The 51,022-nt window shown below is 70.5% G+C and carries 80 protein-coding genes, 1 pseudogene and 1 riboswitch; of the genes and pseudogenes, 31 read left to right on the forward strand and 50 right to left on the reverse strand.

Going from position 1 to position 51,022, the window contains the following annotated elements:
- Positions 1-105 precede the first annotated feature (105 nt).
- Both ACPC54_RS23655 and ACPC54_RS23660 read right to left on the reverse strand, forming a co-directional pair.
- Positions 106-393 carry a hypothetical protein gene (locus ACPC54_RS23655; protein WP_498967427.1) on the reverse strand — a complete coding sequence of 96 codons (288 nt, stop codon included), beginning with the start codon at positions 391-393 and terminating at the stop codon, positions 106-108.
- Positions 394-575: 182 nt separating this feature from the next.
- On the reverse strand, positions 576-1,001 hold the full coding sequence (locus ACPC54_RS23660) for a helix-turn-helix domain-containing protein (RefSeq protein WP_498967429.1): 426 nt from the start codon (positions 999-1,001) through the stop codon (positions 576-578).
- A gap of 166 nt (positions 1,002-1,167) precedes the next feature.
- On the opposite strand from ACPC54_RS23660, the gene ACPC54_RS23665 reads away from it, so the two are divergent.
- The 14 genes from ACPC54_RS23665 (at position 1,168) to ACPC54_RS23730 (ending at position 7,787) form a co-directional block, all read left to right on the forward strand.
- Positions 1,168-1,401, forward strand: coding sequence for a helix-turn-helix domain-containing protein (locus ACPC54_RS23665; protein WP_498967430.1), 234 nt, complete (start codon positions 1,168-1,170; stop codon positions 1,399-1,401).
- Positions 1,402-1,516: 115 nt separating this feature from the next.
- Positions 1,517-1,720: a hypothetical protein gene (locus tag ACPC54_RS23670; RefSeq protein ID WP_498967431.1), complete on the forward strand. Its 204-nt coding sequence runs from the start codon at positions 1,517-1,519 to the stop codon at positions 1,718-1,720.
- Positions 1,717-1,914 (forward strand): hypothetical protein, encoded by a 198-nt coding sequence (locus ACPC54_RS23675; protein WP_498967433.1) that lies wholly within the window; start codon positions 1,717-1,719, stop codon positions 1,912-1,914. Before ACPC54_RS23670 ends, ACPC54_RS23675 begins: the two co-directional genes overlap by 4 nt.
- A 92-nt stretch (positions 1,915-2,006) precedes the next feature.
- The gene (locus tag ACPC54_RS23680) at positions 2,007-2,945 is read left to right on the forward strand and encodes a hypothetical protein (protein WP_498967434.1); all 939 of its coding nucleotides are present in this window, start codon (positions 2,007-2,009) and stop codon (positions 2,943-2,945) included.
- 21 nt (positions 2,946-2,966) lie between these two features.
- Positions 2,967-4,343, forward strand: a complete 1,377-nt coding sequence (gene dnaB / locus ACPC54_RS23685; RefSeq protein WP_498967579.1) for a replicative DNA helicase — start codon at positions 2,967-2,969, stop codon at positions 4,341-4,343.
- 94 nt (positions 4,344-4,437) lie between these two features.
- Positions 4,438-4,836, forward strand: coding sequence for a DUF4326 domain-containing protein (locus ACPC54_RS23690; RefSeq protein WP_498967435.1), 399 nt, complete (start codon positions 4,438-4,440; stop codon positions 4,834-4,836).
- Positions 4,836-5,117: a hypothetical protein gene (locus tag ACPC54_RS23695; RefSeq protein WP_498967436.1), complete on the forward strand. Its 282-nt coding sequence runs from the start codon at positions 4,836-4,838 to the stop codon at positions 5,115-5,117. Before ACPC54_RS23690 ends, ACPC54_RS23695 begins: the two co-directional genes overlap by 1 nt.
- A 3-nt stretch (positions 5,118-5,120) precedes the next feature.
- Complete coding sequence (locus ACPC54_RS23700; RefSeq protein WP_498967437.1) at positions 5,121-5,288, forward strand: hypothetical protein; 168 nt, start codon at positions 5,121-5,123, stop codon at positions 5,286-5,288.
- Positions 5,285-5,491, forward strand: coding sequence for a hypothetical protein (locus ACPC54_RS23705; protein ID WP_498967438.1), 207 nt, complete (start codon positions 5,285-5,287; stop codon positions 5,489-5,491). The genes ACPC54_RS23700 and ACPC54_RS23705 overlap by 4 nt, the downstream gene beginning before the upstream one ends.
- Complete coding sequence (locus tag ACPC54_RS23710) at positions 5,488-6,051, forward strand: hypothetical protein (protein ID WP_498967439.1); 564 nt, start codon at positions 5,488-5,490, stop codon at positions 6,049-6,051. The genes ACPC54_RS23705 and ACPC54_RS23710 overlap by 4 nt, the downstream gene beginning before the upstream one ends.
- Before the next feature lie 3 nt (positions 6,052-6,054).
- Positions 6,055-6,312 carry a hypothetical protein gene (locus tag ACPC54_RS23715; protein WP_498967441.1) on the forward strand — a complete coding sequence of 86 codons (258 nt, stop codon included), beginning with the start codon at positions 6,055-6,057 and terminating at the stop codon, positions 6,310-6,312.
- 19 nt (positions 6,313-6,331) lie between these two features.
- Positions 6,332-6,619, forward strand: a complete 288-nt coding sequence (locus ACPC54_RS23720) for a hypothetical protein (RefSeq protein WP_498967443.1) — start codon at positions 6,332-6,334, stop codon at positions 6,617-6,619.
- Positions 6,616-6,900 carry a hypothetical protein gene (locus ACPC54_RS23725; protein ID WP_498967445.1) on the forward strand — a complete coding sequence of 95 codons (285 nt, stop codon included), beginning with the start codon at positions 6,616-6,618 and terminating at the stop codon, positions 6,898-6,900. The genes ACPC54_RS23720 and ACPC54_RS23725 overlap by 4 nt, the downstream gene beginning before the upstream one ends.
- Entirely contained in the window at positions 6,897-7,787 is an 891-nt protein-coding gene (locus tag ACPC54_RS23730) for a hypothetical protein (protein WP_498967447.1), read from the forward strand. Before ACPC54_RS23725 ends, ACPC54_RS23730 begins: the two co-directional genes overlap by 4 nt.
- Positions 7,788-7,869: 82 nt before the next feature.
- Here the strand turns inward: ACPC54_RS23730 and rfbD are convergent, their stop codons facing one another.
- Positions 7,870-8,754, reverse strand: coding sequence for a dTDP-4-dehydrorhamnose reductase (gene rfbD / locus ACPC54_RS23735; protein ID WP_498967448.1), 885 nt, complete (start codon positions 8,752-8,754; stop codon positions 7,870-7,872).
- Between the two features lie 42 nt (positions 8,755-8,796).
- Here rfbD and ACPC54_RS23740 point away from each other — a divergent pair, with 42 nt between their 5' ends.
- Positions 8,797-9,648, forward strand: a complete 852-nt coding sequence (locus ACPC54_RS23740; RefSeq protein WP_498967450.1) for a sugar phosphate nucleotidyltransferase — start codon at positions 8,797-8,799, stop codon at positions 9,646-9,648.
- Between the two features lie 118 nt (positions 9,649-9,766).
- Here the strand turns inward: ACPC54_RS23740 and ACPC54_RS23745 are convergent, their stop codons facing one another.
- A complete protein-coding gene (locus ACPC54_RS23745) occupies positions 9,767-9,946 on the reverse strand; it encodes a hypothetical protein (RefSeq protein ID WP_498967451.1) in 180 nt (59 codons plus the stop codon).
- Between the two features lie 525 nt (positions 9,947-10,471).
- Here ACPC54_RS23745 and ACPC54_RS23750 point away from each other — a divergent pair.
- From ACPC54_RS23750 to ACPC54_RS23760, 3 genes are all read left to right on the forward strand, one after another.
- Positions 10,472-11,698 (forward strand): helix-turn-helix transcriptional regulator, encoded by a 1,227-nt coding sequence (locus tag ACPC54_RS23750; protein ID WP_498967452.1) that lies wholly within the window; start codon positions 10,472-10,474, stop codon positions 11,696-11,698.
- Between the two features lie 184 nt (positions 11,699-11,882).
- Positions 11,883-12,191, forward strand: coding sequence for a DUF6087 family protein (locus ACPC54_RS23755; RefSeq protein WP_498967453.1), 309 nt, complete (start codon positions 11,883-11,885; stop codon positions 12,189-12,191).
- 113 nt (positions 12,192-12,304) lie between these two features.
- Entirely contained in the window at positions 12,305-12,469 is a 165-nt protein-coding gene (locus ACPC54_RS23760) for a hypothetical protein (protein ID WP_498967455.1), read from the forward strand.
- A 276-nt stretch (positions 12,470-12,745) separates the two neighbouring features.
- On the opposite strand, the gene ACPC54_RS23765 is transcribed toward ACPC54_RS23760, so the two are convergent.
- The gene (locus ACPC54_RS23765; protein ID WP_498967456.1) at positions 12,746-13,294 is read right to left on the reverse strand and encodes a GIY-YIG nuclease family protein; all 549 of its coding nucleotides are present in this window, start codon (positions 13,292-13,294) and stop codon (positions 12,746-12,748) included.
- 145 nt (positions 13,295-13,439) lie between these two features.
- Here ACPC54_RS23765 and ACPC54_RS23770 point away from each other — a divergent pair, with 145 nt between their 5' ends.
- The 3 genes from ACPC54_RS23770 to ACPC54_RS23780 are packed head-to-tail and all read left to right on the forward strand — an operon-like array spanning position 13,440 to position 14,569.
- Complete coding sequence (locus ACPC54_RS23770; protein WP_498967458.1) at positions 13,440-13,913, forward strand: hypothetical protein; 474 nt, start codon at positions 13,440-13,442, stop codon at positions 13,911-13,913.
- Between the two features lie 42 nt (positions 13,914-13,955).
- Complete coding sequence (locus ACPC54_RS23775) at positions 13,956-14,204, forward strand: hypothetical protein (RefSeq protein ID WP_498967460.1); 249 nt, start codon at positions 13,956-13,958, stop codon at positions 14,202-14,204.
- Positions 14,205-14,230: 26 nt separating this feature from the next.
- Positions 14,231-14,569 carry a hypothetical protein gene (locus tag ACPC54_RS23780; protein ID WP_498967462.1) on the forward strand — a complete coding sequence of 113 codons (339 nt, stop codon included), beginning with the start codon at positions 14,231-14,233 and terminating at the stop codon, positions 14,567-14,569.
- Positions 14,570-14,594: 25 nt separating this feature from the next.
- Here the strand turns inward: ACPC54_RS23780 and ACPC54_RS23785 are convergent, their stop codons facing one another.
- The 16 genes from ACPC54_RS23785 to ACPC54_RS23860 form a co-directional block, all read right to left on the reverse strand.
- Positions 14,595-14,792, reverse strand: a complete 198-nt coding sequence (locus tag ACPC54_RS23785) for a hypothetical protein (protein ID WP_498967464.1) — start codon at positions 14,790-14,792, stop codon at positions 14,595-14,597.
- Between the two features lie 89 nt (positions 14,793-14,881).
- Positions 14,882-15,121, reverse strand: a complete 240-nt coding sequence (locus ACPC54_RS23790; protein WP_498967465.1) for a hypothetical protein — start codon at positions 15,119-15,121, stop codon at positions 14,882-14,884.
- Complete coding sequence (locus ACPC54_RS23795) at positions 15,118-15,837, reverse strand: WDGH domain-containing protein (protein WP_498967467.1); 720 nt, start codon at positions 15,835-15,837, stop codon at positions 15,118-15,120. The genes ACPC54_RS23790 and ACPC54_RS23795 overlap by 4 nt, the downstream gene beginning before the upstream one ends.
- Positions 15,834-16,139: a response regulator transcription factor gene (locus ACPC54_RS23800; protein WP_498967469.1), complete on the reverse strand. Its 306-nt coding sequence runs from the start codon at positions 16,137-16,139 to the stop codon at positions 15,834-15,836. Before ACPC54_RS23800 ends, ACPC54_RS23795 begins: the two co-directional genes overlap by 4 nt.
- Positions 16,136-16,315 carry a hypothetical protein gene (locus ACPC54_RS23805; protein WP_498967470.1) on the reverse strand — a complete coding sequence of 60 codons (180 nt, stop codon included), beginning with the start codon at positions 16,313-16,315 and terminating at the stop codon, positions 16,136-16,138. The genes ACPC54_RS23800 and ACPC54_RS23805 overlap by 4 nt, the downstream gene beginning before the upstream one ends.
- Before the next feature lie 88 nt (positions 16,316-16,403).
- Positions 16,404-16,817, reverse strand: coding sequence for a helix-turn-helix domain-containing protein (locus ACPC54_RS23810; protein WP_498967471.1), 414 nt, complete (start codon positions 16,815-16,817; stop codon positions 16,404-16,406).
- Positions 16,818-16,881: 64 nt separating this feature from the next.
- The gene (locus tag ACPC54_RS23815) at positions 16,882-17,481 is read right to left on the reverse strand and encodes a hypothetical protein (RefSeq protein WP_498967473.1); all 600 of its coding nucleotides are present in this window, start codon (positions 17,479-17,481) and stop codon (positions 16,882-16,884) included.
- Positions 17,478-17,657 carry a hypothetical protein gene (locus ACPC54_RS23820; protein WP_498967474.1) on the reverse strand — a complete coding sequence of 60 codons (180 nt, stop codon included), beginning with the start codon at positions 17,655-17,657 and terminating at the stop codon, positions 17,478-17,480. The genes ACPC54_RS23815 and ACPC54_RS23820 overlap by 4 nt, the downstream gene beginning before the upstream one ends.
- Before the next feature lie 120 nt (positions 17,658-17,777).
- Positions 17,778-18,050 (reverse strand): hypothetical protein, encoded by a 273-nt coding sequence (locus ACPC54_RS23825; protein ID WP_498967475.1) that lies wholly within the window; start codon positions 18,048-18,050, stop codon positions 17,778-17,780.
- Positions 18,047-18,334 carry a hypothetical protein gene (locus ACPC54_RS23830; protein WP_498967476.1) on the reverse strand — a complete coding sequence of 96 codons (288 nt, stop codon included), beginning with the start codon at positions 18,332-18,334 and terminating at the stop codon, positions 18,047-18,049. Before ACPC54_RS23830 ends, ACPC54_RS23825 begins: the two co-directional genes overlap by 4 nt.
- Complete coding sequence (locus ACPC54_RS23835; protein WP_498967478.1) at positions 18,331-18,552, reverse strand: hypothetical protein; 222 nt, start codon at positions 18,550-18,552, stop codon at positions 18,331-18,333. The genes ACPC54_RS23830 and ACPC54_RS23835 overlap by 4 nt, the downstream gene beginning before the upstream one ends.
- Complete coding sequence (locus ACPC54_RS23840) at positions 18,549-18,761, reverse strand: hypothetical protein (protein WP_498967480.1); 213 nt, start codon at positions 18,759-18,761, stop codon at positions 18,549-18,551. The genes ACPC54_RS23835 and ACPC54_RS23840 overlap by 4 nt, the downstream gene beginning before the upstream one ends.
- Positions 18,762-18,809: 48 nt before the next feature.
- On the reverse strand, positions 18,810-18,995 hold the full coding sequence (locus ACPC54_RS23845; protein ID WP_498967481.1) for a hypothetical protein: 186 nt from the start codon (positions 18,993-18,995) through the stop codon (positions 18,810-18,812).
- A 73-nt stretch (positions 18,996-19,068) separates the two neighbouring features.
- The gene (locus ACPC54_RS23850) at positions 19,069-19,407 is read right to left on the reverse strand and encodes a hypothetical protein (protein WP_498967483.1); all 339 of its coding nucleotides are present in this window, start codon (positions 19,405-19,407) and stop codon (positions 19,069-19,071) included.
- A 50-nt stretch (positions 19,408-19,457) separates the two neighbouring features.
- Positions 19,458-19,697: a hypothetical protein gene (locus ACPC54_RS23855; protein ID WP_498967484.1), complete on the reverse strand. Its 240-nt coding sequence runs from the start codon at positions 19,695-19,697 to the stop codon at positions 19,458-19,460.
- Between the two features lie 60 nt (positions 19,698-19,757).
- Positions 19,758-20,126: a hypothetical protein gene (locus tag ACPC54_RS23860; protein ID WP_498967485.1), complete on the reverse strand. Its 369-nt coding sequence runs from the start codon at positions 20,124-20,126 to the stop codon at positions 19,758-19,760.
- A gap of 165 nt (positions 20,127-20,291) precedes the next feature.
- Between ACPC54_RS23860 and ACPC54_RS23865 the strand changes: the two genes are divergently transcribed.
- The gene (locus tag ACPC54_RS23865; RefSeq protein WP_498967486.1) at positions 20,292-20,534 is read left to right on the forward strand and encodes a hypothetical protein; all 243 of its coding nucleotides are present in this window, start codon (positions 20,292-20,294) and stop codon (positions 20,532-20,534) included.
- Positions 20,535-20,599: 65 nt separating this feature from the next.
- Here ACPC54_RS23865 and ACPC54_RS23870 read toward each other — a convergent pair whose 3' ends face one another.
- The 23 genes from ACPC54_RS23870 to ACPC54_RS23980 all read right to left on the reverse strand — a co-directional run bounded on the left by ACPC54_RS23870 (position 20,600) and on the right by ACPC54_RS23980 (position 32,043).
- Complete coding sequence (locus ACPC54_RS23870; protein WP_498967487.1) at positions 20,600-21,037, reverse strand: SLOG family protein; 438 nt, start codon at positions 21,035-21,037, stop codon at positions 20,600-20,602.
- Positions 21,038-21,272: 235 nt separating this feature from the next.
- A complete protein-coding gene (locus tag ACPC54_RS23875) occupies positions 21,273-21,659 on the reverse strand; it encodes a hypothetical protein (RefSeq protein ID WP_498967489.1) in 387 nt (128 codons plus the stop codon).
- Positions 21,660-21,834: 175 nt separating this feature from the next.
- Positions 21,835-22,023, reverse strand: coding sequence for a zinc finger domain-containing protein (locus ACPC54_RS23880; protein ID WP_498967491.1), 189 nt, complete (start codon positions 22,021-22,023; stop codon positions 21,835-21,837).
- Positions 22,023-22,574 (reverse strand): zinc finger domain-containing protein, encoded by a 552-nt coding sequence (locus ACPC54_RS23885; RefSeq protein WP_498967492.1) that lies wholly within the window; start codon positions 22,572-22,574, stop codon positions 22,023-22,025. Before ACPC54_RS23885 ends, ACPC54_RS23880 begins: the two co-directional genes overlap by 1 nt.
- Positions 22,571-23,632 (reverse strand): hypothetical protein, encoded by a 1,062-nt coding sequence (locus ACPC54_RS23890; protein WP_498967494.1) that lies wholly within the window; start codon positions 23,630-23,632, stop codon positions 22,571-22,573. The genes ACPC54_RS23885 and ACPC54_RS23890 overlap by 4 nt, the downstream gene beginning before the upstream one ends.
- Positions 23,632-24,270 (reverse strand): HNH endonuclease, encoded by a 639-nt coding sequence (locus tag ACPC54_RS23895; RefSeq protein WP_498967495.1) that lies wholly within the window; start codon positions 24,268-24,270, stop codon positions 23,632-23,634. The genes ACPC54_RS23890 and ACPC54_RS23895 overlap by 1 nt, the downstream gene beginning before the upstream one ends.
- Before the next feature lie 66 nt (positions 24,271-24,336).
- Positions 24,337-24,825 carry a single-stranded DNA-binding protein gene (locus ACPC54_RS23900; protein WP_498967496.1) on the reverse strand — a complete coding sequence of 163 codons (489 nt, stop codon included), beginning with the start codon at positions 24,823-24,825 and terminating at the stop codon, positions 24,337-24,339.
- A complete protein-coding gene (locus ACPC54_RS23905; protein ID WP_498967498.1) occupies positions 24,807-24,986 on the reverse strand; it encodes a hypothetical protein in 180 nt (59 codons plus the stop codon). The genes ACPC54_RS23900 and ACPC54_RS23905 overlap by 19 nt, the downstream gene beginning before the upstream one ends.
- Complete coding sequence (locus tag ACPC54_RS23910; protein WP_498967500.1) at positions 24,983-25,255, reverse strand: WhiB family transcriptional regulator; 273 nt, start codon at positions 25,253-25,255, stop codon at positions 24,983-24,985. The genes ACPC54_RS23905 and ACPC54_RS23910 overlap by 4 nt, the downstream gene beginning before the upstream one ends.
- Entirely contained in the window at positions 25,252-25,890 is a 639-nt protein-coding gene (locus tag ACPC54_RS23915) for a hypothetical protein (protein ID WP_498967501.1), read from the reverse strand. Before ACPC54_RS23915 ends, ACPC54_RS23910 begins: the two co-directional genes overlap by 4 nt.
- Positions 25,883-26,014 carry a hypothetical protein gene (locus ACPC54_RS23920; protein ID WP_498967503.1) on the reverse strand — a complete coding sequence of 44 codons (132 nt, stop codon included), beginning with the start codon at positions 26,012-26,014 and terminating at the stop codon, positions 25,883-25,885. Before ACPC54_RS23920 ends, ACPC54_RS23915 begins: the two co-directional genes overlap by 8 nt.
- A gap of 103 nt (positions 26,015-26,117) precedes the next feature.
- Entirely contained in the window at positions 26,118-26,423 is a 306-nt protein-coding gene (locus tag ACPC54_RS23925) for a hypothetical protein (RefSeq protein WP_498967505.1), read from the reverse strand.
- Positions 26,424-26,446: 23 nt separating this feature from the next.
- A complete protein-coding gene (locus tag ACPC54_RS23930) occupies positions 26,447-26,701 on the reverse strand; it encodes a LuxR C-terminal-related transcriptional regulator (protein ID WP_498967506.1) in 255 nt (84 codons plus the stop codon).
- Complete coding sequence (locus ACPC54_RS23935; RefSeq protein ID WP_498967508.1) at positions 26,698-27,540, reverse strand: exonuclease domain-containing protein; 843 nt, start codon at positions 27,538-27,540, stop codon at positions 26,698-26,700. The genes ACPC54_RS23930 and ACPC54_RS23935 overlap by 4 nt, the downstream gene beginning before the upstream one ends.
- Positions 27,537-27,851: a hypothetical protein gene (locus ACPC54_RS23940; protein WP_498967509.1), complete on the reverse strand. Its 315-nt coding sequence runs from the start codon at positions 27,849-27,851 to the stop codon at positions 27,537-27,539. Before ACPC54_RS23940 ends, ACPC54_RS23935 begins: the two co-directional genes overlap by 4 nt.
- Complete coding sequence (locus ACPC54_RS23945; protein WP_498967511.1) at positions 27,848-28,945, reverse strand: recombination directionality factor; 1,098 nt, start codon at positions 28,943-28,945, stop codon at positions 27,848-27,850. Before ACPC54_RS23945 ends, ACPC54_RS23940 begins: the two co-directional genes overlap by 4 nt.
- Positions 28,945-29,862: a hypothetical protein gene (locus tag ACPC54_RS23950; RefSeq protein WP_498967513.1), complete on the reverse strand. Its 918-nt coding sequence runs from the start codon at positions 29,860-29,862 to the stop codon at positions 28,945-28,947. Before ACPC54_RS23950 ends, ACPC54_RS23945 begins: the two co-directional genes overlap by 1 nt.
- Positions 29,859-30,194: a hypothetical protein gene (locus ACPC54_RS23955; protein WP_498967515.1), complete on the reverse strand. Its 336-nt coding sequence runs from the start codon at positions 30,192-30,194 to the stop codon at positions 29,859-29,861. Before ACPC54_RS23955 ends, ACPC54_RS23950 begins: the two co-directional genes overlap by 4 nt.
- Positions 30,194-30,634, reverse strand: a complete 441-nt coding sequence (locus ACPC54_RS23960; RefSeq protein WP_498967517.1) for a hypothetical protein — start codon at positions 30,632-30,634, stop codon at positions 30,194-30,196. The genes ACPC54_RS23955 and ACPC54_RS23960 overlap by 1 nt, the downstream gene beginning before the upstream one ends.
- Positions 30,634-30,813: a hypothetical protein gene (locus tag ACPC54_RS23965; protein WP_498967518.1), complete on the reverse strand. Its 180-nt coding sequence runs from the start codon at positions 30,811-30,813 to the stop codon at positions 30,634-30,636. Before ACPC54_RS23965 ends, ACPC54_RS23960 begins: the two co-directional genes overlap by 1 nt.
- Positions 30,810-31,286, reverse strand: a complete 477-nt coding sequence (locus tag ACPC54_RS23970; protein ID WP_498967520.1) for a hypothetical protein — start codon at positions 31,284-31,286, stop codon at positions 30,810-30,812. The genes ACPC54_RS23965 and ACPC54_RS23970 overlap by 4 nt, the downstream gene beginning before the upstream one ends.
- A complete protein-coding gene (locus ACPC54_RS23975) occupies positions 31,283-31,561 on the reverse strand; it encodes a hypothetical protein (RefSeq protein ID WP_498967522.1) in 279 nt (92 codons plus the stop codon). Before ACPC54_RS23975 ends, ACPC54_RS23970 begins: the two co-directional genes overlap by 4 nt.
- Before the next feature lie 269 nt (positions 31,562-31,830).
- Positions 31,831-32,043, reverse strand: coding sequence for a helix-turn-helix domain-containing protein (locus tag ACPC54_RS23980; protein WP_498967524.1), 213 nt, complete (start codon positions 32,041-32,043; stop codon positions 31,831-31,833).
- 253 nt (positions 32,044-32,296) lie between these two features.
- Here ACPC54_RS23980 and ACPC54_RS23985 point away from each other — a divergent pair, with 253 nt between their 5' ends.
- Positions 32,297-32,752, forward strand: coding sequence for a helix-turn-helix domain-containing protein (locus ACPC54_RS23985; RefSeq protein WP_498967525.1), 456 nt, complete (start codon positions 32,297-32,299; stop codon positions 32,750-32,752).
- Positions 32,753-32,767: 15 nt separating this feature from the next.
- Entirely contained in the window at positions 32,768-33,235 is a 468-nt protein-coding gene (locus ACPC54_RS23990) for a hypothetical protein (RefSeq protein WP_498967527.1), read from the forward strand.
- On the opposite strand, the gene ACPC54_RS23995 is transcribed toward ACPC54_RS23990, so the two are convergent.
- The 3 genes and pseudogenes from ACPC54_RS23995 to ACPC54_RS24005 form a co-directional block, all read right to left on the reverse strand.
- Entirely contained in the window at positions 33,216-34,766 is a 1,551-nt protein-coding gene (locus ACPC54_RS23995) for a recombinase family protein (RefSeq protein ID WP_498967528.1), read from the reverse strand. The two genes, ACPC54_RS23990 and ACPC54_RS23995, sit on opposite strands and share 20 nt — an antisense overlap.
- A 47-nt stretch (positions 34,767-34,813) precedes the next feature.
- Positions 34,814-36,220 (reverse strand): annotated as a pseudogene (locus ACPC54_RS24000) (aldehyde dehydrogenase family protein); the annotation flags it as partial.
- A gap of 256 nt (positions 36,221-36,476) precedes the next feature.
- A complete protein-coding gene (locus tag ACPC54_RS24005) occupies positions 36,477-37,424 on the reverse strand; it encodes a terpene synthase family protein (RefSeq protein ID WP_498967530.1) in 948 nt (315 codons plus the stop codon).
- Between the two features lie 321 nt (positions 37,425-37,745).
- Here ACPC54_RS24005 and ACPC54_RS24010 point away from each other — a divergent pair, with 321 nt between their 5' ends.
- Together ACPC54_RS24010 and ACPC54_RS24015 are read left to right on the forward strand one after the other, a co-directional pair.
- Positions 37,746-40,754 (forward strand): ATP-binding protein, encoded by a 3,009-nt coding sequence (locus ACPC54_RS24010; RefSeq protein ID WP_498967531.1) that lies wholly within the window; start codon positions 37,746-37,748, stop codon positions 40,752-40,754.
- A 192-nt stretch (positions 40,755-40,946) separates the two neighbouring features.
- A complete protein-coding gene (locus tag ACPC54_RS24015) occupies positions 40,947-42,002 on the forward strand; it encodes an aldose epimerase family protein (RefSeq protein ID WP_498967533.1) in 1,056 nt (351 codons plus the stop codon).
- Here the strand turns inward: ACPC54_RS24015 and ACPC54_RS24020 are convergent.
- Positions 41,999-42,517 carry a GNAT family N-acetyltransferase gene (locus tag ACPC54_RS24020; protein ID WP_498967534.1) on the reverse strand — a complete coding sequence of 173 codons (519 nt, stop codon included), beginning with the start codon at positions 42,515-42,517 and terminating at the stop codon, positions 41,999-42,001. The two genes, ACPC54_RS24015 and ACPC54_RS24020, sit on opposite strands and share 4 nt — an antisense overlap.
- Before the next feature lie 308 nt (positions 42,518-42,825).
- Between ACPC54_RS24020 and ACPC54_RS24025 the strand changes: the two genes are divergently transcribed.
- The 5 genes from ACPC54_RS24025 (at position 42,826) to ACPC54_RS24045 (ending at position 48,975) form a co-directional block, all read left to right on the forward strand.
- A complete protein-coding gene (locus ACPC54_RS24025) occupies positions 42,826-44,103 on the forward strand; it encodes an extracellular solute-binding protein (protein ID WP_498967536.1) in 1,278 nt (425 codons plus the stop codon).
- Between the two features lie 97 nt (positions 44,104-44,200).
- Entirely contained in the window at positions 44,201-45,202 is a 1,002-nt protein-coding gene (locus tag ACPC54_RS24030) for a carbohydrate ABC transporter permease (protein ID WP_498967538.1), read from the forward strand.
- 69 nt (positions 45,203-45,271) lie between these two features.
- A complete protein-coding gene (locus ACPC54_RS24035) occupies positions 45,272-46,177 on the forward strand; it encodes a sugar ABC transporter permease (protein ID WP_498967540.1) in 906 nt (301 codons plus the stop codon).
- 52 nt (positions 46,178-46,229) lie between these two features.
- A complete protein-coding gene (locus ACPC54_RS24040; protein ID WP_498967542.1) occupies positions 46,230-47,930 on the forward strand; it encodes a glycoside hydrolase family 13 protein in 1,701 nt (566 codons plus the stop codon).
- A 25-nt stretch (positions 47,931-47,955) separates the two neighbouring features.
- Positions 47,956-48,975 (forward strand): LacI family DNA-binding transcriptional regulator, encoded by a 1,020-nt coding sequence (locus ACPC54_RS24045; RefSeq protein WP_498967543.1) that lies wholly within the window; start codon positions 47,956-47,958, stop codon positions 48,973-48,975.
- Between the two features lie 88 nt (positions 48,976-49,063).
- On the opposite strand, the gene ACPC54_RS24050 is transcribed toward ACPC54_RS24045, so the two are convergent.
- Both ACPC54_RS24050 and ACPC54_RS24055 read right to left on the reverse strand, forming a co-directional pair.
- Positions 49,064-49,264 (reverse strand): hypothetical protein, encoded by a 201-nt coding sequence (locus ACPC54_RS24050; RefSeq protein WP_498967545.1) that lies wholly within the window; start codon positions 49,262-49,264, stop codon positions 49,064-49,066.
- 180 nt (positions 49,265-49,444) lie between these two features.
- Positions 49,445-50,776 carry a transglycosylase family protein gene (locus tag ACPC54_RS24055; protein ID WP_498967547.1) on the reverse strand — a complete coding sequence of 444 codons (1,332 nt, stop codon included), beginning with the start codon at positions 50,774-50,776 and terminating at the stop codon, positions 49,445-49,447.
- Positions 50,763-50,925: riboswitch (cyclic di-AMP (ydaO/yuaA leader) on the reverse strand. (Overlaps the previous gene by 14 nt.)
- Positions 50,926-51,022 lie beyond the last annotated feature (97 nt).

The following is a 51,022-nucleotide window of genomic DNA, read 5'->3' on the forward strand; positions in this document are numbered from 1 at the left end:
GATCAGCGGCGCCCTGAGGGTCGCGCGGGTGGCATCTTGTGGCAGATGGGCTACCGAGCGTGAGCGTAGCGCGCGTCGTTGACAACCGTCACCCGAACAGCAGGATCACGCCGCGCCGCGCGCCCGGTACCGATCCGCCGCGGCCTGGACCTTCTCGGTGATGTCGACTCGCTCCCCGGGGATCGCCTCGCCGGCCACCTCCGCCGCCCGCGCCTCCTCCATCGTGGCCTTGGTCTCGCCGAGGCGTTCGGCGCGGCCCTGCCACTTGGCGAAGACGTGCATCACATCGTGGGCGGGGGCCTTGTTGATCTCGCCGATGAAGCGCTGGGCAAGGGTGGGGTTGCCGAGTGCGTCAGCGATCCGCTGGATGCTCCACGGCTCAGGGGCGGTCATTGATCTCTCCCGGTGGCGACGGGTTCGTGGCTGTGCTGGCGCGGCCAGCAGGCGCCGTTGTGGCAGAACGGCGCTCAGCCACCGTAGCGCCTGATCGTGCTACCGCGTGGCACGGAGACCGAATCCATTCGGAAGGTTGATGTAGGGGTTCGGGCGTTCGTTAGCCGGTCTGGTGGGCGTACCTAGTCGCTGTCGGCGGTCCCGGCCGGGCCCGGATGGTCATGGGTGGCTGCAAGTCCCACTGCAAGGGCCTCGATGGAAGCGCGCAGCAGTGGAAGCCGATCGTGGGGCACTCCCCATCGTCGGCCGAGCTCAGCTGCGAGGTCGGCTTCTGGCGACCTGGTCGGCGTTCCGACGTCCGCTTGATCCATGATCCCCGTTCCGACCAGCAGGTCGATCACCGAGACACCAACGGTGTGCGCGATCGACTTGAAGTGCTCTGGGCTTGGGATGCTGGATCCGTCGAGCCACCTGCCGGCTGTGCTTCGCGACACGTCGCATGCATCGGCGAGCGTCGCCCTGCCTCCTCCTCGCTGGCTGTCGATGTCGAGGCCGGCGGCGCGCATCGCCTGGGTGAGCCAGGCGGAGAAGTCCTGGGCTGCGGTCATGGCTGGTCTCCCATGGCTGGTTGTTCCGATTGGGCAAATGTTCGCACGGATGCAATCTCGGCGGGGAGCGGCCAGCGCGAGTTTCATCTATGGCATTAGTTGCGCAAGTGGTACCTGTGGGCTAGGCTGCGAGCATCAGGGAAAACGCCCCCTCTGGAAGGCACCTATGGCTCACCGACTGGACGCCGACAGCCTCCGCAAGGCCGCCGCCCGCGCGGGCGACACCACCGACTACCGCATCGCGAAGCGTTCTGGGCTGGCCCGCGCCACCCTCTCGCGCCTCGTCAACGGCCGCGTCGAGCCCTCGGTCACGAACATCATGCGACTCGCGAACTGCTACGGCGTCACCGTCGAGTCGCTGCTTCGCCCGATCGATGCCGAGGCCGTTCTCGTCGCGTGAAACAGGAAGGGCCCGGTGCGTCAACACCGGGCCCTCAACACCAATGCGCCTGCTCAGGTCTGGACAACCGAAGGCGCAGATTTGGAGCACATACATAATGGCACTTTCCCTTGCCATGCCCAAGCCCACCCCCGCCGCGCTCGCCCCGGCCCTGCCCGACGACGCCGCGTGCCCGCTGCGCATCCACCGCACCCCCGAGGGCATCGTCGCGGCGTACTCCCCGGCCCAGCTCGACCGGCCCACCGCCTGGCAGCTCCTCGTCGACGTGTTCGGCGACCTCTTCGACGTCACCCCCGACTTCGCGGCGGTGACCCGGTGACCGAACTCGCCGCCCTCCCCGACAGCACGTACGGCGCCGCGGCCCGGATCGCTGCGACCGCCGACGACGCCCGCCAGCTCGGATTCACCAACGTCGAGACCCGCTACGAGCCGCAGACCGGCTACCACGTGGTGACCGGCGACCTGCCGGCTGCGATGGCGCAGCAGACAATCGACCGGATTCTCGGCCGCTGAGCCGCCAGTGGGCCGCGCCGTGTCGGCGCGGCCCCTCCTCCACCTTTCACTCGCCGCCCCACTTCCGTGGCATCTCCATCCCGGAGCGCACCGTGAACTATGGACGCATCCGCCGCGGCCCCATGGCCGCCGACGCGTTCACCCAGATCCGCAACGCCCTCTTCCGCGACAACCGCCTGTCCTTCCGCGACAAGGGCGTCTTCGGGCTCATTTCTACCCACCGAGACGGCTTCGGCGTCAGCGCGGAGTCGATCGCCGCCTGCTCCCCGACCGATGGCCTCACCGCAGTGAAGACGTCCCTGCGGAACCTGGAGAAGTGCGGGTACCTGCAGCGAACTCGCGAACGCCGCGGGAACGGCACGCTCGGCAGTGCGGTGTACTTCATCACCGACCAGCCGGAGGCGTTCAAGGCCGACCAGGAGCTGGAAAGCCGCAGGTCGGAACCTGCGGTGGCTCAGCCACCGGTGGCTGAGCCTACGTTGGCTGAACCAGCGGTGGTTTCGCCTACGTTGGCTGAACTGCCGCATAAGAAGACCAATTCAAAGAAGACCAGCCGGAAGAACACCACCTCCCCCTCCCACCCCCCGGCGCAGCGACACGACTCGCATCGGCCGGTTGCGCCGAACGGCACGGAGGAGGAGGCGGGCAGCAGCCCGGAACTGAACCGCGCCCTGCTGTTTCTTCAGCGGCTGCCGGCTCCGTGGATGCTCGGGCCAAAGGATGCCGAGCAGCTTGCCCCGCAGCTCCTGGAGGCTGCCACCCGGTTGGGCTGGTCGCTCGACGATGCGCTCGCGGCCCGGCTGTGTGCCAACCCGGAGGGGATCAAGAGCTACGCCGCGGTCCTGGAAAAGGACCGGATCCCGAACCTGATCCCGCACCAGGTTGTCCACGGCCGCCGTGGCGACCTTCCCCCGGCCTGCCAGCCCTGCCTCGACGAGAACCCGCACGCCGCCCACAACCCCCGCTGGCGCACCCGCAACGGCCAGCCCTGCCCGACCTGCCACCCCGGCGCACGCCCCGCCGCCGCCTGACCCTTGGAGACCCGCGTGGCCATGTACCTCGTCCGCCCCGCCCACAGCGACCAGTCCGACGAGCCCGACATCATCCCGGACGGCGGCCCCGACAACCTGTACGCCGAACAGGCCGTCCTCGCCGGTATGATCTTCGACCGAGACGTCGTCGGCGACGTCTGCTCGACCCTCAAGCCCCGCGACTACATGCGGCCCGCCCACGAGACCATCCACCTCGCCATCGTCCGCCTGTACTCCCGCGGCGAGCCCACCGACCCGATCGCAGTCACAGCTGAACTCACCCGCACCGGCGACCTCCAGCGCGTCGGCGGAGCCGCCTACCTCCACACGCTGCTGCAGGTCGCGATCGTCTCCACCGAGGCCGTGTACTGCGCCAGCATCGTCCACGAGCAGGCCGTACTACGCCGCCTCGTCCAGGCCGGCACCCGCATCGCCGACATGGGCCGCGCCGCCGAAGGCGACGTCCGCGAGATCGTCGACGCCGCCCAGACGGAGCTCTTCGCCGTCGCCGACGAGCACGCCGAAGAGGACATGCTCGTCCTCGCCGACACCATGGGCAGCCACCTCGACGACATCGAGGCCCGCAAGGCCAACCAGGGCAAGCTCGTCGGCGTCCCCACCGGCTACGCCGACCTCGACGCCCTGACCGGGGGACTCCGCGGCGGCCAAATGATTGTCGTCGCCGCCCGGCCCGCCATGGGCAAGTCCACCCTCGCCCTCGACTTCGCCCGCTACGCCGCCATCCACCACAGCCTGCCCACGGTCATCTTCAGCCTGGAGATGAGCCGAGGCGAGATCCACGACCGGCTGCTGTCCGCCGAAGCGAAGGTGCTGCTCAACCACATCCGCTCCGGCAACCTCGACGAGGACGATTGGGCGCGCATCGCCCACCGGATGCCCAACATCACCGACGCGCCGCTGTACATCGACGCCTCATCGCAGCTCACCGGCATGGACATCCGCACCAAGGCCCGCCGGCTCGCCCAGAAGCAGAAGCTCGGCCTGGTCATCGTCGACTACCTGCAGCTCATGCAGTCCGGCGGCGCGAAGGCCGAGAACCGGCAGCTCGAAGTCTCCGAGATCTCCCGCGGGCTGAAGACCCTCGCGAAAGAGCTCGACGTGCCGGTGGTGGCGCTGTCCCAGCTGAACCGCGGCCCGGAGCAGCGGCAGGACAAGAAGCCCGTCGTGTCGGACCTGCGCGAGTCCGGGTCGATCGAGCAGGACGCCGACATGGTGATCCTGCTGCACCGCGAGGACGCCTACGAGAAGGAGTCCCCGCGCGCGGGCGAAGCGGACCTGATCGTAGGCAAGCACAGGAACGGGCCGACCGCCACGATCACCGTGGCGTCGCAGCTCCACTACTCGCGCTTCGTCGACATGACTCGCGAAGGTGCCTGACCAGGCTGCGAGTTGAGCGCATCCGGACACGTCAAATCCCTACCAGCACGCTCGAAAAACTGGGATAATTCATCCCATACCTGGAGGTTTCGTCATGAACGACCCTGCTCCCGCCCGCATCCAGCGCCTCCGCACCAAGGGCTGGCGTGCTCCCGAGAACGCCGTGTACATCGGCCGTGGCAGCGCCTGGGGTAACTCGTGGCGCGTCGGCGACACCACCGGCTGGACTGTCCTTCCCGGGGGCTGGATCGACCGTCGCCCGCACGGGCCCCTCACCGCCGAGCAGGCCGTCGCCAGCTTCCGAAATTCCCGCACCCACGACATCGAGTTCCTCCGGATCATCCGCGAGGATCTGGCCGGCCGGGACCTCATGTGCTGGTGCCGCCCGGGCGCGGTGTGCCACGGGGACTGGCTGCTGGAGGTGGCGAACGGGTCGACGCCGTTGGAGGACCTGGTGGACCGAAGTGCCAAGCCTGAGTTCCTGGAGGGCTGATGGACCTGACCACATCCGATGGCACCCGGGAGTTCCTGCTCCTCTGCCTCGACGGCCGTCGCAAGCGAACCCCCGTTCAGCTCGTCAGGGTGCTGGAGCTGCAGCCCGCCTTCGCGGACGCGGTCGATGCCCACGCGCCCGACCTCGCCGCCCTGCGCCAGCAGGTCGAGGAGGCCCGCGATGCCGAGGTGAAGGCGAAGGGGGCCGCGGACCGGGCCCGGCGTGCCTACGCAGACGCGCTGGAGACCTGGATCCGCACCCCGACCACCAAGGAGAACTGACCGATGTCCAGCCACTACGCCACCGCCGACGTGTGGATCGGCAACCTCGACACCGAGGACGAGGCCGAGCACATCACCGAGATCATCGACACCGCCCTCGGCGCCGCCGGCTACCACGCCACCGTGACCGTGACCGCCAACCCGTACGAGACGACCGGAGATGCCCGATGACCAACACCCCGCTGCCCGGCGACGACACCGACCTCGACGAGCGCGAACGCCGCCTCCGCGTCGACGTCGAGGACGCCCGCACCACCCTCCAACGCGCCCAGGGCCACTTCAACCGGATCGCCGACGAACTCCGCGAGCTGCGCTACGAACGCCGCGACCGCGCCGCCACCCGCCAGAACGAGACCGCCGGCGGTGCCCAGTGACCCAGCTGGCCTTCCGCGCACACCACGCCAACACCAACCCCGACCGGCAACTCTCCTACGGCTCCCGCCAGTGGGACGGCCCCACCGAACAGTTCGCCAACCAGGTCGCCCAGTTCCTCCGGACCGCACACCCCGACATGCGCTCCGGCGACCTGATCGTGTGGGTATGGCCGCACCGCGGAGACGACGAGCACTGCCGGCAGCCGACACCCGCCAACGCGCAGGAGTTCCGGTACCCGGAGCAGATCGGAAGCGGCGACCCGGTGACCGACACCCCGCCCAGCCTCCGCGACCGCATCGCCCAGGCCATCATCGCCGACCTCAAGAAGGCGATCCCGTCGTGGGAGCCCTACCCCGGCGCCGCGCCGATCGGCGGCATGGGCCGCACCGAATTCGACGTGGCCGACGCCGTGATCGCCGAGGTTCAGGCCGAACTGGAGAGCCGTGACCGAGAGCTGCACTTTCAGCTGCAGGTCCTGCACCGCCGTGACGCCGAGATCAGCCGGCTCCGGGGCATCATCGACGCCCTTGGAGCCGCCCGCGCCTCGAAGGAGGTTTGACTGATGGCCAACCCGAAGCGCACCCCACGTGAGCAGATCGAGCGCGCGTTCCACGTCAGCTTCATGCTCCCTGAGCAGGCCGCCGAACTCCTCGACGCCTACGCCGCCCAGATCCGTGACGCCACGCTCGTCGAAGGCGCCGAGATGATCCATGCGCTCCCGCCGGCCGCAGCCACGGGCCCGGACCAGCACTGGTACCGGTTCGGCCAGAACCGCGCCGCTGACCGGCTGCTCGCGGCCCGTGCCCTGGAGGAGAGCTGAATGACGGCCAAGCTGTCCCGTGTCAGGGCAGCACGAAGTACCGCTCGGCGTCGGCCAGCGGCTGCGGGGCGGGGAGGCTCTACGCCTCGGGTTGAGCCTTGGGCGGACGACCGCCCTTACGGGAGCGGCGTGTCGTCAGCTCCTCCTCGGCGGCGGCGAGTTCGGCGAGGTCTTCGGCGGTTCCGTGCCGCTGGATGACGGCGCGGACGCCGACACCGCAACGCCACTCGACCAGCACGTGTGCGAGAACGGCAACCCCGACGACTGCTACGGCTGCTACGAGGAAGCCATGAAGGAGAGGCAGTGACCGACACTCACCCGGAGGTCTGGGCTCGCCTTGACGAGCTGATGGCCCTCAAGCCCGGCTGGCTCGACGGCGAAGGCGTCCCGCCCGGTCCTGCGGTGGCAGCCCGAGTCGCAGCGCTGATCAACTTCCTCAGCATCTGGGCCAGCCCCGTACGGATTTACCCCACGCCCGAAGGCGGCATCAAGGTGGAATGGGACGACGGCAACCTCGACCACAGCATCGTCATCAGGCCGGACCTGCGCCTGAACCTGCAGACCATCGACCGTGAGGAGCACCAGTGAGCCGCGAAGTTCGCCGAGTCCCGTTCGACTTCACCTGGCCGACCGGCCAGGTCTGGCACGGCTACCTCATGCCCGACAGCCTTCACGGCCACAAGTGCCCCGACTGCCGCAACGGCTACTCGAAGCACGCCCAACACCTCCACGACCAGTGGTACGGCAAGGCGCCGTTCAACCCGGAAGACACCGGTTCCACGCCGCTGCGCCACGACACCCCGGCCGTCCGTGCCTTCGCCGAACGCAACATCAGCCAGGCACCGGACTACTACGGAACCGGCGAGATCGCGACCGTCCGCGAGGCACAGCGTCTCGCCGCATTGTTCAACCGCCAGTGGAGCCACCACCTCAGCCAGCAGGACGTCGACGCCCTCGTCGCGGCCAGCCGGCTCAAGAAGCTCACCCACATGTGGAGCCGCGAACACGGCTGGCAACCCATCGAACCACCCGTCGCCCTGACCGCCGCCCAGGTCAACGAATGGTCCCTCCAAGGCATGGGCCACGACTCCATCAACACCAGCGTCGTCATCCAGGCCCGCTGCGAACGCGACGGCATCGACGACACGTGCGCCAGCTGCCAGGGTCACGGATCGGTCGAGGCCTACCCCGGGCAGCGGGCCGAAGCCGAAGCGTGGCAGTGGACGGAACCACCCACGGGCGACGGCTGGCAACTGTGGGAAACCGTGACCGAGGGCTCGCCGCAGAGCCCGGTGTTCGCGACCGCGGACGAGCTGGCCACGTGGATGTCCGACCCGGCCCGCGGCACCGACTGGGTACCCGGCCATGTCGCCGCCCAGTTCATCAAGGCCGGCTGGGCGCCCACCGCGGTGTCCTCCGCCAGTGCTGGGATGGTGCCAGGCGTCGAGCACATCGGAACCCAGGAGCAGCAGTGAACACCGACCACGACCAGTGGCGGGGGGCACCCGACTCCTCCACCGCATCGTCAATGGCCGGCTGGCCGGCGCCTCGCGCCTATCAAGTCGTGCCGGGCGCAACCTGCCAACCAGCCGGTGAAAGGCCTCCCGGCTCCCTCAGCGCCAGCGCGAGACGAGAATGCCACGGCCCGAGCCGCCCGATCCCTGTCACCCTCCACCGCTCGTGACCCAGCACGCCGAACGCCGGACGCGGCGCCGGAAGTGGATACTGCGAGGTATGGATCGGCCGCACTCGCCGAGGGTCGAGCCCGCACAAGCGGAACGTCTCCTGCGCCAGTCCGTACCAACTCGTCACGCCGGAGGACGTGCCGTGGTAGATCCCCGCCGGCGCGTCCTCGCAGCGCCCCAGTGCCACCAGCTGCCGGGCCAGATCGCGTGCCCACGTGGGCTGCCCGAACTGGTCAGCCACGACGCTCACCGTCTCGCGCTCACCGGCCAGGCGCAGCATCGTCGCCACGAAGTTCGGCCCGGTGGCCCCGTACAGCCATGCCGTGCGCACCACGTACCCGGTGTGCGGCAGTACCTGCTGCACCGCCAATTCGCCGATCAGCTTTGTGCGTCCGTACACGCTCAGCGGTTTGGGTGCAGCGTTCTCCTGGTAAGGGGTGTGCGCCCGACCGTCGAACACGTAGTCGGTGCTGACGTGGATGAGCCGCGCCCCGGTGCACGCGCAGGCTCGCGCCAGGTTCAACACTCCGGAGCCGTTGACCGCCGTCGCCTCGTCTTCGTGGACCTCGGCCGCGTCGACCTTTGTGTACCCGGCGCAGTTGATCACGGCCTGGTGACCTTCCACGGCCCTCATCACCGCGACGGGATCGGTGATGTCCAGCGCCCCGTGGTCCATCGCACTGGCCTCCTCGTGTTCGAGAGCCTTTTCGACCTCCTGGCCGAGCAGGCCCCCCGCACCCGTGACAAGCCATTTCACGCGTCGTCAACTCCCTTGGACTGAAGGCATTACGCTGATCTCATGCGCGGAATCATCCTCACCGGCGGCCCCGCTGAGGCCCTGGGGTCCCTCACCCGGGCTGTCTCGAAGCAGCTCCTCCCGGTCTACGACAAGCCGATGTTCCACTACCCGTTGGCCGGTCTTATCCAGGCCGGCATCCGGGAGGTCCTGGTCGTCACAGCCCCTGAGGATCTGCCGCACGTGCAACGGTCCCTTGGTGACGGGCACCAGATCGGCATGCGGCTCGCATACGCGGCCCAGCCCGACCCCGGCGATGTTGACCAAGCCATCGGCACCGGCCTGGACTTCATCGACGACGCACCCGTAGCTCTCGTCGCCGGGGATGGCATCTTCCACGGCGAGGACTTCGTGTCCGTCTCTTCCCTCATCGCCGACTTTGCCGCCGACCCCACGGGCGCGAAGATCTACACGCACCGCGTCGCCACTCGCCACCGCAACACCGTGTGCGCCGGGCTGTACCTGTACGACGCCCAGGCCGCCGGCATCGCGCGTTCCCTGATCCCCTCCCCGCGCTCCGCGACGGGCCTGCATCGCGTCAGCGCGCACTACACAAGGGCCGGACAGCTCGCCGAGATCCTCCTGTACGCGGGAACCGCTTGGTTGTCCGTCCACACGGCCGAGGATCTTGATAGGGCAAGCGTCTGGGTTCGGACGATCGAAGACCGTCAGGGCATCAAGATCGGATGCGTCGAGGAGGCCGCCTGGCGAGCCGGGTTCATCGACGACGCGCAGTTGCGCGCGCTCGCCGAGCCGCTGCGCAAGAGCGGCTACGGCGACTACCTGATCGCACTCCTCGACAACGGCCCCGGCCAGCTCCGCCCCCTCAACTCGGCGCTGGAAAGCACCCGCTAACGCCGCGGTCCGGCCCGGGCAGCCGTGCCGGAACCCGTGCTCTCGACCGGTGTCGTCTGCGGCCGGCGCTCCTGGGGCCGCCCGCCCGGAGCCGGAGGTGCTCCGGGTCAGAGGAGGCTCAGGTGGAGTTGGGCGGGCCGCTGTCGGAGTCGGTGGCCGCGTAGGCGCTGTGCGAGGTCTCCTGGTCGTACACGGTGACGCCGAGCAGGCCGATCACCGCGAGGTGCCCGAACACGAAGAGGGCCTTGACCGCGTCGTGGACAGGGTTGTGATGCGGGCCGCGGCGCTGTCCGGTCACGGCACACCCCGCATCCGCAGACCCATGTACCGCCGGCTGCGATTCCGGGGCGACGACGTAGTTCACGAGACACTCCCGTACCGTGCCGCAGCACCGATGGCGCAAGGCCACGGCGTGGCGCAGCGCACGCACAGGCCGTCCTCACTGCGGTGCTCGTCCTGGATCATCCGGGCCCGAGTCGCCGCCGCGCCATCCTCGGAGACCTGGCGCGGCGGCCGGCGCCCACCGCCGGGGTCGATCTGCGCCAGCTCGGTCGAGGCGCGCGTCCGCTCAATCGTCACAAGGGCGCTCCTGTTCTGGGGAAGGGCGACTCGGGGCGCCCCCCGCAAGGGAGGGGCGCCACCGTGCGCCGCTCCGAAGGGCCCAGGCCCGAATCGTCGAGCCATTCCCTGCGAAGCAGCGTGACCAGTAACCCACCGTCAGCTACCTTCTTCCAGAGCAGCATTCAGGCAATCCCTGGGCATCCTCCGCTCACTCCGGCACCTGACCTGGGGAAACGCCATCTGCGGCAGACCGGAGGCAACCATGCCCAAGCGGGACCGGCTAGCTCAGCGACGCGTGGATCTGGGCTACACCCAGGAAGGACTCGCCTGCGCAATGGGCGTAGCCACGTCCACTGTGGCACGGTGGGAAGCAAGCAAGGCGAACCCCTCCCCATACCAACGTCCCAAACTCGCACAGCTGTTACACGTAACGCTGCCGGACCTTGCAGACCTCCTCGGGTCCGCTACGGTCAACACAACGCCCCCGCTGCCCGAGGAGGACACGGTGGACCGACGCAAGTTCATCGGCACAGCCGCGGGTGCCGCGGCCGGCATCGTCGTACTGCCCGGAATCGCCCAGGCACGCGAAGGAATCGCATCGGCGCTCACGCCGACCGAAGACGGCGACCTCGCCTACCTCGAAGGCGCCTTCGAACGCCACCGCGGCGGCTACCGGGGACGATCGCCCGACCAGCTCCTCGGCGAAATGATGTCCGACCTCGCCCTCCTCCAGGACACCCTCGGCCGCCCCCACCCCGCGCGCACCCGAGCCGACCTGGCCCGCACCGCCGCCGGCATCACCGGCCTGGTCGCCATCGTCCAGCACGACCGCGGCGACCAACGCGACGCGCACAACTGGTTCGCCACCGCCGCCCGTGCGGCACGCGAGTCCGGGGACCAGCGCATGCTCGCCTGGGTCCTCGCCCGGCACGCCATGGTGCCCCTCAACTACGGGGCAAGCAGTATGGCCGCCCGCATCGCCGAACAGGCGCGGGCCGAGGCCGGCACGACCCCGAGTGCAGCCGGCGCACTCGCCGCAGCCGTCACCGCCCGCGCCCGAGCAGCATCCGGCGACCGAGAAGGCGCAGCACGGGCCCTCGACGACGTCCGCACCCTCGTCGAGCAGCTGCCCGCCGCCGAATCCGCCGACACGTGGTTCGGATACCCCGAGCAGAAGCACGCCGTCCACCTCTCACAGGCCTACACCCTGCTCGGCGACACCAGCAACGCCCACGCCGCCCAGGAGGAAGCGCTGCGACTGACCGACTCGCCGTCCGTGATGACACGGGCGCTGGTCGCCATGGACACCGCGGCGTGTCTCCGCGTCGACGGCGACCACACGGGCGCGGCCGAGATGGCAGTCGGCGTGTGGCAGAGGCTGCCGAGCGTATACCGGGAAGGGCTCATCCGGTCCCGCGCCAGCCTGCTGCACGAGAAGCTCACCGGCCGGGCGCACGAAGTCCTTGGCGGGGCTCTGGCCGGGTGCTGACCCAGTCTCGTCGGCCCGGCCCGCCGCCGACCTCGTGGCCGACACCCGCGCCGCCCTGTTCGGCTTCCTCGACGCCCTCGACCTCACCGCTTCCGGCGAACTGATCCAGAGCAAGCAGCAGTGCGCGGTCCTCGGGATCGTCTAACCTCGCACCAGACCTTCGTCTCGCGAGAGGACACAACGGGTGTTCGGACCCGACGATGAATCCGTGGCGGAGTGGTACGTCGGCCGAGCCGGCGCGCACCGACCGGCCGGCACGCGCGACGCCATCACCCTCGACCCCGAGGCCAGGCGCGCCGCAGGCCTCTTCGAGGACACTGCACGGCTGGTGGTTGAGTGGGACGGATCCGAGTGGCGGGCCGTCGCCGTGACGGAGACCTACGCCGATGCCTACGGGCTGATCGCCGAGGCCGGGGCGCCGCCCGTCTTTCCGCAGGCCGACACCCCAGTGGCCCTTTTGAGACGGGGAACCGGGCGCCACCGCAAGGTGTGACCGGCGTGGCTTCGCAGCCCGGGACCGCCTTCGCTGGCCGCCGGGCGCACAGACCGAAGCCTCAGCGTCGGACGAATGACACCCTGGACATCACCGACCTGGAGGAGCCCGCCATGGACGACACCTCGCCCGCCATCTACTGCCACCGATCGGTCTCTCGGGAAGGCAACGTCCAACAGCAGGTGGCCGCAGCGCAGGCCTATGTCGACGAACTGGGCTTCGACGCGACATGGATCGACGGCGAGCCCCTGAAGCCGGAGGAGCCGCCGCACTGCTGACCCGCTGCAAACGATGCTGTGCCCCACCCCGGCTCGGGGTGGGGCACAGTGCTGTGGGAGGCATTGCCGGGATCCGGCTGGCCGAGACTCTACGCCCAGGCCACTGCCCAGACAAGACGCGAACCGCGCGAATCCGCAGATCAGCGCCACACGCGACTGCGCCCTGCCGCACTTGGGAAGCGGCAGGGCGCAGCGTGGCCGGGCGGTCTGGCACGACCGCCTTCAGGGCCCGGGCGGGGTTGGGTGCCCGGGTTGACCCCCCTCGTGGCGAGGACGCTACGCGCCCGGAACGGCAGAGTCCAGATGTTGCGCGGCAGAGTCCCTCGCCGCCAACTCCGAAGGCTGCAGCTGACAGTCCCGCCACACCGCGAACCACCGCCGCCACTCGCGCAACTGAGCCCCGCGGTCGGACCATGTCCCGCCCTCCATCGGCGGCCCGCACTCCTCCACCTCAACCCCCGGAGCCACGTTGCACGCCGGCCGCTCCCGGCTGATCGCCACGTGCTCAGTGCGCATCGACTCCGGAAACCCGTACGGCAGCCATTCCACCTCGATCCGGGCAACCGCGGGCCACCAGCCGAACCACTTCGCGTGTTCCCGGAACCTCCGCTTCGGATCCAGGCTCGTACCGATGTACAGCAGCCAGCCGTCCTGGTCGTAGCAGCGGTACAAGGCGGTCGGGCCCGCGTGCGCGCGCCGGCGGCGCAGCTCCAGCTGCACGTCCCAGCAGGGCCGGCAGCGGCCGCGGGGCCACAAGCCGGGCCAGTACTGGCCGCAGTCGCGGCACGGGCCGGGGCCGTTGCTGCCGATCTCGGCGGGGTTCATGGGCGCAGCATGACAGGGCGCAATGACAGTCGTTGACGAAGCAGGCCGACCACATGCGCGCAATGCCGGTCAACACCTTGACCGGTAAAGCCGTTGACTACTATCGTGTGGTCAACGGCTTTACCGGTGTCAACCAGGGGAGATCATGCGTTACCTGCACAGCATCGAAACCACCGAGACCTCCGACTTCCCCGCCTGGCAGCCTGTCATCGTGGGCGATCCCGAGGAGTACGAGGGCACCGCCGCCGCCTACGGCCGCGAAGTCCTCTTCCTCTGGATCACCGACAACGGCGACGAGAACATCACCGACGAGTACGGCAACCCCCTGCTTCGAGTGTGCGTCGCCTTCGCGGACGACCCGGACGCGCTCGCCAGCCCGTCGAACGTTGCTGCGGTCATCACGTGCAACCAACTCGATGAACCCGCCGTCGAGCTGGGTGCATTGGAAGTCGCCCGCGAGCGGAAGCTGTACGTGAGCCTGCTCAACCTGCTTGCCGACCAGGGGCTGGAGGACTCTCTCCGAGCGGCGCGCGCGGCGGACAACTACTCGGCGAACTGGCTCGCGGACTTCGTGTATCCCGCCGTGTCCCGGCCGATCGCCCTGCGCATGATGCGGTAGCCCACGCCTGCCCCCGGACCTGCAACCAGATCGGACAAGCAGGTGATCAACATCCTGTTCGTGCTCCCTGACGACCGCGAACGCACCCGCGCCATGCCTGCCGTCCCTCGCGTCGGCGACCACATCGGCTGGCAGCCCGACCCGGACGGCACCCACGAGGAGCACACCGTCGCATCGGTGTACTGGGACCTCGACGGCTCGGATGGCAACCACGTCGTCATCACCCTCGAAGACCGCATGATCGACGGCCGGTCGGCGAACGGGCCGAGCACGCCATGGCCGAGCCTCTGACGACGGCATCCTCTACGGTGGGCAGCGTGAACACGCTCCACCCCACCTGGTGCGACCCCAACTGCTGCACCGTCCCCGACCAGCAGGCCAGCCTCGGCGCCCGTGGCGGTGTCCACCGCTCCAGGGCCGTCCCGCTGAACCTGGAGACCGAAGCACGCGGAGAGCAGGGCTGGGTCTACGCCGGCCTGTCCCAGTCCGCGAAGCCTCGGGCTGGCGTCTTCTTGAAGTGGATCATCAACGGAGAAATCGTCGGCCACCAGCCGATCGCAGACGCCGAACCCCTCGCCTGGCTCATCGCCGACGCCCTCGCCAACCTCCGCGGCGACGACCAGCCTGTTGAACACAGAAAAGCGCCCGACCAGTAGGCCGGGCGCAGCGGGCAGGGTGCGGTCAGCGAGGCGTCGGCACCTCGAACGCATGGCAGGGGCTGGAGAACCGCATAACCTGACCGTTCGAGAAGTCCAGCTGGAACAGGTTGGTCCGGCCGCACGTCGGACACTTGCTCCTGCCGCCGAGGGGCTTGCCGTCCTCATCGAAGAAGTTGCGGAGGTGTGCGGCACTAACCGGGACGTACTCGGGGTTGCTCATGGGTCCTTTGTAGCGGCACCGGAAATGCCCGGCCAGAGCCCAGGAGAGTCACTGGAAAATGGCCCGTCCGGTTGGAACTATCCACGCCGTCACGCGAGAGTGTCGGGACGTTGCGGTGGGGAGCGGCGGCCCGCAGCCACGTCACCACGTTGCTGTTCATGCTGTTCTCCCCCATGCCCCGAAACGTTACGGGGCTGGTAGTCGGCGAGGCCACGGATGACGTCGCGGATGGGTCGGGCCGGCGGGAGGGGTTCCCAGGCGTCGAGGTCGAGGTCGGCGAGCAGTTCCTCTTGCTCCCAGCCGTCCCACTCGTCGTCGGGGCAGGTCACGGCGCGGTCCGGTCGAGGACCTCGTCGATGTGGTCGGCGTAGTGGACGGCGATTCCGTGTGGAGAGCACCAAGTGCGCATGTCCGCGGCGAGCGCCCGAACCGCGGCTATGCGAGCCTCTGCTGTGGCCGCCCCGGCCAACCGGCCAGACGACATCTCACTGATTGCAGCGTACTTCTGCTCGGTGGTGTGGCCGTCCCACTGGGCGCGCGGGTCGTCGGAGGTGACGCGTTCGACGTGCCGGTAGAGGTCGGCGTCGCGGGGGTGGATGTGCCAGGACAACTGCCGCCCGCCGGCGGTGATGTACAGGATCTGCCAGCCAAGCTCCTCGACGTCGGCGGCCGGGGCGATGACAGCGGGGTGGATGGTGGCGAGCCACGCGGTGAGGTGAGCGCGTTCGCGGTAAGCGCCATCACGCTCTGCGTTGGCGGTGCGAAGTTGGGCGTAGGCCTTGAGGGTCTCCGTGTTGCCATCCTCCGCCACTCGTGCAGCGCGGGCGGCCTGTCGGCGGGCCTCGACGATCGTGGATTGCCAGGCGGCTTTGGCGTACTGGTGCTTCTTGCCAGCTTCGACTGCGGTGCCGAACCAGAGAGACACCGCCTGCTGGGCACTGTCGCGTTCCGTTATGAGCAGGGCGAGAAGCCTGCGAAGCCGGCCGAGTTCGTCCTCGGCGGCGCGGAGTTGCTGGGCAAGCTGCTGCTGGTAGGCGCTGGTCACGCTGCCCTCCGAGGCTGGTCGAGGATGGTGTGGAGCTGCCGGACGAGGGCCTGCGCCGCGGCGAGTCGATCGGCGCCGGCCGCGAGGCCGAGTTGGCCGGTGCGATAGGCCAGGACAACCGTGTTGGTGCGGTCGCGAGCGCCGAGCTTGCGCCGGGCACTGGTGACACGGTGGAGCACGGCCTCACGGCCGATGCCGAGGCGTCTGGCGATCCGGTCGGTGGTGTAGCCCTCAGCGACGAGTTCGAGGACAGCGATCTCGGCGGTGTTGAGGAGGGCTCCGGGGGGTCCGCTTCGGCTCATCTCTGGCGCTCCCATTGCTGTTCGAGGAGGGCGATCTGCTGATCCAGGTACTCGTCGGTGATAGGCGGCGGCACGTAGATCAGGGCCCGGGTGGGGTTCTGGGTGGTGGCTGCGATCCAGAGGATGCTGACGATCGAGCCGGGCCCGCAGGTGGCTAGGACGATCCAGGCGGTCATGTGCGTCTCCGGGGGTGGAGTGCGAGGAGGGTGGCTGTGAGGCCGGCGCCTGCGAGGGCGCCGGCCAGGACGAGCCACGGGCTGACGGTCACGCGGTGCGCGGGGCGTCGGCCCAGACGATGCGGGTGTGGCCGCCGTGGCCGTGGATGTGGATCGCGTCCGCGATGCTGGCCCAGTTGACGGTGGAGGGGCGGTCGCCGGTCCAGCGGATGGTGACGGTGCCGTCCGGCCACTGGACGCCGTGGGCGATGATGCCGGTGCCGGAGATGCCGGTGATGTCGGTGTCGCGCTGGAGGTGGAAGAGGCGGGGCTGGGTGGGCTGGTTGGCGAGTTGGATGGCCTCGTCACGGGTGCGGGCACCGAGCGCCCGGCATGCGCGGGCGATGGTGTTGCGGACGTCGGCCTGGTCGGTGCCGAGGGCTTGGGCAATCGACCACGGGGTGCAGCCCTGGGCGGTGTAGCGGAGGACGTCGGCTTCGTGCGGGGTGAGGGGGCGGGTCACGGTGGTCTCCTTGGGTTAGGGCCGCCCGCGGGTGCGGGCGGCGTTGACGGGCGTCAGCGGGGCGTCAGCAGCCCTCGGGGTCGACGAGCTGGAGGCCGAGGGCTTCGCGGTGCTCGTCGTCGAGCAGCAGGGCGACGGGCCGGCCGTCGCCGGTGAGGCAGCAGACGATGGTGTCGTCGCCGGGGGTGCTGGGGATGACGGTGCGGTCCCAGCGGACGACGAGCGGGTCGTTGGTGGTCGTGGCGAAGGCGGCGGCGGTGCGGCAGGGCCAGGGGCGGGTGATGTGGCCAATGTGGCTGCACTCGGTGCAGATCTGCTGTCCGCCGTGGTCGCGCGGCTGGTGGAGCTGCCGTACGGTGGCGAGCTCGGCGCGGAGGCGTTCGCCCTCCTCGACGGCGGTCCGGTAGCACTCGGCGTTGGACCGGGCGACGGCGGTGATGGTGCCCAGCTCGGTGCTGAGGTTGACGAGGGCGGTCCGGTGCTGGTCGACCTCGAGCTGCACGACGGCGAGCACCCACTCGGTGATGGAGTCGGCCCACTCGCCGATGCGCTCGCGACCGGGCTCGTCGTGCAGTTCGGCGTCCTGGAGGCCGATGAGCATGGCGGGTCGGATGGCCGCGTCGATGCGGTCGCGGAGGCCTGCGGGCGGCGGGGTGTCGGTCACCGGGCACCGCCAGCGCACGGCCTCTCGGTGGCGCCGCCGTACAGGTAGCCGCGGTTGTCGAGGACGGCCTCGTCGCAGGCGGTGCAGGTCCAGCGGGTAACGGCGGTGATAGCGGCGGGCGGGTCCCATTCGAGCTGGTGGGTGTCGAGGACGGTGCTGCTGGGCGGGGTGGCCATGGCGAGTCTCCGTAGTGGGGGTGCGCGGGGGCGTGGACGGGCGGTCGGGTGCCGTCCGGCCCTGGTGGTCCGGTGTGGGGCTGTTCGCGCGTCAGGCGGGCCGCGTGGGGCCGCTGGGGGCTAGTAGCCGCCGTCCTGGGCGATCGGGATGCGGCGGGCGGCCGAGCGGAGTCCGGCACGGTAGCGCTCGGGGGTGGCCGGGTCGTCGTGGAGCTCCATGAGGTCGAGGGCAATCGCGGACCGGACCTCGGCGCGGGTGACGCTCAACCGCTCGACCTCGGCCTCCAGCCGGCGGGCCTCGGCGAGCAGTTGGTCGACGACAGTGTGGGTGGGGGTCCACCGCGGCTGGTTGAGCTGAGCCTGGATGGCGTCGAGGTCGAGGGGCTGGTTCATCGGGCGTCCTCGGGGTGGTCGTAGTCGTGCAGGGCGTGGTGTGCGGCGTGGGCGACGGCGAGGCAGCGGCGCTGCTGCCGGGGACCGAGGTGCACGGACAGCAGGGGGCCGAGGTATTCGGCGAGGTGGGCGATTCGCTCCGGCGGGAGGAACGCGGTGCACGCGTAGTCCGGGTAGGCGGCGCAGTCCTCGCAGCGGCATCCGGTCTCGGTGTGGTCGGTCAGCGTGCCGCTGCAGTCCGAGCAGCGGCAGCGCGGGCACTGGTCCGGCGGGGCGGCGGTCACTCGACGCCGTCGCGGGCCCACTTGGCGATCTGCTCGCTGGTCGGCTCGATCCAGTAGGTGATGCCGTGGGGGCACCGGAGGCCGTCGTTGGTGTAGGGGCCGGCGACGAGCGGGGGCTCGGTGCTGACGGTGATTTCGGTGGGCTGGTCGCCGCAGACCCTGGCCCAGCGTTCGCGGAGGTCGTTCTCGCACTGGTGGGTGAAGGTGGCGGGGGTCATCGGGCGTCGGTCTCCTCGGTGATGGTGTTCGTGCCGGTGTCGCCAGTCGTGGTGTTGGTCCAACTGGTCCAGGCGAGGCTGTGGCCGTGGCGGAGGCCGGTGTTGCAGCCGTACCGGACACGCCGGCCGAGGGGCGGCGTGCGCCCTCGGATGGTGCAGCCGCAGGCGAGGGTGATGCGGAAGTCGAGGTGGCGCAGGGGACGGGGCACGGCGCTCTCCTCAGGGGGGGGGAAGTTGGGGCTTGATAGTTGAGCGCATCAGTGGGTGTTGCGGCGCAGCAGGACCATTCCGGTGCGGCGGTGCGCGACGATCACGTTCGGCCCCTCGGCCTGCCAGTGCGTGACGGACGAGAACGGGACGCAGATGGCGATCAGCGCGAGTCGGGCCCAGATCGGCAGGTCGTGCGGGGGCTGGGTGGCGAGGCTGGTGACGATCGGCGGCATGTCAAGCTCCTAAGCGGTGAGAGTGGGCGGCTGTTGGGTTCGGCCGCCGGGCCAGTTATGGGGCGCTGTGCGGTCAGGCCTGAAGGGCCGCACGCAGTTGCTTGCAGGCCTCGCAGGTGACGTCCGCGAGGTGCTTCGCGAACCGGGTCTCCGCCCAAGTCCGGTCATTGCCGGTCAGGGCACCGCACAGCGTCTGAGAGCCGTTCTCGCTGGCGCTGTACTTCACCCGGTAGAAGGTGTTGCCGCGCTTCCGGGCGATGCGCCTGCGGATGTGGACCTCGCTGGCCAGGGAGGCGGCGCTACGCTCCTCCTGCTCCCGTCGCTGGTCGGCCAGGATCCGCTCGACCACCGTGCGGGCTTCGTCGTCCGTGGTGACGTTCTCGAATGCGGCGCGGAGTTCGTCGTCGGTCATCGCAGGCTCCTAGGCGGCGAGGGCGAGGCGGGTGAACAACTCGACAGCGGTCAGTGCTGGCCGCGGGTTCGGTAGTCGAGGCCGAGGCGCGTGCCGATGCGGATCTCGACGCCGCGCCGCATGTAGAGGGCGTAGCGGTGCTCCTCGGTGCCGGCCGCGGAGTCCATCACGCGGCGGTGCCAGTAGTCGCGCAGGCCGAGGTCGTCCTGGATGTCGTGGTCCCAGCCGTCGTGCGGGCCGGGGGTGCAGATGTAGGCGGTGCCGAAGGCGAGGATCTGGGTGGCGGTCACGTAGTTCTCCTCAGCGCGGGCGGTGTTCGGGCGGGCGGTCGGGGTGGCGGTGAAGTTGGTCTACGCGCACTCCGCGAACAAGGCCTGCGAGATCAGGCCGGCGGTGGCCTTGTAGGAGCGGAGGCCGGCGAGCAGCGCGGGGTTGGTCGGCGCGTACACGTGGACGCGGATCCACCGGCCGGTCGTGCGGTGCCGCACCCACGCCTTCGGCGCGTCCTGGCCGTCGTTGGCGGCGCGGTAGGCCTTGGCGACGTGCCGGCCATACCAGGAGGCCTGGCCGTCCGGGAGGGTGATGCCGAGGCGGTCGAGCATGTCGCCGGTGCGGATCGCGCCGCGCAGGTCGCCGTTGAGGGTGGCGTAGCGGATGTCCTCGCCGAGGCCACGGACGATGGTGATGACGCGGCGGATGGCGTTGATGGTGCGGCGCATGTTGTGCTCCCGCTTTGCGACTTGGTCCGGCCTGCTGCCGTTCCTTGTAGCTACAAAGCTACGCCTCTCGTAGCTACAAAGCAAGGCGATCGACCAAGATTTTGTAGCTACGACGTGGTGGCTGTGCCATTGCTGCTCGTAGCTACGAACCGCTACCCTGCAACCATGACCAACGAGACCCCGCCAGACGAACTCGCACCCCGGCAATTCCGCGCCTGGACAAGCGAGTGGAACGCCTTCGAGGACGCCACCAAGGCCATCCACCCCAAGGGCCGCAGCCCACGCGCGGCAGTCCTTCGCGACTTCATGCTCTGGTACATGCGCAGGCCTGGAGCCAAACTGCCGGACCGCCCCGCGGCCGGCCCCTGGTCTGCGCCCCGCGAGGAGAACGCCCCCACCGCCAAGTAGCCCGCCCCGCCCCGCAAGCCGCCGGCCCAGTGCGCCGAGCGGCCCTTCGCGCTGCCCGCACCCGGTCATCGCTCCGCCTCGAAGCGTCGCACCGGTATGTCGGCCGCCTTCGCGCGCCGTACACAGTCCGCCGTGCCGCGACTGCCCGGCAGCAGGAACGCGAGCACCAGCCGCGCGCCAGCGTCGACCATCGCCTGATTCCGCCGCGGACCAGCGGCCCGGCCGTACCGCACCCAGTCAGCCGGCCACGCCTCCACCTCGACACCAGCCCGCTGCGCCCATGCCGCGGCCATCGCATCCGCACCAGTCGGGCAACCGCCATGCACGATCACGATCGGCCGGAACACCAACGCCGCACCCAACGCCCACTCCAGCTGGGCCCGGTCCGACCAAGCCCGCGAACCGGTCACCAAGATCCGCGACACCATCACGACCGAACCCCCACCGCAGCGCACCGGATGCACGAGAACCCCACCGGCGGCGACCCGAAACAGATCCCACACGCCGGCAACGCCTCGCCATCGCCTGCGGCCAACAGCACCAACTCCGGCGCCCAGTCCAACCAAATCAGCAGGCTCAGCAGCAGATTCGAGTCCGGCGCACCACCGCGGGTCATCCGGCTGAACGCCCCCGACGTCGTCCCCAGAACCGACGCCAACCTGCGCCGCGACCAACCAAGCTCCGCAAGCCGCCCGTCGACCAGCTCCAGCAGCCGCACTGCATCCAGCCGATACGCCGTCACCGCAGCACCCCCGCATCCACCAGACGCACCGCATGCAGCGTCACCGCCGCCGCACCGCCAGCCACCGGCCGGCACCACACACCCGCCGGCGCCCCGCACCGCCGACACACGACCGCGACCCCCGGGTGCCGCTCCATCAGCAGCTCCCGCGCGTGCTCGTCCCGCACCCGCTCAGCATCCCGAATCGACCGGCGAAGCTGCGCCCCGGCACCCGCCAGGCAGGCCATGAGGTGCTCCACGCCCCGCCGAAGGTCTGCGGCCTCGACCGGCGTCAGGAACCGGCGCTCCGCGATGCCGAGAAGCTCCGTGAGGCGGGCCGCGGACGGTGGGGGAGCGCTCGAATGAGTCGTCAATCTCGAAGGTGCGATGGCGCTGTCCGCCATGATGGCCTCAAATCGGGGCGAGAAGGGGGCGGGAAGGGGCTGTGATGATGGGTCTGGAGTGATTGCCTGAGGCTGGGGTTACCGCGCCTCTATGTGGCATTGAGGGGCTTTTCGAGAGTCGGCACCCCAGCCGGCCACCGCAGCGCAACCAGGTCATGACCGTTCAACACGCGCCTCAACAGTCACGACGTTCGCGCCATGCATCCCTTCGGCTGGGATGGCTGCCTGCGCTGAGTCGGCGACCGGTCGGGGTGCGGCAGGGGGTGCTGGCCCTGGCCTGGCAGTGCTGAACGGGGCAGGGGATGGCCCACTCGGGTGGGCGGTTGCCGTGGCGGCGCAGGCCCGGGGGCATTGGGGCACCCATCAGGCGGCGCTGTTCACGGCGTCTACGCGAGTGCCGTGGTAGCCGGCCATGCGCCGGCCGGACGGAGTCTTGCACGGCTTGTGGACGTCAGCGCGGCAGTTCGGGTTCGGGCAGCTGACGTCCCGAGCGCTGCGGACTCGGGTGGTGGTCGACGTCTCCCACGCCTCCGGGATGTCACGGCCTGCGGTCAACTCCAGCACCGGGCGCGGGAAGCCGACATTCGGTAGCTCGGGCGGCCGGCTGCCGTTGATGACGGCGGCGATCTGGGCGCGCAGGTTGCGGGTGAACTGGGCGCTGGTCTCGCCGGGGTTGGGCTCGTACCGGAAGTAGTCGAGCTTGCTGGTCCTGGCGCGCTTCACCTCGGTGATGATCTCGGCCGGGGCGATCCAGGGCTGACGGCGGGCGATCTCGATGACGGCTTCCTTGCAGGCGTCGAGTTCGTAGTCGCCGAGGAGGTCGTGCCAGGCGTCGGGGCTGTATTCGTCGAACCTTTGCTGGGGGCACAGGGCTCGGACGTAGCGGACGAGGATGACGGCTTCGGTGTGGTTCACGATGCCTCCTGCTGGTCCTTGGTGATGGCACGGTTCATGGCCCGGTCGAACCATGCGTCGGTTTCTTGCTGTTGGCGGGATTGCGTGCCCGTGGTGCGGGTGCCTCGTTCGGCGGCGCGCTTGTGGTCGTCGCGGATCCACTTTTGCCAGGCGTCGGGCCAGGACCGGCGGCGTGCGCCGGTTGCCCGGTAGTGGGAAGTGAACTGGGCGGTGGAGTGGTCGATGTCGATCAGGTCGGCGTAGCCGTCGCGGTGTGCCCAGCGGCGCATGCCGTCTGTGATGGTGAAGTCGTCGGGGATCGAGGTGAGGCCGTCAGGCCGGCGGGCGGGCGGAGCGGAGTGACCGCGGACGACCAGCTCGCGCGCGCCCGCGCGCTCCTCTCTCCCTGCTCCCTGCTCCCTGCTCCCTGCTCCCTGCTCAGGGGTGAGGATCTCCTGAGTGTCTCCGGTGGTCCTCCCGACATCCTCATGAGGATTTCCCGAGTGCCCGTGACCTGCCGTTTCAGTGTCTTCGCCGTGGTCGATGCCGATCTGGCCGGGCATCTGGATCACAGTGGCCGTGGAGGTCTCCGAATCGGTCTCGGAGGGCCTTTCGGAGGCCCTCTCCGGTGCGCTGGAACGGGCCGGAGAGGACTTCGTGAGATCCTCACGAGACTTTCGTGAGCGTCGAATGATCCGGGGCGGATTCGCCCTGCGCCACTCGTCGAACGGGCCTGGCTCACAATCCGGGCACGGGGGAACGCGCGGCTTCCCGGGGTGCTGAGGCTTCTGGTGCTCCGCCCAGCTGGGGCAGTGCAGGTAGGGCTTCCCGTCGACCTCGTACCGGCATACGGGCCCTGAGTCGGCCATGGTCTCCAGCCAGCCGTCCACCACGTCCGGGGTGACGTGCCGGTCGCGGGGGAAGCAGTCGGAGGCGATGAGGAGTTCGTCGTCGACGCCGCGCCCGTAGTCGTCGAGGTAGCCCCAGAGCAGCACGAAGAAGTAGCGGACCTCCATCGGCCACGAGGACACGGTGATCGATGTGCGCAGCTCAGGCTTGATCGAACGGATACGCGCCATCAGACCCGCGCCCCCTTCCGGGTGTTGCAACTGGTGCAGAGCACTTGGAAGTTGTCGATGGTGTCCGGTCCGCCGAGTGACTTCGGGTGGATGTGGTCGATCTCAAGGCCTCGGTACAGGGGCCTCCCGGAACTTGCGCGGGGCACGCAATCGCCCGGCGACCATCCGCAACCCCTGCACTGCCAACCGTCGCGCTGCAGGACTTCGGCGCGGACACCGTGCGGCGCGGCCGGCGGCGGGGCCTTGGCAACTGCCTCGGTCAGCTCGATGGAGGCGATGCCCCGCAACGCGATCGAAGCTGAGTTGGCAAGCGCGTCATAGGCGGCGGCCACGACACGCGGCTGTCCACCAATCCCCGCGTGCCTGAAGTAGCCATTGACGAAGAGCTCGTCATAGTCATCGTCCACCGTGACGAAGCCACGCTCCGCCAAGGCACCCAGCGTCTGGCGTAGGGCAGCGTCGCTGAGCGCCTTCGCCTTGGATGCCCATCTTTTCAGCGTGAGCGGGAGCAGGCCGGCATGGTTGAGGTTCGGCTGCGAGATCAGGAACAGGTACAGGCGCTGCTGTTCCTGAGTCAGGGCGAGGAAGTCGCCGTCCTCCCAGACGCTGGTGAGGATGCGGCCGTGGCCACGTGCCATGCGGGGCTCTTTTCGGAGGGATGTTCGGACAGGGAGTTGAGGGCTCCGGGGCGGCGGTAACGGCGATCAGAAAGGGGGCTCGGGGCTGCCCTGCTGCGGCGCGCCCCAACCGCCACCCTGGCCGGGGCCGTTGCTGGCCCACGGGTCGTCGCTCCGACCGGCCTGCTGCGCTCCTCCCTGGCCGCCGGACCGGTTGGCCCGGGTGACCTTCGCGGTCGCCGAGCGCAGGCTCGGCCCGACTTCTTCGACGTCGACCTCGAAGACGGTGCGCTTCTCGCCCTGCTTGGTCTCGTAGGAGCGCTGGTTGAGTCGGCCCTGCACGATGACGCGCATCCCCTTGGTGAGGGACTCGGCCGCGTTTTCCGCCGGCTGGCGCCACACGTTGCAGGTAAGGAACAGCGCCTCGCCGTCCTTCCACTCGTTGCTCTGGCGGTCGAAGGTGCGCGGCGTCGAGGCGATGCGGAAACTCGCGACCGGGACACCGGACTGGGTGAACCGCAGCTCCGGGTCGTCGACGAGGTTGCCGACAAGGGTGATCAGGGTTTCTCCAGCCACCGGGACTCCTTGCTATCAGGGTTGGAGGCCTGCTCGGCGCAGACCTTGTGGGAGGGGCGGGACCGCTCGTCCCGCAGGTGGGTGAGGTCGCCGCAGTACCGGCACGGCCTGGCCTGATGCGCCCAGTGGGAGCGGTCGCCCCAGGCCAGGAGCACGGTCATGCCGCGGCTGCGAGGCGCCGCTTCCTGCTGAGGGTGACGCGCTGAGTGGGGGTGCGCCCGCCCTTGATCCCGTACCGGCTCTTGGCGTCCTTGCTGCCCTCCCGGTCCAGAGCGTCCCGCAGACAGGCTGCGGCGACAGGGCAGCGCAGGCAGTAGCCGCGAGCCTCCTCGACCTGCGCCGCGCCTTCCGGACTGCTGTAGGAGACGGGGTAGAAGAGCTCAGTGTCGGCCTTCTCGACCCAGCAGGTTGCGAGCGCCTCCCAGCTCATCGCTGCTCCGTGCGGTGCCCGCGGATCCCGTCCGGCCACACGGCCTTCGTCAGCGCGGCACGGTGGGCGGCCGGCATGGTGGCGATCGGGTGGTCGAGGTGGTCCCGGCCAGCGGCCATCAGCACGACGGCGTCAGCCAGGTTGTCGTCGCCCCCGGTTGACCAGGAGGGCCAACGGCGGGCGACGGCGTCGACGACGGCGGACTTGGCGACGGTGCCCTTACCGGTCGCGTATAGGGCGCGCTGGTTGGGAGTGAGAAGGCCGACCGGGATGCCCCCGGACTGAAGTCGCCGGTAGACCTCCCACCAGAGCCACGCGCGTTCGTGGCTCGCACCCCCCGCGCGGGAGGGCGCGGGGAGTTCGAGGACGACGAGATCCGGGCGGCCGATGTCCTGGGTGATCTGGTCCCGAAGATCAACGAGCCGGCGCAGTCGCTCACGGTGCGGGAGCTTGCTGAACTCGCGGCCCTTCTTCTTGCGATCGGGGTAACCGACCGCCTCGCACCAACCCCGAGATGAGGCGATGCCGGTGCCGGTGGAGCTGTAGCTGCCGATGGCGAGGTCGAGGCCGATGACGGTCGGGCCGTGGGCGAGGGCGCCGCTGGGCGACGGCAGGACGGTGGCGGGGTCAGTCATCTCGGGTGCTCCAGGCGGTGATGGAGAGGACGATGAGGGCGAGCGCGGCGGTGGCGAGGGCTGCGGTGACGAGCCCGTACCAGGCGTGGTCGCCGGTGAGGTGGCGAAGGAAGCGGCGGATCACGAGTGGCTTCTGCGAGCAGCGGATGGGCGGAGATGGGTGTAGATCTGGATCGCCTGGACGCCGGTGTGGACGGTCAGCGCGAGCGCCAGGACGAGCGCGGTGGTCACGCCGCGACGGATGCTGCGGCGGGCAGCGTGGCGCCAGCGGCCTTGGCGAGGTCGCGGTAGTGCTTCTCGTGGACGTCCTGCAGCGCGGACAGCTCGCGCTTCAACTCCTGGTTCTCGGCCACCAGCGCCCCGTTGACGAGCTCCGCCCGGACCAGCCGCCGCGCGTAGGCCGAGCAGTCGTCGCTGATCCGCTCGCAACGGGCGAAGCATTCGGCGAACTCGCTGAGGGACGCGCTGGCCCGTAGGTTGAGCTGCGCCACACGGCTCTCCAACCAGGCGATGCGTTCGTCCTTCTCGGCCATGAGCTGCCGTGTCCTACCGAAGATCAGCACGGGGATTCCTCCTGGAGGATGTCGGCGGGGGTGATCAGGCTGAGCGCGCAGGCCAAGCCGACCGCGTGGGCGGCGTTTTCGGCCTTCAGCACGACGAGGACGGCCCGCAGGTGCAGTCGTACGTCCCGCACACCGATCCCCAGTCGGGCCGCGGTCGTTGCGGGCTGCTCGCCGCGGGCGCAGCCGAGCAGGACAGTGTGCTGCTGCGGCGTAAGGACGGCGCGGCGCCGGGCTCGGGCCAGGCTCATGAGGTCACCCCCGCCGGCACAGCGTGCAGCGGCCACGACCCGTCGACTACGGCGTCCGGGTCCCGCTTGTCGCCAGCCTTCTCCGACCGGAGCCAGGACTGCAGCGACGCCGCGTCCTCAGCAGCCCAGAGGACCTGGCGGCGGTGCAACTCGTCGATGTCGCACGCGAGGTCGTCGAACCGGTCGTACGGGCCGCGCCGGTTCCGCAGCGCATGCACCCAACTCGGGCGCTCGTGACGGGGCTTGTGTGCGATCACGCCCATCACCCACGCGACCTGCGCCGACTTGTGCGCGTCGTATTCGGCGCCGTGGGCCTGCTCCTCGTCCCAGACCAGCACGTTGTCTTGCCCGTACGTCTCGACGGCGGTGCGCAGCTGGTAGGCGCCCTGAGTCGCGGAGACGCGACGCCGGAACGGGGCGGCGTGCCGGTCGAGGACCATCGTGTCGATCACGCGGGTCACCGGGCCAGTGACCTCTTCCAGGGCGGCACCTTGGTGGCGGAGCAACTCGTGGTTCAGGAGGTTGAGGTCGTAGCTTCCGATGTTGTGGCCGACGAGCGGGATCCCCACGCCCACGGCCTCGGTGACCGCCTTGGCGATTTCGGCGATGGCCGGTCCGGCGGGCTGTCCTGCGGCGGCGAGGTACTCGTCGGTGAGTCCGTGGACGGCGATCGCCTCGGGCTCCTGCGGGACACCAGGGTTGATCAGCCAGGTGCGTCGTTCGGTCGGCATGCCGCCGCCGAGGTGGATGAGCGCGCAGGAGACGATGCGCGCCGTGTGCGGGTCCTTGTCGCTTGCCTCGAAGTCGAGGGCGGCCAGGCGGCCGAGGTGCCACTTCACCGCGCGCCTCCTCGGGCCGGGATGATGACGCGCAGGTGGATGCTGTCGTCGGCGGTGTAGTCGTCGACCAGCACGAGGCCCATGAACGCGTCCAGGTCGCGCGGCTTCACGGTGTGGATAGTCGTGCCGATTACGTTGACGAGCAGGTGCCCGATGATCGCGGCGAGCTGGTCGTTCTCCCCACGCACGTGCGCCATCTCCTCGCGCACGGTCGGCTCGGAGGGAACGTACTCGGCGAGCTGGGCGCGAACCCGGGCCAACTCATCCCGGAGCGCGTCCATGCTGGTCGGCGGAAGGGCGAGAACAGTCACTTGGCGCCGCCCTTCAGCCAGGCCAGGAACGTCCGCAGCTCGGCGGCGCTGGCAGAGCCGGGCATCGTGCCCCCGTTGCGCTCGGCGAACTCCTTCTCGGTGACATCAGTCGTCCAGCCCCGGCCGCCGGCCGCCGCCATGATCTGGAACCACACCTCGGTCGGGTCCTGGTCGTCGACGATCTCCGGCTCGATTACCTCCTCGGCCTCGGACGCGTCCGTCACGGACGCAGGGGGTGGCGGGCTGAATTGGGTGAGCACCCCGCGCAGCGCGGCGTCCATCTGCGGGGTGAGGTGCCCCTTGTCCCGCGCCGTCCGGGCGATGGCCTTGACCGCCTCGGCATCCCGCGAGAGCTTCGCGAGTGCCACGTAGTCCGGTGCCGGAGCGGCCGCGATCGCGGCCCGCTCGGACCCGCCCGCGGTCACCTCGACGGCGCCGCGGATCTGGCCGGACATCAGCTCCGTAGGGGAGATCTCGACGTCCAACGTCGGCACCATGAACCTGTTCGTGCCCCGGTCGGTCACCACCGACTTGGCCTCCATGCCAAGCCAGCCCGCCACGTACCCGCCGACCTGCGCCAGCAGTTCGGCCGCCGGCGGCAGCTCCACCGCCGCGTAGTAGCCCTTCGAGACGAGCAGCCACTGGCCCAGCGCCGGCAGGTCCCGCAGCATCACGTTCACGCGGGTGGTGATCGAGCAGTCCCGCTTCTCCGGGTTGCACAGGCACGACCGGTCGAGCTTGTGCTCGGTGACACCGTCGCACCGGCGCACGCACTTGCTGCCCTGGTACAGCTCGTACCACTGCGACACGGCGTCGGCCGGGGGGACGAGGACCGGCAGCCGGTCGACGGTCGAGTACACCTCGAACTCGGTGGGACCGCCGTTCGCCGGGGTCCACGGCCGTACCTCACCGCCGTAGAGGCCGGCGACCTGCTCCAGGATCGGACGCGACGGCGACGTGAACCGGAACTTGTCGAGCTTGGCCGGGCGCTTGGACGGCCGGCCGTTCTTGCCGGTGCCGCCCGTTTCGACGGTGTGGCCGATGCGGATCTCGCCGAGCTGCCGCATGCGGCGCTGGAGGTTCAGGATGGGCATCAGGCAGCCCTCTTCTCGATGTGGGCCGGCAGGCTCAGAGCCTCTCCGACAACGCTCTTGGACAGGCCGGACACCCACTCGGCGGCCTGCTGTACGACACGGAACGCGGCGAACACATCGTCGTCGCAGACGACCGGGATCAGCCGGTAGCCCTCCGGGCGCAGGTGCAGCACGACGCCCGTGGTGTGGACGGCGGGCATCGGAACCGTGGTGCCGTCCCGCATCCATGCGATCTCGGCACGGCGGTACGCGCTCATCTGCAGCGCGGCCTCGGGGTAGACGCCCTTGACGTCCAGCTCGCCTCCGGTCTTGGTGTCGCCGATCAGCGCGACGCTGGCGGGAGCGCCGACCATGGCGGAGATCAGCGGGGACCGCAGGAGGTAGTCGAGGGTGCCGGCATACCCGAACTCGGGGCTGCCGACGACCATCTCCGAGGCCTCGAAGGTGACCTGCCAATCGGTGACGAACCGCACGAAGTGCTGCAGGAACGGGGCGAGTTCCGGATCGTTGACCAGACCGGTGGGGACCGGCTCGCCGAGAACGTGCGCCTCGATGATGCGGTGCACCGCAGAGCCCACCTCGGCCCGCTCGTCACGCTTGCGCAGCGCCGCGCGGCTCAGCCAGTCCCGTTTCTCCGCCCGCTCGTCCGAGCGCAGTGAAGAAGCAACGAGTGAGGGGAGGTTGTCGAACGCGCAGTCCGCGACGACGCCGGCGGCCCAGCGGGAGAGGACGTCGCCTTTGGTGGAGCCGAGGCTGAGGATGGTGGTGACGCGCCGGTACTTGGCGCCGGTGACCTTGTCCCGGTACCAGCCGGCGGATGGCCGCGGGATGCGGTCCGCTCCGGTGGGCTGCGGGGTGGTCTTCCGGCGCCGCCCGGCGACCGGGGCCGAAGCCCCGGCCGGCACGGTGATCGTCATCGCTGCGCCACTCCCTCGCTGATCCGCTTGACGTCCTCGGGCGAATAGCCGAGCGCGTCGTCGAGCTGGCGGCGCAAGCCGTCGCGGTCGCGACGGATCCGCTCGACCTGCTCGCGCAGCCGAGCGTTCTCGTCCTGCTGACCCCTGTGTGCGGAGCGGAGGGCGGCGTGGACGTCGGCGGCCGACGTCTCGGCAGCCGCGGTGCGTGCGGCAAGTCGCCCATTCACCCGGCCCTGCTCCAGCAGGTCAGCCTCCAACCCGCGGACACGGTCGCGGAGTCGGGTCATTGCGGCGGCCGTCTCGGCCTTCTCACGGCGGGAGACCCACGGCATCAGGCGGCCCTCCCGTCCCGCTGGTGGGGAAACGCCGGGCCGAGCGCGTTCCGCAGCACCTCGACCAACCGCCGCGCATCTGCCGCCGCGTACCGGGCGTCCGTACCACCCAGCCGCGCGAGCAGCTGCTCGATCATCGCGTCCTGCTCGGGGCCCGACGCCTCCGCGATCGTCACCAGCTCGGCCGCGACCTCGTCCGGGTCCTCGGCCATTTCCCCGGCGAGCCCGCGTACCAGCGCGGACACGAGCGGGTACGCGTCGATCGTCACGCCGAGGAACTCCCGGCGCACCCACAGCGGGTACGGGCCGTTGATCCGCTCGGCCGGCCGCCGGAGCAGACCCGCCGCGTCCAGGACGGCGGCGATCTCCTCGGGTGTGCCCGTGGTGTTGGCGATGAGGACGGCTGCGCGGCGCGCGACCGGGTTCGTGGGAGTGTTCATCAGGTACCGCCGTCCTGGGAGTCGGTGGCGGGGACGGCCTGCTGGCCCTTCGCCCGCGTGAGGATCTGATCGGTCGAGGGCCGCACCCACGCGTGCCCGTCGACCGGGAGCACCCCGTCCTGCATGTGCTCGCGCCACGGAACCCCGCAGCGCGCGCACGCGTCCGGCCCGGGGCTCACGCGACCCACCCCATCCGCCGGGCGTTCGCGGCTTCACGCATGCGGATCGCCCGCAGCCGTGCCTCCGCCGGGCACAAGTGCCGCACCAGCCGCGTATCCGGCAACTCCTCGAACTCGCCACTCTCGGCCGTCAACGCGACCTGCACGCCCGGTAGTTCGACCAGCGCCGGCAGCAACACCTGCCAGTGCAACCCGCCGAGCCCGTACAGCTGACCGTCGACCCGACGCTCGCCACGACTCGCAACCGACGCCGACCCGCACCGCAGCGCGTCATACCAGGCACTCAGGTCGGTCACCGACCGCACAGCCAATTCCACCCTGGTGCCATCCAGCGAAACGGAGACCTCCGACACCCCGGCGTCCGGCACCCGGGCCGCCAGCACGGCAAGCTCTGCATGCATCGCGGCCACGTCAGCCGGCCGGTCCGTGGGCATCCAGCCCAAGACCGACACGTCCACCGCCTGGGTGCTCACGCGGCACCTCGCAACGCGGCCACGATTGCGAGCGCGGCGGCCTGGGCGCTCGCCGCGTGGGTGCAGCGGGTGCCGACCTGGGCGTCGAACGAGCCGTCCGCCAGCTCCAGGACAACGCCGGCCAGGAGGTGGGAGGGAGTGAGCAGGGCCCAGAACCGTCCCGTAGGGGTCTGCCCGGGGGTCACCCACAGGAGGGTGCCGTCGATGACGACGTCCGCGACGGCCGTCACCTCGGCAAGATCGGTCAGGGAATCGATGTTGGTAGGCTGTTTCACGGCCTGCCCTCCTTCGTGTAGGAGTTGGTGGGTCGGGGCCGTCCCTGGTTTGGCGCCAGAGGGACGGCCCGATAAGGCATGTCAGGCCGCCACGGGCGGCTCACACCGGGCTTCGGCAGCGCGGCGCGCGCGCACCCGCTCCATGGCGGGTGCGAGGGTCGGCCGAAGTCCGGCCAGTAGTTCGGGAGTTGGCGGCGGCGCTGCTGCTACTCGGCGGTGAATTTCAGCCACAGTCGTCGCGCCGAGAATCGCCAGGCGTTCGGCCCGGGTCATGCCGCCTCTCGCGTGGAGAAGTCGTCCAAGCAGGCGCCGTATGCCAAGGCGATGCGGACGACGGTTGTGAACCGAGGCTCTCGCTTGCCACTGATTAGGCGGCTGAGGTGGCCTTTGTGCAGGCCGGTGCGTGCGGAGATCTGATCGAGGCTGACGTCGCCGGCCGCTGCTGCGATGTCGCGCACGGCGCTGGGGCGGAATGCTGACACGGTTCACCTCCTCGGCGATGCCGCATTCGTTGCTGCCTGACAACGAACCTAGCTGCAAAGTTGCTCACTGACAACATAGCTGGCTGGGAGAGTTGCGCCCTGGCAACAAGCTGACGCCTAGCCCCTGCCGCACGGACGGGAACGCATGTGCTCGAACGCGCCCAAAGGGGCTTGATGTGGTCGCGGCGACCAGTGGCGAGACCAGTACAGTTGTCAGCTGACAACTGCGCCCACCCGCGCTAACCTCCCGCTCATGAACGGGGCGAACCAGATGGACACAAGAGCAGCGGCAACGGCTGTCGCCGCCTACGTGCGCCACCATGCACCCGCCGCCGGCTACGACCTCGACGCGCGCGGTGAACAGACGCGACTGGCGCGCGACGCTGGCATGTCCCCCGCGTCACTCTCGCGAATGATGCGCGGCGAGCGAGTCCCCGAGCCAGCTGCCCTCTGGCCGCTGGCCGAGGCACTCAAGCGCCCGTATCTGGAGCTGCTCGTTGAAAGCGGCACCATTCCCGCCGAGTCGCTCGCGCATATGCTCGATCCGCCAGTAGCATCGACCCCTATCACGGCTGATGCTCTGGCTGACCAGTGGGGCGTGACCAACCACGCCGACCGCGAGTACGTCCGGGAATCACTCGACCGGCTCCGCGCCCTCGCCCAAACCCTCCGCAACAACCAGGACGAAGACCGAGCCGCCAACGGCTAACCCGGGGGGAACCGCATGACCGTCAAAGCGAGGCACTGGAACCTCCTAATCGCCGGCGTCGGCATCGCAGGACTCCTCATGCTCACCACGGAGGCAGACCCCGCCCTCGCCGGCATCCTCACCGGAGCGGCCATCGCGGGCATCGCCTGCCTCGTGGTGCTCGACCGACGCCTCGCCCAAATCGGCCACCAGAGCGACGAACTCGCGGAATCCCGAGCCCAGTACGAAGCCGCCCGCGCCACCCTCACCGGCCAGCGCGCGAGATTGCGCGCCGCGATGGAGGCCGAGCTGGCCCAACGTCTTGCAGAGATGGAGGACCGGCACAAGCATGAGCTGATCCGGTCCCGGGCCGATGGGTATGTCGAGGGAGCCACCGACGCACTTGCAGGACGACGTGTGGCCCCCGGCGGGGACCAGGCCGACGTCATTTCCCTCGCTGCGAGGCGGCAATCGTCCGCGCCGACTATCGACTCGACTCGGTGACTTCCTGTTCGGGGAATCCAGGCCACTCGGCAAATCCAGGCTCGCCAGCGAAGATCAACCCCACCCGCTGGCTCACGTCCTGATACCTGGACCGCCTCACAGCCGCCCGCCTGAGCTCCACCCTCACGATCTGCCTCAAGACGTGCCGCTGCTGGGCCAGATCAAGCTCCAGATTCCAGATCTCATCCACCTCGTCCGGAGACGCCGCGAGAAGCCGATCGAGCACCGGATCGCCAGCCGAAAGCAACTCCCGCACCCGCTTCTCGGCGGCCTGAATCGCCGGAATGAGGCCTTGCTCGAGAGCCGCGAGTGACGCGACCGACAGCTTCGGCAGGCAAGTAACGGGATCAAACTCGGTCGCCTGCTGACGTGCCTCCGCCAACTGCTCCGTCATGATTCGAGCCCGCTCACGCTCACGTTCCCGCTCGCCATCAGAGTCGACCCCCTGAAAGGCCAGTCGCGCCTCACCGGAGGAAAGCCAGGTCAGGGCGTTCTCCTCGACGAACGCGTCGAGATTCCTCTCCATGACCGTCATATGGTTTACCCGGCACCGGTACTGCGGCCCACGGCGATGCTGCGGCTGAGGGCCGCGGGCCTGCAGTCGGCCGCGAGTAAACTCGCCCTCCTCGCGGCAAACCGAGCACAGGGCGTCCCCAGTCAGTAGATGATTGATACCGCTCTCGTGAGTCGTCTGGCGACTCGGATCATCGAGGATCGCCTGCACGCGCCAGAAGACAGCCTCCTCGACAAGGCCCGTCCAAGCAGCCTTGTACTCGACGCCATGGTGCGTACGGATCCCAATGTAGGCCTTGTTCCGCAAGATCGCCCTGATGCCGGTTTCGGTCACCTTAGGGCGAAACGGGAGCACCAGCGGGACCAGCGACCTGAGACTCTTCCTCGCGTCCGCCAGGGCGAACAGCTCGACCAGTACGGGTCCCTCCTCGGGGTGGCCGACCTGATCGATCAGCTCGCCAGTCTCCGGGTCGTACACGCGCTTGTAGCCGAACGGTACCCACCCCCACATGCCCCCACGCTGGGCGGTAAGTCGGGCGGTTCGCTCGTTCCGCCCGATGATCGACTCGCCCTCCTCCTCGGATTGGACGGAGTCCCGGGTGAACTCCTTGAAGTCCGAAGGGACGCGCATGTCATAGACACGGCCGTCGTAGCACAGGAGAACGCCAGTACGGTGACATAGGTCGCGCAGAGCAACAGAGACGCCCAGGTTGCGGGAGATCCGGGAGCGCTCGGCGTACACGATGACATCGAACTTGCCGGCCTCGGCGTCCGCGATCATGTCCTCAAAGCGCTCGCGCACCTTCGTCGCCCGCCGCGTGGCGGAGCGATCCCGATCCTCATACCGGTCGACAACCTGCCAGCCGTGCTCGGCGCAGTTCGCCTCTCCAACAGCGAACTGGTCCCGGATCGAACGCCCGCGCTTGTGGCGGTCTTTCGAGGCCCGGCCATAGAGGACTGCGCGCAGTGCGCGCTGGGCCAATGCCTCGGATCGCGGCAGCGGGATCACGTTGCTCATACCGCGTCAGCATAGGTGCCTGAGCTGACTCCTGTACCCCCCTATACGAACGCCGCGTGTGCCGGGTAGGCGTGGTAGCAGTTCGTCCAGACCCGGCCGGCCTGGATGGCCCGGCCGGCCCGGTGCGCGGTGTTGACGTCCCGGGTCCAGACGCCGGCGCCGAGCCCGTACTGGGTGTCGTTGGCCAGCGCGACCCCCTCGTCGAAGCCGTCGAAGCGGGTCACCGAGACGACCGGGCCGAAGATCTCCTCCTGGAAGACCCGCATGCTGTTGACGCCCTCGAAGACCGTCGGTGTCACGTAGTAGCCGCCGGCCAGCGCGCCGCCGAGGTCCGCGCGCTCCCCGCCGAGCAGCACCTTGGCGCCCTCGGCCTGGCCGATCTCGAAGTAGGAGAGGATCTTCTTCAGCTGCTCGGCGCTGGCCTGGGCGCCGATCTGGGTGTCGGTGTCCAGCGGGTTGCCCTGGCGCAGGCCGCGCACCCGCTCCAGGCCGTCGCCCAGCAGCCGCTCGTAGACCGAGGACTCGATCAGCGCCCGGCTCGGGCAGGTGCAGACCTCGCCCTGGTTGAGGGCGAACATCGCGAAGCCCTCGACGGCCTTGTCGTAGAAGGCGTCCTGGGCGGCGGCGACGTCCGCGAAGAACAGGTTGGGGCTCTTGCCGCCCAGCTCCAGGGTGGCCGGGATCAGGTTCTCGGCGGCGGCGCGGGCGATCAGCCGGCCGGTGCTGGTCTCGCCGGTGAAGGCGAGCTTGCGGACCCGGGGGCTGGCGGCCAGCGGCGCGCCGGCCTCCTCGCCGAAGCCGGTGACGATGTTGACCACGCCGGGCGGCAGCAGGTCGGCGGTGAGTTCGGCCAGCAGCAGCACCGAGGCCGGGGTCTGCTCGGCCGGCTTGAGCACCACCGCGTTGCCCGCGGCGAGCGCCGGGGCGAGCTTCCACACGGCCATCAGGAGCGGGAAGTTCCACGGGATGATCTGGCCGACCACGCCCAGCGGCTCGTGGAAGTGGTAGGCCACGGTGTCCTCGTCCAGCTGGGACAGGCCGCCCTCCTGGGCCCGCAGCGCGCCGGCGAAGTAGCGCAGGTGGTCGACGGCGAGCGGCAGGTCGGCGGCCAGCGTCTCGCGCACCGCCTTGCCGTTCTCCCAGCTCTCCGCGACGGCCAGCTGCTCCAGGTTGGCCTCCATCCGGTCGGCCAGTCGCAGCAGCACCTGGGCCCGCTCGGCGGGCGCCGTGCGGCCCCAGGCGGGGGCGGCGGCGTGGGCGGCGTCCAGAGCGGCCTCGATGTCCTCGGCGGTGCCGCGGGCGACCTCGGTGAACACCTCGCCGTTGACCGGGCTCGGGTCGCCGAAGTACTCGCCGCGCACCGGCGGGCGCCACTGGCCGCCGATCCAGTGCTCGTAGCGCGGGCGGTAGGTGACGATGCTGCCCGGGGTGCCGGGGGGCTGGTAGACCGTCATGCTGTGCTGTCTCCTCGCGACGTCGGGCGCGGCCCGGGCCGCGTGGCCGGGCGCGCGCGCCGGACCGCCCGGTCGGGGCGGCCCGGCGGGAGGGGGTGGACACGCGTACGGGGCGGCCGCCCGCGGGGGCGTCCGCCGTCGAGCACGATAGCCGCCGGGCGCCGGTTCGGCTACGGTCCGTACGTGCGGCCGGTACGGAGGGTGCGGCGCCCGGCCGTCCGCGCCCGCGAGGGGAGTCGGCAGCACTGACGGTGCGTCAGACCGCGTGGTACCGCCCGGTGCGGGCCTCCCAGCAGAGGTAGCCGGCCAGCCAGGTGAGCAGCCCGTCCGCGTACCGCTGGGCGATCGTGCGCTCTATCCGGGACAGGCCCAACTCGCGGTAGACGTCCGGGAGTCGGTCGCTCAGCTCCTGGCAGCGCTCGATCATCAGCCGGGCCTCGTCCAGGACCACCGCGCAGGCCTCCTCGGCCGAGCAGCGGCGCTCGCGCTGGACGATCATCACCAGGTTGTAGACGTCGCCGCGCGGGGCCTCCAGCGGGAAGGAGCGCACGTCGTTGCTCAACGACGGTATGTCCGCAGCCAGTTGGCGCAGCTGCTTGAGCACCGGATGGTGCAGCACGGCGGCCGGGACCTCGAAGTGGCCGAGGCGCTCGATCATGTCGAAGACCGTCTCCATCGCCGCGGTGCCGCGCCGCAGCACCAGGTAGCCGTCCCGGTCGGGCGGGCGGCTGGAGATCCGGCCGGCCGCCTCGGCCGGGTGACTGGCCAGGTACCACTCCCAGTTGTAGGCGGCCCGGGCCTGCCAGCGGGCGGACATGCCGCGCACGCTGCGCTCCCAGAGGTCGGCGAACGCGGTCTCGACGGCCGAGCCGCCGTTCGGGGCGGCGCCGTGCAGGACGGCGATCAGCCGTTCGCAGATCGGGGCGACCTCGGTGGGGCGGCGGCCGAGCGGGCCGTCGAACTGGTCGTCGAAGAGGAAGTAGAACCCCATCAGGTCGGCGGCCAGCGTGATCTCGTCCGGTTCGGCGTCCGGGTACCCGAGCGCGGCCAGGTCGGCCACGTCCCAGTGCGCGTAGCCCGGGTGGTCGGCGTCGGGCAGCAGCGGGTGGCGGACCAGCCAGTCGCGGTGCAGCGCCCTGGCGTAGGGGCCGTGCGGACTGCGGCGGTGCGGGAACGGGATCTGAAGTGAGGTGTCGTCAGACATCGGACTCCCGGTGCAGCGGATGGTGGGGGCGCTATCGGTTCTGGTCAATGATCGTGGGGGATCGCGTGGGGAGTTGACGCGGCGGGGCCCCGCGGGCCAGGGTGGTGACGCAAGATCATCTGCGTCTTGAGGGCCGTAGGGTATCTGATGGAATGATCGGACGTTAGGGATATAGGGCAATTGCCCCCGGCAAGCCGTCCGAACCCTCACCGCCCGTCCCAGCCTGCGCGAATGTCACACGGCGGACCGCACGCAGCGCTAACCTCGGCTGCACGAGCAGTGATCGTGCAGTGACGGGATCGGCGAGGCGGAGGCGCGACGGTGACCGAGCAGGGCAACGAACTTCGGACGGGCGCCGGGCCGGGCGGCGACGCCCCACGGATCAGGCTGCGCGACCGCGACTCCGAACTGCGCTCCGTGGAAGCGGCCGTCGACCGGCTCTGCCGCGAATTCGCCGCCGGCGGCACCGAGATCGGCGACCTGCTCGCCTTCTCCGGCCGCCCCGGCATCGGCAAGACCAGCCTGCTGCACGAGGTCCGCCGGATCGCCAAGCTCCGCGACGGCGCCACCGTGCTGTTCGCCCGCGGCGGCGAACGCCAGCTCAAGGAGCCCTACCACGTGCTCCGCCAGCTCCTGCAGCCCGTGCTCAGCGAACTCAGGCCCGACGAGTTCCGCCAGGTCATGGGCACCTGGGAGGAGGTCGTCGGACCGGCCATCGGCCTCAAGCAGCCCAAGGCCGGCGCCCGCCGCCTCGACCCCCAGGGCGTGCGCGACGGCCTCGACTACGTCCTCACCCAGCTCGCGCCGCGCCGCGCCCCGATGGTGATGATCGTCGACGACCTGCACTGGGCGGACGCCGAATCCCTGGCCTGGCTCACCAAGTTCGCCGTCCGCTCCGGCGAACTGCCGGTCCTGCTCGTGTTCGCCTACCGCGAGGACGAGAGCGACTGGCCCGAGAGCCCGGAGTTCCGCCGCAGCGTCCTCGGCCTCAAGGGCCGCAAGCACGAACTCAACCGGCTCAACCTGACGTCCGTCACCGACATGATCCGGGCCGAACTCGGCGACCGGGCCGAGGACGCCTTCTGCTACGAGTTCTGGAACGTCGTCAACGGCAACCCCTTCGAGGTCGTCGCCCTCCTCGACCAGGTCCGCGACCAGGAGCTCGAACCCGTCGAGGAGAACTCCCGCCAGCTGCGCGAACTCGCCGTCGACGCCACCGGGATGACCCTCAAGAGCTGGCTCGACCGGCTCGGCGCCACCACCCTGCGCTTCGCCTGGGCCTGCGCCATGCTGGGCACCGACATCCGGATCGACCTCGCCACCCGGATCTCCACCCAGAGCGCCGAGGGCGCCCGCGAGTCCATCAAGCAGCTGCGCAAGCAGCGCGTCCTCACCCAGGCCCCGAACGGGAACCTGGAGTTCGTCCACCCGCTGATCGGCAGCTCGATCTACAACACCATGCCGGACGCCACCCGCCTCGGCATGCACGGCATCGCCGCCGTCGAGATCGAGAACGCCGGGCTCGGCCTGCTCGCCGCCTCCCGCCACCTGGTCGAGACCCACGCCGGCGAGGGCGACGACCGGATCGTCAAGAAGCTGCGCCGCGCCGCCGTCGAACACCAGCTGATCGGCGCCCCCGAGGCCGCCCAGCGCTGCCTGCACCGCGCGCTCGACGAGCCGCCCGCCGACGACATCCGCACCGAGGTGCTGTACGAACTCGGCTGCTCCGCACTGCTCACCGACCCCGTCGCCACCGTCAACCAGCTCAGGCTCGCCCTCGACCCGGACGAGGGGCCGCTGCGCCCCGAACTGCGCGTCGACGCCACCTTCCGGCTCTCCGAAGTGCTCGCGCACAGCGGCGAACTGGGCCAGGCCGCCCTGGTCTGCCAGGAGGAGGCGCGGCAGACCGCCGACCCGGCCGGGCGGCAGCGGCTCCAGGCGGCCTCGTTCATGTGGCACGCCTTCCGCAAGTCCGAGGAGGACGGCCCCGGCCGCTCCGCCCGGCTGGAGGAGATGTCCGACGGCCTGGCCGGCCGCGAGGCCGCCGACCGGGCCGTGCTCGCCATGCGGGCCTGGGACCTGACCCTGCGCGGCAAGCCCTCCGCGGACGCGCTGGCGCTCGCCGACGAGGTCCTGGACGGCGGCCGGCTGCCCAAGGGCCTCGGCTGGACCGACACCATGTGGGGCTTCGAACTGCCCGCGATGCTCGGCCTCACCTACATCTACAACGACCGCATCGCGCAGGCCGAGAGGCTGTTCGCGGACGCCATCATCCAGTTCGAGGTGGCGGGCTGGAGCGGCGCCCACCGGGGCTTCGCCTACTTCCTGATGGGCCTGGCCCGGTTCCGCCGCGGCCTGCTCGCCGAGGCCGAGGACTTCCTGCGCCGCGCGTACCGGATCTCCGAGCGGATCGGGCCCCGCCTGCCGCTCGCCTGGGACGCGGTCGGCGTGCTGGTGGACACCCTGCTGGCCCGCGGCCGGGTCGAGGAGGCCTGGGAGCTGGCCGACGAGTTCGGCTTCCACCCGCCGTACCACTCCACCGCCATGGTGCTGCCGGACGCCGCCTCGCTGTACGGCAAGCTGCTCATCGCCAAGAAGCGCTACGCCGGCGCGGCCGCCGCCCTCACCGAGGCCGGCGCCCAGCTGGAGGTCCGCGGCTGGCACAACACCGTCTGGGCGCCCTGGGCCGGCCACCTCGCCATCGCGATCGCCGCCGACGAGCCCGAGCGCTCCCGCGACTACGCGCAGCGGGCCGTCCGGGACGCCCGCACCTTCGGCACCGCCTCGGCGATCGGCAGCGCGCTGCGGCTGCAGGCGCGGATCGAGGACGGCCAGCAGGCCGTCGAGCTGCTGGAGCAGGCCGTCGAGTACCTGGGGCAGTCCCCGGCCGGGTACGAGCACGCCGTCGCGCTGGTCGACCTCGGGGCCGCGCTGCGCCGGGTCGGGCGGCTGGAGGACGCCCAGGAGTACCTGTACCAGGGCATCGAACTCGCCCAGCACTGCTCGGCGGAGCGGCTGGTCGAGCGCGCCCGGCAGGAGCTGGCCAACTACGGCCTGCGGCCCAACCGGCTGGGGCTGCGCGACTTCCGGGACACCCTGGACACGCTCAGCGGCCCCGAGTGGGAGGTCGCCCGGCGGGCGGCGCGGGGCGTGCCGCCGCAGCGGATCGCCGAGGAGCTGGGCCTGCAGCTGAGCCTGGTGAACCGGCGGCTGGCGGCGGTGTACCGCAAGGCGGGCAGCGGGCCGGACGGGCTGGCCTCGGCGCTCGGGCTGCCGACGCAGCCGCAGGAGTCGGACCGCCCGGCCGGGGCCGAGGAGTCGGACGACTGACGGACCGACGGGCGAGCAGGGGCGGTCGGTGGTGACCGGGCGGCGCGTACGGGCGCGGAAGCGCCCCCGGCCCCACCGCCGTCGCCAGGGCTCGTCCGACAAGCCCTAGGCTGACGAGGCCGGGCGGCCGCCGCGCCCCCGGACGGACCGGAACCGGGTGGCCGCGCCGCGGCCGCCAGTGAGGAGCAGGCCATGGCCACCAGCGTGCGACGCGTTCCGCTCGCCCCCTCCGGCGCGGGCGCGGAGATCGGGCGCTGGACGCTCGCCGCGGGCCCGTACCGGGCGAGCGTGCTCACCCTCGGCGCCACCCTGCACACCCTGGACGCGCCGGACCGAGCCGGCCGCAGCGCCCAAGTGCTGCTGGCGACGGACGAGTTGCCGCAGATCCTCGGCCCGGCTCGGCACTACGGCACGGTGGTCGGGCGGTACGCCAACCGGATCGACGGCTCCACCGTCACCCTCGACGGCGAGGAGTACCCGCTGGCCCCCACCGGCGGCGGGATCACCATCCACGGCGGCCCGGACGGCTTCGCGAACCGGATGTGGGCGGCCGAGGAGGTCGAGGGCGGGGTACGGCTGCGGCTGCACAGCCCGGACGGCGACCAGGGCTTCCCGGGCGCGCTGGACGTCACCGTCACGTACACCCTGGACGCGGACGGCGAGCTGGTGATCGCCTACCGCGCCGTGACCAGCCGGCCGACCGTCGTCAACCTGACCAACCACGCCTACGTCAACCTCGCGGGTGAGGGCTGCGGCGACGTCCTCGGCCACCTGCTCACCCTGGACGCGGACGGCTACACCCCGGCCGACGAGCGGCAGGTCCCATACGGGCGGATCGAACCGGTGGCCGGCACGCCGTTCGACTTCACCACGGCCACCCCGATCGGCAAGGCGGTGCACGACGACCACCCGCAGCTGGCCGGGCCCGGCGGCTACGACCACAACTGGGTGCTGCGGCCGCGGCCGGCGGACGGCACCCCGGCGCGGGCGGCGCTGCTGGAGGAGCCGGCCGGCGGCCGCACCCTGGAGGTGCTGACCACCGAGCCGGGCATCCAGGTCTACACGGCGAACAAGTTCCAGGGCGCGGTCACCGGCGCGAGCGGCGTCCCGTACGGGCCGTTCGCCGGGATCGCGCTGGAGACCCAGCACTTCCCGGACTCCCCGCACCACCCGGCCTTCCCGAGCACGGTGCTGCGGCCGGGCGAGGAGTTCCGCTCGACGACCGTGCTGCGGTTCGGGACCAACTAGGCGGGGCGGACGGACCGGCGGGGCAGGTCCCGGCGCATGCAGAGCCGGGGCCAGCGGTCCAGGCCGTGCGCGGCCTCCTGCCGGCGGATCTCGCGCAGGCCGGGGGTGAGCTCCCGGTCGGCCAGCGGGCGGAAGCCGAGCCGGGCGTAGTAGGGGGCGTTCCAGGGGACGTCGGCGAAGGTGGTGAGGGTGAGCGCCGGGGCGTCGGTGGTGGCGGCGAGGTGGTCGATCAGTGCCCGGCCGATGCCCCGGCGGGCGTGCGCGGGGTGCACGGACACCTGCTCGATGTGCAGGGCGCCGTCCACCGGCTCGGCGAGCAGGTAGCCGGCGATCGTCCCGTCCACGACGGCCGCCAGAGCGAGGCCGTCGTGCAGGTAGTGGGCCAGTTCCCCGGGCGTTCCCGGGTCGTCCTCGGCGATCTCCGGCATGCCGATGGCGGCGAAGGGCGCTCCGGCGGCCCGTTCCAGTTCGACGAGCAGCGGCAGTTCGTCCTCGGTGACGGCTCTGATGCGCATGCGTCCAGTCTGCTGCAGGCGGCTTCCGGCCACGCACGGTGGTGCAGTCGGCCACGGGGGAGCGGGGTGAATCGGACGAAGTGGGTCATTCGGTGCGGCCGTCAACTACCGTGCGGCTACGTCCAGGACACGCGGCTGTAACGATCGCGGTTTCTTGCAGAAACTTGCTGCAAGGACTTTCCGTCGATCTTTCACCGCTGTTAACTTCCTTCCCGAGCCCGACGGCAGCAACGGTGCGGTCGGACGAGGCAGCCATTATGCGCCTGTCTTCTTACATCTCGGGCACCCCCACCCTCCAAGGAGTTCTCATGCGGCGTGGCATCGCGGCCTCTGCCCTCGTTGTGGCCCTCGCGGCCTCGATGGCTGCCTGTGGCAGCAGCGGCTCCAGCTCGGACGGCAAGGCCGACGGGCCGGTCACCCTCACGTACTGGGACACCTCGAACGCCACCAACGAGGCGCCGAACTACCAGGAACTGGTCAAGAAGTTCGAGGCCGCCAACCCGAACGTCAAGGTGGACTTCGTCAACGTCCCCTTCGACCAGGCGCAGAACAAGCTCCAGACCGCCATGGGGGCCAAGGGCGCTCCGGACGTGTTCCGCTCCGAGGTCGGCTGGACCGCGGCCTTCGCCAAGGCCGGCTTCCTGGAGCCGCTGGACGGCACCCCGGCCGCCGCCGACATGTCGACCTTCCAGCCCAGCCTGGTCCAGCAGGCCCAGTACGCGGGCAAGCTGTACGGCGTGCCGCTGGTCACCGACACCCTCGGCCTGATGTACAACAAGGAGCTCTTCGCCAAGGCCGGCATCACCGCGGCGCCGAAGACCTGGGACGAGCTCAAGACCGACGCCGCCGCCATCAAGGACAAGGCCGGCGTGGACGGCTTCTGGCTGAAGGCCGCGGACGGCTACTACGCGATGCCGTTCCTGTTCGGCGAGGGCACCGACACCGTCGACGCCGCCGGCAAGAAGATCACCATCACCTCGCCGGAGGCCGTCAAGGCCGTCGAGACCTACAAGTCGATGTTCACCTCGCCCGGCACCGCCAAGGCCGACGTCACCACCGACGCCTACGCGCACATGATGGACGCCTTCAACAGCGGCAAGGTCGCGGCGATCATCCAGGGCCCCTGGGAGATCACCAACATCTACAAGGGCTCCGCCTTCGCCGACAAGAAGAACCTCGGCATCGCCGCCGTCCCGGGCGGTTCCGCGGGCAAGTCCGGCGCCCCCACCGGCGGTCACAACATCTCCGTCTACGCCGGCGCCGACAAGGCCCACAAGGCCGCCGCCGAGAAGTTCGCCGCCTTCATGACCTCGGCCGAGAGCCAGGCCTTCATCGCGCAGAAGAACTCCACCCTGCCGACCCGCTCCGACGCCTTCACCGCGGACGTCAAGGCCGACCCGGGCATCGCCGGTTTCCAGGCGATCCTGCCCAGCGCCAAGCCGCGCCCCGAACTGCCCGAGTACAGCTCGCTGTTCTCCTCGCTCGGCGAGAACCTGGGCAAGTCCCTGCAGGGCACCAGCACCCAGGACGCGCTGAACACCGTCTCCACCGACTACGCCAAGCTCCTGCCGGGCTTCGCCAAGTAGTCCCCCGCGCCCGGCCTGCCGACCGTACGGCAGGCCGGGCCGTTCGGCTCACCCGAGGCCGCCTGCTTCCCCAAGAATCCCCGAGAAGGTGCAAACGATGTCAGTCGCCGTGCAGGGCGCCACCGGCAAGGGCAGCCGGGAGCGCGAGCAGCGTCCCGGACCGTGGGAACGCCTCAAGCGCTCCTACGCCAAGCACTGGTACGCCTACGCGATGATCGCCCCGGTCGTGCTGGTGCTCGGCGTGCTGGTGCTCTACCCGCTCGCCGAAGGCATCTGGCTGACCCTCACCGACGCCAACAGCCTCAACATCGCCCGCAAGATCGGCGTCAACGAGATCCCGGCCAGCTACCAGTACATCGGCTTCCACAACTACGCCGACATCCTCTGGGGCCCCGGCTCGTACGACCGCTTCTGGTCCCACTTCGTGTGGACCATCGCGTGGACGGGCATCTGCGTCGCCCTGCACTACTCCCTCGGGCTCGGCCTCGCCGTCCTGCTCAACAAGAAGCTGCGCGGGCGGGCCGGCTACCGGATGCTGCTCATCCTCCCGTGGGCCGTCCCGACCTTCGTCACCGTCTTCTCCTGGCGCCTGATGCTCTCCGACGGCGGCGTCGTCAACAGCATGCTCGGCGCCCTCCACCTGCCCGAGCCCGGCTGGCTCACCGACCCGTGGGCGCAGAAGGCGGCCGCGATCCTGGTCAACACCTGGGCCGGCGTGCCGTTCATGATGATCTCGCTGCTCGGCGGCCTGCAGTCGATCCCGGGCGAGCTGTACGAGGCCGCCGAGATGGACGGCGCCACCCGCTGGCAGCAGTTCCGCCACATCACCCTGCCCGGGCTGCGCAGCGTCTCCTCGACCGTCGTGCTGCTCGGCGTGATCTGGACGTTCAACCAGTTCAACGTCATCTTCCTGCTGTTCGGCAAGGGCGCCCCCGACGCGCAGCTGCTGGTCACCTGGGCCTACCGCCTCGGCTTCGGCCAGATCCCCGCGGACTACGCGCAGTCCGCCGCGTACGGCGTCATCCTGCTGTCCATCCTGATCGTCTTCACCGCCTTCTACCGGCGCTGGCTCGCCCGCAACGAGCAGGCCAACGGCTAGCCGGCCGACCGCCGCGCACCCGCGGCCGAGCCCCCGGACCCAGTCGACCCCCGAAGGCAGGTACCCCCGATGACCACCACCACCGAACGCCCCGCCCCCGCGGCGGCCGCGGCGCCGGCCGCCCGGCCCGCCAAGTTCCGCCCGCGCGGCGAGAGCAGCCCGCTGTCGAAGGCGCTGTCCCACGGCGTCCTGATCCTGACCAGCCTGATCGCGCTGTTCCCGATCGGGTGGATCCTCTTCGTCTCGCTCGGCCCGGACAAGACGGACTACCTCCACCCCGGCCAGATCCTCGACAAGCTCACCCTGTCGAACTACCAGCACGTGCTCGGCGACACCGACTTCTTCACCTGGTTCGGCAACGCCCTGCTGGTCTCCGGCATCACCACCGTGTTCGGCGTGCTGCTCGCCGCCACCACCGGCTACGCCGTCTCCCGGATGAAGTTCCCCGGGCACAAGCCGCTGATGTGGTCGCTGCTGGTCACCCAGATGTTCCCGATCGCGGTGCTGATCGTGCCGATGTACACCATGCTCTCCGAGCTCAACCTGCTCGACAGCTACACCGGCCTGATCCTGGTCTACTCGACCACCACCGTGCCGTACTGCGCCTGGCTGCTGAAGGGCTACTTCGACACCATCCCGGTGGAGATCGACGAGGCTGGCCGGGTCGACGGGCTCAGCCCGTTCGGCACCTTCTGGCGGCTGGTGCTGCCGCTGGCCCGCCCGGGTCTGGCGGTCGCCGCGTTCTACTCCTTCCTCACCTACTGGGCCGAGGTGCCGTTCGCCTCCACCTTCATGCTCAGCTCCGACAAGTACACGCTGGCCGTCGGCCTGCAGACCTTCGTCAGCGAGCACGACGCCCAGTGGAACCTGATGGCCGCGACCGCCGTGCTGATCGCGATCCCGTCCGCGGCCTTCTTCTACCTGGTGCAGCGCCACCTGGTCACCGGCCTGACCGCCGGTGCCTCCAAGTCCTGACGCTCCCGCCGTACTTCCAGCGCTCCCCACTAGTCCCCAAGGGATTCCGTCCATGACCCAGAACCTGGCCGACACCTCCCGGCCCGCCGCCGACGCCACCGCTCACGAGGCGACCGCCGGCGCGTCCAGAGGCTGGTGGCGGGACGCGGTCATCTACCAGGTGTACCCGCGCAGCTTCGCCGACTCCAACGGCGACGGCATGGGCGACCTGCCCGGCGTCCGCAGCCGCCTGCCCTACCTGCGCGACCTCGGCGTGGACGCCGTCTGGCTCTCGCCGTTCTACGCCTCGCCGCAGGCGGACGCCGGCTACGACGTCGCCGACTACCGTGCCGTGGACCCGATGTTCGGCGACCTGACCGACGCCGACGACCTCATCCGGGACGCCCACCGGCTCGGCCTGCGGGTCATCGTCGACCTCGTCCCCAACCACTCCTCGGACCGGCACGAGTGGTTCCAGCGCGCCCTGCGCGAGGGCCCCGCGTCCCCGCTGCGCGACCGCTACCACTTCCGCCCCGGCAAGGGCGAGAACGGCGAACTGCCGCCCAACGACTGGGAGTCCATCTTCGGCGGCCCGGCCTGGACCCGCTCCGAGAACCCGGACGGCACCCCCGGCGACTGGTACCTGCACCTGTTCGCCCCCGAGCAGCCCGACTTCAACTGGGACAGCCCGGCCGTCGCCGACGAGTTCCGCTCGATCCTGCGGTTCTGGCTCGACATGGGCGTGGACGGCTTCCGCATCGACGTCGCCCACGGCCTGGTCAAGGCCCCCGGCCTGCCCGACATCGGCGGCGCCGACCAGCTCAAGCTGCTCGGCAACGACGTCATGCCGTTCTTCGACCAGGACGGCGTGCACGAGATCTACCGCAGCTGGCGCGCGATCCTCGACGAGTACCCGGGCCAGCGGATCGGCGTCGCCGAGGCCTGGACCCCGACCGTCCAGCGCACCGCCAACTACGTCCGCCCCGACGAGCTGCACCAGGCCTTCAACTTCCAGTACCTGGGCACCGACTGGGACGCCGCCGCGCTGCGCGAGGTGATCGACCTGTCGCTCGACTCGATGCGCCCGGTCGACGCCCCCACCACCTGGGTGCTGTCCAACCACGACGTCACCCGGCACGCCACCCGCTTCGCCAACGAGCCCGGCCTCGGCACCCAGATCCGCACCCCCGGCGACCGCGAACTCGGCCTGCGCCGCGCCCGCGCGGCCACTCTGCTGATGCTCGCGCTGCCCGGCTCCGCGTACGTCTACCAGGGTGAGGAGCTCGGCCTGCCGGACGTCACCGACCTGCCCGACGAGGTCCGCCAGGACCCGTCGTTCTTCCGCCAGGCCGGGCAGGACGGCTACCGCGACGGCTGCCGCGTCCCGATCCCGTGGTCCGGCACCGAGGCCCCGTACGGCTTCGGACCGGTCGCGGGCGGGCCGTCCTGGCTGCCGCAGCCGGCCGAGTGGGCCGGGCTCAGCGTCGAGGCGCAGACCGGCGACCCGACCTCCACCCTGGAGCTCTACCGCAGCGCGCTGGCCGTCCGCCGGGCCCAGCCCGACCTGGGCGCCGGCACCGAGGTCGAATGGCTGGACGCCCCCGAGGGCACCCTCGCGTTCCGTCGCGGCTCCTTCGTCTGCACGGTCAACACCACCGGGCAGCCGGTGCGGATAACCGCGCCCGGGCGGCTGCTGCTCGGCTCGACCGACCTCGTGGTGGACGGCGGCGAGACGGTGCTCGCTCCGGACAGCACCGGCTGGTGGGCGGTCTGACGTGGGTGCAATAGGCTCTGGGCCCGTGACTACGGCGCGACTCTCAGACATCGCAGCGCAGGCGGGGGTCAGCGAAGCCACCGTCTCCCGCGTGCTCAACGGCAAGGCGAACGTCTCCGCCGCCACCCGGCAGACCGTGCTGGCGGCGCTCGACGTGCTCGGCTACGAGCGGCCGACCCGGCTGCGCCAGCGCAGCGCCGGGCTGATCGGGCTGATCACGCCGGAGCTGAGCAACCCGATCTTCCCGGCGCTGGCGCAGGTGATCGAGCAGGTGCTCAGCCGGCACGGCTACACGCCGGTGCTCTGCACCCAGACGCCGGGCGGCTCCACCGAGGACGAACTGGTCGAGATGCTGGTCGACCGGGGCGTGGCGGGCATCGTGTTCGTCTCCGGACTGCACGCCGACACCACCGCCGACCACGACCGCTACGCCCGCCTCTCCGGGCGCGGCGTGCCGTTCGTGCTGATCAACGGCTACAGCGAGCGGATCGACGCGCCGTTCATCTCGCCGGACGACCGGGCCGCGATGTGGATGGCCGTCCAGCACCTGGCCGAACTCGGCCACGAGCGGATCGGGTTGGCGGTCGGGCAGAAGCGGTACGTGCCGGTGCTGCGCAAGATCGAGGGCTTCACGGCCGCGCTGCGCGAGGTGCTGGGGCTGAGCGCGGAGGAGGCCGAAGGGCTCGTCCACCACACGCTGTTCAGCGTGGAGGGCGGGCACGCGGCGGCCGGCGCGCTGCTCGACAAGGGCTGCACGGCGATCGTCTGCGGCAGCGACATGATGGCGCTCGGGGCGATCCGGGCGGTGCGCCAGCGCGGGCTGTCGGTGCCGCACGACGTGTCGGTGGTCGGCTTCGACGACTCGCCGCTGATCGCCTTCACCGAGCCGCCGTTGACCACGATCCGCCAGCCGGTCGAGGCGATGGCCACGGCCGCGGTGGACGCGCTGCTGGAGGAGGTCGGCTCGAACGCCGGGCAGCGCGGGGAGTTCATGTTCCAGCCGGAGCTGGTGATGCGCGGGTCCACCGGGGCCTGCGCGCGCTGACGGCGGCGGGAAAGCCCAACGGACGGGCCCCGGAGAGCGGTTGCTCTCCGGGGCCCGTCGTCGTGCGGTCCGGCCGGCCGCGCCCGGCTCAGCCCTCCTGCGCGGGCGGGCGGTCCATGGTGAGCCGGTGGCCGTCCGTGGCGTCGCCGGTGCGCATCTCGGTGCGTCGGCCGCGGGCCAGGTAGTCGCGCAGGACCAGTTCGACGGCGTCCTGCGGGTTCTTCGTTCCGGCGAGCATCATCACGTCGATCGCGAGGTTCGCATCGATGGTGACGGTGACCTGGGCCATGGTGACTCCTCCTCGGGTGCAGAGCAGCAGCATGCCCCTTGGGGCTCCGTTCCACCACAGCGGCGATCGTCCCGGCACCGGAACGCGCCAGAACCCCCGGGGAGGAGCGGGCAGGCTCTCCCCGGGGGCGTCGTGGCGCCGGTTCCCCGGCCGTCAGCCGTCAGCTGTCAGCCGGCGGGCTCAGACGCGGCCGGCGAAGTCCGGCGCCCAGTTGGCGACGGTCTGCAGGCGCACGCCGACGCTGGGGTTGGCGGCCTCGACGTACTGGCCGCCGCCGATGTAGATCGCGACGTGGTAGACGCCGGAGTCCTGGCCGTTGTTGGACCAGAACAGCAGGTCGCCCGGCTGCAGGCTGTCCAGCGAGACGTGGGTGCTGGCGGCGGCCTGGTCGGCGGCGACGCGCGGCACCGAGATGCCCGCGGCGCGCAGCGCGGCCTGGGTCAGGCCGGAGCAGTCCCAGCCGCCGTTGCCGGTGCCGCCGTAGACGTAGGCCTGGCCGACCTGGGCCTTGGCGAAGGAGATCGCGGCGGCCATGCTGCCGGTCGCGGCCGGGGCCTGGGTCTGGGCCGGGGCGGCGGGCTTGGCGGCCTGCGCGGTCTGCTTCGGCGAGGTCTGCTCCTGCGCGGTCGGCTTGGCGTTCACGGCACCGCCGGTGGCGGCCTGGCCGGACTGCTGCGAGCGGTCGAACCAGCTGAAGCCCGAGCCGGACTTGTCGGTGGAGGACTGGCCCGCCGGGGCGGCGGCCTCGTCACCGAAGCTCAGGTGCTGGCCCGGGTAGATGGTGTCCGGACCCTGGGTCAGGGTGGCGCGGTTCAGGTCGTACAGGTGCTGCCAGCCGCCCTGGACGTTGTGCTTGGCGGCGATCGAGGACAGCCAGTCGCCGTCGACGACGGTGTAGTCGCTGCCGGGGGCCTGCGGCTGGCGCTTCTGCGCCCAGGCGCCCTTGGCCCAGTCGCTCGTGGTGGAGCCGCTCTTGGCGGTGTCGGCGGCGGCCTGGTCCGGGGCGGGCGCGGCGGGCTTGGCGGCCGGCGCGGCCGGGGCCTGGGCGGGCTTGGCGGCCGGCTTGGCGGCGGCCTTGGGGGCGGTGCCGGCCGAGGTGTCGACGGCGGCGGGGGTGCCGCCCTGGGTCAGGCCGGCCTGGATGGAGCAGACGGGCCAGGCGCCGGGGCCCTGCGAGGCGAGGACCTTCTCGGCGACGGCGATCTGCTGGTCCTTGGTGGCCTGGTTGGCCTGCGGGGCGTAGGCGGTGCCACCGAAGGCGGCCCAGGTGCTGGAGGTGAACTGCAGGCCGCCGTAGAAGCCGTTGCCGGTGTTGATGCTCCAGTCGCCGCTGCTCTCGCACTGGGCGACCTTGTCCCAGGTGGCGACGGACGCGGCGGAGGCGGTGCCGGTGGTGAGGCAGGGGACGGTGAGGCCGATGCCGGCGACGCCGAGGGCGGCGATCACGCGACGGGTGCGGCTGGACAGGCGGGTGCCGTTGGTGGGCAGCATGAAGACGCGGTCCTCTCCCACGCCTGCGAGGTGAGCTGTCGGATTCGGGCTGGAGTTGCCCGGCCGCGCGGTGAGCGCGGCTTCACCCCTAGCCCAGAACCGTTCCGGGGAACGGTCCGGGGCGACTTACCTGTGGGTCCCCCGCTCCTGCCGTGGTGCGTTTTCGCGCTGCCAGGACATCCGACGGCAGGACTCGGCGTTGCGGATGAACTGGGTCCGTGTGGTCACGAACGGGGAGCACGTTAAGCAGAATTAAGGGAAATCCGC

This window comes from Kitasatospora sp. NPDC094028 (assembly GCF_049543595.1).
GTDB lineage: Bacteria > Actinomycetota > Actinomycetes > Streptomycetales > Streptomycetaceae > Kitasatospora.

Bases quoted from the DNA above. Each gene is read 5' to 3' on its own strand.
- ACPC54_RS23715 (WP_498967441.1), top strand. From the start codon at position 6,055: ATGGCCAACCCGAAGCGCACCCCACGTGAGCAGATCGAGCGCGCGTTC.
- ACPC54_RS24020 (WP_498967534.1), bottom strand. From the start codon at position 42,517: ATGCGCATCAGAGCCGTCACCGAGGACGAACTGCCGCTGCTCGTCGAA.
- ACPC54_RS23825 (WP_498967475.1), bottom strand. From the start codon at position 18,050: ATGAACCAGCCCCTCGACCTCGACGCCATCCAGGCTCAGCTCAACCAG.
- ACPC54_RS24040 (WP_498967542.1), top strand. From the start codon at position 46,230: ATGACCCAGAACCTGGCCGACACCTCCCGGCCCGCCGCCGACGCCACC.
- ACPC54_RS24025 (WP_498967536.1), top strand. From the start codon at position 42,826: ATGCGGCGTGGCATCGCGGCCTCTGCCCTCGTTGTGGCCCTCGCGGCC.
- ACPC54_RS23880 (WP_498967491.1), bottom strand. From the start codon at position 22,023: ATGGGTGCCCCAATGCCCCCGGGCCTGCGCCGCCACGGCAACCGCCCA.
- ACPC54_RS23850 (WP_498967483.1), bottom strand. From the start codon at position 19,407: ATGACCGACGACGAACTCCGCGCCGCATTCGAGAACGTCACCACGGAC.
- ACPC54_RS23890 (WP_498967494.1), bottom strand. From the start codon at position 23,632: ATGGCGCGTATCCGTTCGATCAAGCCTGAGCTGCGCACATCGATCACC.
- ACPC54_RS23925 (WP_498967505.1), bottom strand. From the start codon at position 26,423: ATGGCCGAGAAGGACGAACGCATCGCCTGGTTGGAGAGCCGTGTGGCG.
- ACPC54_RS23740 (WP_498967450.1), top strand. From the start codon at position 8,797: ATGCGCGGAATCATCCTCACCGGCGGCCCCGCTGAGGCCCTGGGGTCC.
- ACPC54_RS23960 (WP_498967517.1), bottom strand. From the start codon at position 30,634: ATGAACACTCCCACGAACCCGGTCGCGCGCCGCGCAGCCGTCCTCATC.
- ACPC54_RS23760 (WP_498967455.1), top strand. From the start codon at position 12,305: ATGGACGACACCTCGCCCGCCATCTACTGCCACCGATCGGTCTCTCGG.
- ACPC54_RS23800 (WP_498967469.1), bottom strand. From the start codon at position 16,139: ATGAGCCGAAGCGGACCCCCCGGAGCCCTCCTCAACACCGCCGAGATC.
- ACPC54_RS23770 (WP_498967458.1), top strand. From the start codon at position 13,440: ATGCGTTACCTGCACAGCATCGAAACCACCGAGACCTCCGACTTCCCC.
- ACPC54_RS23835 (WP_498967478.1), bottom strand. From the start codon at position 18,552: ATGACCCCCGCCACCTTCACCCACCAGTGCGAGAACGACCTCCGCGAA.
- ACPC54_RS23845 (WP_498967481.1), bottom strand. From the start codon at position 18,995: ATGCCGCCGATCGTCACCAGCCTCGCCACCCAGCCCCCGCACGACCTG.
- ACPC54_RS23805 (WP_498967470.1), bottom strand. From the start codon at position 16,315: ATGACCGCCTGGATCGTCCTAGCCACCTGCGGGCCCGGCTCGATCGTC.
- ACPC54_RS23695 (WP_498967436.1), top strand. From the start codon at position 4,836: ATGGACCTGACCACATCCGATGGCACCCGGGAGTTCCTGCTCCTCTGC.
- ACPC54_RS23985 (WP_498967525.1), top strand. From the start codon at position 32,297: ATGAACGGGGCGAACCAGATGGACACAAGAGCAGCGGCAACGGCTGTC.
- ACPC54_RS23665 (WP_498967430.1), top strand. From the start codon at position 1,168: ATGGCTCACCGACTGGACGCCGACAGCCTCCGCAAGGCCGCCGCCCGC.
- ACPC54_RS24005 (WP_498967530.1), bottom strand. From the start codon at position 37,424: ATGTCTGACGACACCTCACTTCAGATCCCGTTCCCGCACCGCCGCAGT.
- dnaB (WP_498967579.1), top strand. From the start codon at position 2,967: ATGTACCTCGTCCGCCCCGCCCACAGCGACCAGTCCGACGAGCCCGAC.
- ACPC54_RS23820 (WP_498967474.1), bottom strand. From the start codon at position 17,657: ATGGCCACCCCGCCCAGCAGCACCGTCCTCGACACCCACCAGCTCGAA.
- ACPC54_RS23990 (WP_498967527.1), top strand. From the start codon at position 32,768: ATGACCGTCAAAGCGAGGCACTGGAACCTCCTAATCGCCGGCGTCGGC.
- ACPC54_RS23785 (WP_498967464.1), bottom strand. From the start codon at position 14,792: ATGAGCAACCCCGAGTACGTCCCGGTTAGTGCCGCACACCTCCGCAAC.
- ACPC54_RS23765 (WP_498967456.1), bottom strand. From the start codon at position 13,294: ATGAACCCCGCCGAGATCGGCAGCAACGGCCCCGGCCCGTGCCGCGAC.
- ACPC54_RS24030 (WP_498967538.1), top strand. From the start codon at position 44,201: ATGTCAGTCGCCGTGCAGGGCGCCACCGGCAAGGGCAGCCGGGAGCGC.
- ACPC54_RS23995 (WP_498967528.1), bottom strand. From the start codon at position 34,766: ATGAGCAACGTGATCCCGCTGCCGCGATCCGAGGCATTGGCCCAGCGC.
- ACPC54_RS23660 (WP_498967429.1), bottom strand. From the start codon at position 1,001: ATGACCGCAGCCCAGGACTTCTCCGCCTGGCTCACCCAGGCGATGCGC.
- ACPC54_RS23655 (WP_498967427.1), bottom strand. From the start codon at position 393: ATGACCGCCCCTGAGCCGTGGAGCATCCAGCGGATCGCTGACGCACTC.
- ACPC54_RS23905 (WP_498967498.1), bottom strand. From the start codon at position 24,986: ATGACCGTGCTCCTGGCCTGGGGCGACCGCTCCCACTGGGCGCATCAG.
- ACPC54_RS23950 (WP_498967513.1), bottom strand. From the start codon at position 29,862: ATGACGATCACCGTGCCGGCCGGGGCTTCGGCCCCGGTCGCCGGGCGG.
- ACPC54_RS23705 (WP_498967438.1), top strand. From the start codon at position 5,285: ATGACCAACACCCCGCTGCCCGGCGACGACACCGACCTCGACGAGCGC.
- ACPC54_RS23860 (WP_498967485.1), bottom strand. From the start codon at position 20,126: ATGCGCCGCACCATCAACGCCATCCGCCGCGTCATCACCATCGTCCGT.
- ACPC54_RS24050 (WP_498967545.1), bottom strand. From the start codon at position 49,264: ATGGCCCAGGTCACCGTCACCATCGATGCGAACCTCGCGATCGACGTG.
- ACPC54_RS23865 (WP_498967486.1), top strand. From the start codon at position 20,292: ATGACCAACGAGACCCCGCCAGACGAACTCGCACCCCGGCAATTCCGC.
- ACPC54_RS23895 (WP_498967495.1), bottom strand. From the start codon at position 24,270: ATGGCACGTGGCCACGGCCGCATCCTCACCAGCGTCTGGGAGGACGGC.
- ACPC54_RS23700 (WP_498967437.1), top strand. From the start codon at position 5,121: ATGTCCAGCCACTACGCCACCGCCGACGTGTGGATCGGCAACCTCGAC.
- ACPC54_RS23955 (WP_498967515.1), bottom strand. From the start codon at position 30,194: ATGCCGTGGGTCTCCCGCCGTGAGAAGGCCGAGACGGCCGCCGCAATG.
- ACPC54_RS23690 (WP_498967435.1), top strand. From the start codon at position 4,438: ATGAACGACCCTGCTCCCGCCCGCATCCAGCGCCTCCGCACCAAGGGC.
- ACPC54_RS23945 (WP_498967511.1), bottom strand. From the start codon at position 28,945: ATGCCCATCCTGAACCTCCAGCGCCGCATGCGGCAGCTCGGCGAGATC.
- ACPC54_RS24035 (WP_498967540.1), top strand. From the start codon at position 45,272: ATGACCACCACCACCGAACGCCCCGCCCCCGCGGCGGCCGCGGCGCCG.
- ACPC54_RS24015 (WP_498967533.1), top strand. From the start codon at position 40,947: ATGGCCACCAGCGTGCGACGCGTTCCGCTCGCCCCCTCCGGCGCGGGC.
- ACPC54_RS23750 (WP_498967452.1), top strand. From the start codon at position 10,472: ATGCCCAAGCGGGACCGGCTAGCTCAGCGACGCGTGGATCTGGGCTAC.
- ACPC54_RS23875 (WP_498967489.1), bottom strand. From the start codon at position 21,659: ATGGCGGACAGCGCCATCGCACCTTCGAGATTGACGACTCATTCGAGC.
- ACPC54_RS23670 (WP_498967431.1), top strand. From the start codon at position 1,517: ATGCCCAAGCCCACCCCCGCCGCGCTCGCCCCGGCCCTGCCCGACGAC.
- ACPC54_RS23910 (WP_498967500.1), bottom strand. From the start codon at position 25,255: ATGAGCTGGGAGGCGCTCGCAACCTGCTGGGTCGAGAAGGCCGACACT.
- ACPC54_RS23915 (WP_498967501.1), bottom strand. From the start codon at position 25,890: ATGACTGACCCCGCCACCGTCCTGCCGTCGCCCAGCGGCGCCCTCGCC.
- ACPC54_RS23930 (WP_498967506.1), bottom strand. From the start codon at position 26,701: ATGAGCCTGGCCCGAGCCCGGCGCCGCGCCGTCCTTACGCCGCAGCAG.